The sequence below is a fragment of the Streptomyces sp. NBC_00620 genome, assembly GCF_026341825.1.
Lineage (GTDB): Bacteria > Actinomycetota > Actinomycetes > Streptomycetales > Streptomycetaceae > Streptomyces.
Genome location: NZ_JAPENY010000002.1, coordinates 2,238,742 through 2,295,340 on the forward strand (window position 1 = coordinate 2,238,742; position 56,599 = coordinate 2,295,340).

A 56,599-nucleotide genomic window follows, 5' to 3' on the forward strand; every position below is an offset into this window, starting at 1 on the left:
CGCTCCGCCGGCTGTGTCTTCGCCGAGGACGAGGCGGAGTTGATCCTCTCCACAGCTCGCACCCCGGACGATGTCGCCATCATGGTTGACCGGCGCGTCGCGGGACTTCCCCTTGAACACGTGCTCGGCTGGGCCGGGTTCCACGGACTGCGCGTCGCCGTGGAGCCGGGCGTCTTCGTGCCCCGCCGCCGCACCGAGTTCCTCGTCGACCAGGCGGTCGCCCTGGCGAGGGACGTGTGCCTCGTCGTGGACCTCTGCTGCGGCTCCGGCGCGGTGGGCGCCGCGCTGGCCGCCTCCCTCGGCGGGCCCGAACTGCACGCCGCCGACATCGACCCGGCCGCGGTCCGCTGCGCCCGCCGCAACGTCGAGCCCTTCGCCGGTCACGTGTACGAGGGCGACCTCTTCGCCGCCCTGCCCGACACCCTGCGCGGCCGCGTCGACGTACTGGCCGCGAACGTGCCGTACGTCCCCACCGACGAGGTCGGACTCCTGCCGGCGGAGGCCCGCGACCACGAACCCCTCGTCGCCCTCGACGGAGGTTCCGACGGGCTCGACATCCTGCGCCGGGTCGTCGCGGAGGCCCCCGAATGGCTGGCCCCGGGCGGCTGCCTCCTCGTCGAGACGAGCGAGCGCCAGGCACCCCGGGCCGTCGAGACCTTCACCCGAAGCGGCCTGGCAAGCCGACTGGCCGTTTCCGACGAGCTGTACGCCAACGTCGTGATCGGCACCAAGGTCTAGCCGCTCGGCGGACTCCGCTTGCTCGGCATGTCGCGTTCTCCCTCGCCCCTGCCGAGTGAGCGACCTCATTGTGCAACTAGTTGCATAAAGCTCGGCCCGTCGTTTACAACAGACACAAGACACCGCGCACGGAGGGCCGCCCGATGAGCCGTTACCCGCACCTGCTGAACCCGCTCGACCTGGGCTTCACCACCCTGCCCAACCGCGTGCTCATGGGCTCCATGCATGTGGGCCTGGAGGAGGCCGAGCGCGGCTTCGAGCGGATGGCCGAGTTCTACGCCACCCGGGCCCGCGGCGGTGTCGGCCTCATCGTCACCGGCGGCATCGCGCCCAACGAGGCCGGGCGGCCGTACGAGGGCGGCGCCAAGCTGACCACCGAGGCGGAGGCGGAGCAGCACAAGGAGATCACCGCCGCGGTGCACCGCGAGGGCGGGAAGATCGCCATGCAGATCCTGCACTTCGGGCGGTACGCCTACCACCAGGACCTCGTCGCGCCCAGCGCCCTCCAGGCCCCGATCAGCCCCTTCCCGCCGCACGAGCTCACCGACGCCGAGATCGAGCGGACCATCGACGACTACGCGCGCGCCGCCCGCCTGGCGAAGCGGGCCGGCTACGACGGCGTCGAGATCATGGGCTCCGAGGGCTACCTGATCAACGAGTTCATCGCCGGCCAGACCAATAAGCGCGAGGACCGCTGGGGCGGCTCGTACGAGAACCGCACGCGCTTCCCCCTGGAGATCGTCCGGCGGGTGCGCGAAGCGGTCGGCGCGGACTTCATCATCATCTACCGCCTGTCGATGCTGGACCTGGTGCCGGGCGGCTCCTCCCTGGAGGAGGTGATCACCCTCGCCCAGGCAGTCGAGGCCGCCGGGGCCACGATCATCAACACCGGCATCGGCTGGCACGAGGCCCGCATCCCCACCATCGCGACCTCGGTACCGCGCGGTGCGTACACCTGGGTGACCAAGAAGGTCATGGGCGCCGTATCGATCCCCCTCGTCACCACCAACCGCATCAACACCCCAGAACTCGCCGAGCAGTTGCTCGCCGACGGCCACGCCGACATGGTGTCCCTGGCCCGCCCGATGCTCGCCGACCCCGACTTCGTCGCCAAGGCGCAGGCGGGCAGGCCCGAGGCCATCAACACCTGCATCGGCTGCAACCAGGCCTGCCTCGACCACACCTTCAGCGGCAAGATCACCTCCTGCCTGGTCAACCCGCGCGCCTGCCACGAGACGGAGCTCGTCCTCTCACCGACCAAGCTGCGCAAGCGAGTTGCCGTGGTCGGCGCGGGTCCCGCCGGACTCGCCTGCGCGGTCTCCGCCGCCGAGCGCGGCCACGACGTCACCCTCTACGACGCCGCGCACGAGATCGGCGGCCAGCTCAACGTGGCCCGCAAGGTCCCCGGCAAGCAGGAGTTCGACGAGACGATCCGCTACTTCCGTACCCAGCTCGAACTGCACGGCGTGGCCGTGCGGTTGAACACCCGCATCGCTGCCGAGGACGTCCTCGGATACGACGACGTCGTTGTCGCCACCGGCGTCAGCCCGCGCACCCCCGAGATCCCCGGCGTCGACCACCCCAGCGTCGTCGGCTACTTGGACGTGCTGCGCGACGGCGCCCCCGTCGGCGACCGCGTCGCGATCCTCGGCGCCGGAGGCATCGGCTTCGACGTCGCCGAGTACCTGACCGACAGCGGCGACAAGGCGAGCGAGGACCCGGCGACGTACTTCCGGAACTGGGGCGTCGACATGGACTACCGGGGGCCCGGCGGCCTCGCCGCCCCCGAGCGGACCGCCCCGCCCCGCACCGTCCACCTCCTCCAGCGCAAGGCCTCCAAGGTCGGCGCCGGACTCGGCAAGACCACAGGCTGGATCCACCGCGCCGAACTCAAGCACCGCGGCGTCACCATGGTCCCGGGCGTTCAGTACGACCGGATCGACGACGCCGGACTGCACGTCACCGTCGAGGGACAGAGTCAGGTCCTCGACGTCGACACGATTGTCCTGTGCACCGGGCAGGACCCGCGCCGCGACCTGTACGAGGAGCTGCTCGCCGCAGGCGGCAGCGTGCACCTCATCGGCGGCGCCGACGTGGCCGCCGAACTGGACGCCAAGCGTGCCATCAAGCAGGGCACGGAGCTGGCGGCGGCACTGTAAGGGCCCTGCGACCGCTCCCTAGGATGGCCCCATGTCACTCCCGCACGCGATCCTCACCGCCCTTCTGGAGAAGCCGTCGTCGGGCCTCGAACTGACCCGGCGGTTCGACAAGTCGATCGGCTACTTCTGGTCGGCGACGCATCAGCAGATCTATCGCGAGCTGGGAAAACTGGAGGCCGACGGGCACATCCGTGCCCTGCAGTCCGAGCAGCCGGCCCGCGGGCAGAAGAAGAGCTACGAGGTCCTGCCCGCGGGCCGCGACGAACTCGCCCGCTGGACCGCCGCCTCTCAGGACCCGAAGCCCCTGCGCGACACGATGCTGCTGAGGCTGCGCGCCTCCGCCGTCGTCGGCACCGCGGGCATCGAGGCGGACCTGCGCCGCCATCTCGACCTGCATCAGCGGCAGTTGGAGGAGTACGAGGGAATCCAGACGCGTGACTTCCCGCCCGGGAAGGACACCGCGCAGGACCGACTGCGGCACCTCGTACTGCGCGCCGGTATCGACCTGGAGACCTTCTGGACGCGTTGGCTGACCCACGCGCTGGAGGAGTTCGAGCAGTTGCCCGCGCACGAGTAGGCGACCGTCCCTCCGACCGGAGTCGGGTGGACGGCCGCCGTGGTGACGAACCCCGGATCAGAGCCGGTGCGGCTTGGCCCGGCGGCGCAGGTACCAGGCTCCCGCCACGGTGCCCGTGGCCACCAGTGCCGCGCCGCCCACCAGGGTGACGGTGCCGTAGTCCCTGGCCGCTCCACCGAAACCGCCCATGACCCCGAGCGACGGTGTCGCGGTGGCTCTGGGCGTCGCGGTGGCGGCGGCCGAGACGACGATGGACTGGGTGCCCGCCGTCGTTCCGTCCTGGCAGACCACGATGACGGTATAGGTGCCGGCACTCACGCTCGACCAGGAAGCAGCCTGACTGGTGCTCGTGCCGGTCAGGGCCACCTGGCGCCCCTGGGCGAAACTTCCCTGTCCACTGGAGAGCAACGAGGCATTGCCGAAGCTGCTCCCATTGCTCGGACAGGCACTGGTTGTGACCGAAACCGTGGAACCGCTGGTGCTCACGGAGATCCCCGAACCCAGTGCGACGGCCGACGGAGCGGCCAGGGTGAGCGGAAGCGCAGCGGCGGCGGCCACGGTCAGGCCGGAGCGGAGAAGTAGCTGAGTAGTACGCATAGGACTGCCCTCCAGCGGCACGGTTGGCGGTACATCCCATGCGCCGCCGAGGATTGGCAAGGCCCGTGCTGCCTTCAGGTGAGAGCCAACGTGCCTTTGGCCCGGCCCGCATGCGGACGGGGACCGGGCAGGTGACGGATTCCATCGTCCGGCCGACGCCTGACGGCCTGTCGCCCCACCCGGCCACCGCTCAGGTACGTCCCGCCGGCGCCGAACTATCCCTCGGCGCCCGTCGTCACCGTGCGCTCCGGCGAGTACCCGCCCCATGTGCCGTCCGGCAGCTTCGCCCGCATCCGAACCCGGTGCGTGACATCGGCGTCCCGTCCCACATAGAAGCTGTACGTCGCCTCCTTGCTCGGCGCGGTGCCACCCCAGACGAGCGAGGTCGCCGCTTCCCCGTCCAGATGGATCTGATACTCCGTGATCACACCGTCCACGTCCGGCGGAATCCAGGACAGATCGAGGTAGTACGCCCCGTCGGCGAGGTGCGTGGTGGCGCGGAAGTCGGTCGGCGCGGTGCCCTTTCCGCTGTCGGAACCGGGTGCGGTGGTGAGCCGGACGGCGTCGCTCGCGGCCGAGACGTTGTCCGCCGCGTCGCGCGCCTTCACGGTGAAGGAGTAGCCGGTGCCGGCCCGCAGCCCGGTCACCACGGTCGCGGTCTGCCCGCCACCCACGCTGTGGATCTTCGAGGCGCCCTGATAGATGTCGTACGAGGCCACGCCCCGGTCGTCCGTCGACTTCTCCCAGGACAGCTGGACCGACCCGCTCCCGACCGTCTTTCCGCTCGGGCGGCCGGGGCTGGTCGGGGCCTTTTCGTCGGCCGCGACCGCTGCCGGTGTGGTGGCGCGGACCTGTTTGCTGGGCGGTCCGGGGTTTCCGTCGGCGTTCAGGGCGCGGACATTGAAGACGTACGTCGTGGACGGCTTGAGCCTGGTGATGTCCACCATGTGGTCGGTACCGGGTACTGCCTTGACCTTTGTCATGCCGCGGTACACCACGTACTCGGTGACCTCGGGATCCCCGGAAGCCCGGTTCCACATGACGTGCACGCTGGTCGCGCTGCCCGCCGCGGCGGTGACGCCCATCGGTGCCGAGGGCAGCTTTCCGCCCTGGTCGTCGCTCTGCGCGCCCCATCCACAGGACGTCAGGACGAGCAGCGAGCCGCAGATCAGCGCGTGGGGAACGCGTCGCACGGTCCTGCCTTCCCTCGACGGGATTGGTCTGTACCTATTGGACACCGCTGGTGCGATCACATCAAGAGGGCGGTGGCCGTTCGTCGGACCGTCGCGGGGTACGTATGCTGATTCTTGACGCGGCGTGAACTCGCCCCTGTCTCAGGGGAGTTCATGCCCACGGCGCGGACCGCTGTCGTCGCTGTTCCCGCGCCGGCGAAGGCGGTCGAGTGGCCGGAGCCGACTGCGGCTCGGGCCCTCGGCCGCACACCGCCTGCCACGGCGTCCGTGCACCGTCCGGACCCCTCCCAGTGGACGGACCGTCAGATACGCACCAAATTTGGGCGAGTGACCGTCCATGTCCCCCAGGAGAGGGTCTCTCATCGTGCGTGTCCAGTCGCTGACGCTGGCCGTGGCCGGCGCCGCCCTGCTCGCTCCTGCCCCCGGTTCCGCGGCGCTTCCCACCGCTGCCCGCCCGAGCGCCCCCGTGGCGGTGCATGAGGGGAACGTTCAGGCCGCCGACCTGCTCGCGAAAGTACGCGGCTGCGTCCAGATCTCGAACGGGCGCTACCGCAGTGACGACGGTGCCCGCGCCGACATCCCGGTCTGCGGAACACGGGGAGCCGTGTTCTGGAAGGCAGACATGGACATCGACTGCGACGGCCGCCCCGGCCCGCGGTGCAACAGCCGTACCGACCCGCTCTTCTCCGACGCCACCGCCTACCAGCAGTCCGACGGACAGCAGCTGGACGCCGAGACCCTCCCGTACATCGTCGTCCCCGGCGTCAGCAGCATCTGGAACCACCGCGAGCACGACGTCCGCGCCGGTTCGGTGGCCGCCGTGATCTACCGGGACCGCGTCCAGTACGCGGTCGTCGGCGACATCGGCCCGCGCCACATCATCGGCGAGGCCTCGTACGCCACCGCCAGAGGCCTCGGTATCCGCCCCGATCCGATCCGCGGCGGGACGGGCTCGGGGGTCACCTACCTGGTGTTCAAGGACTCCCGGGTCTCGCCCATCGAGAGCCACCGGGCGGCGGTGACGCTGGGGGAGAGCCTGGCGCGCAAGTTCGTCAAGGAGAACTGAGCCGCCTCTCCCGGCGGGCCGACATCATTCCTTCCGGTACGAGTACGCCTCCGCCGCGGCCGCCTCCACCGCGGCGAGGTCCGCACCCGCCGAGGCCGTGACGACCGCGGCCACCGCGCCCTCGACGAAGGGCGCGTCCACCAGCCGGGTGTTCTCCGGGAGCTCGTCACCTTCGGCGAGCAGCGCCTTCACGGTGAGGACCGCGCTGCCGAGATCCGTGAGGACGGCGACCCCGGCGCCGCGGTCCGCGGAGGCGGCCGCGGCGGAGATCAGCTCGGCGCTCGTGCCGAGGCCGCCGTCCATCGTGCCGCCCGCCGGGACGACGGGAGCCGTCGTGCCGCCGCCCGCGAGCCCCGTCGCCAGCTCGGCGACGGAGGCTGCGACGCCGGCACTGTGCGACACGAGCACGATGCCGACGAGCGGTCGGCCGGCGTCGGCCGAGCCCGCCGCGTCACTCACCGGCCGCCTCCTCCAACGCGGCGATCAGCAGGGCGGAGGACGTGGCACCGGGATCCTGGTGCCCGATGCTGCGCTCGCCCAGATAGCTCGCCCTGCCCTTGCGGGCCTGCAGCGGGATCGTCGCGGCGGCGCCCTCCTCGGCGGCTGCCCTCGCTGCGGCGAAGGAGCCGGAGAGCGCGTCGACGGCGGGCACCAGTGCGTCGATCATGGTCTTGTCGCCGGGCGCGGCTCCGCCCAGCGCCATCACCGCGTCCACGCCCGCGCGCAACGCGTCGGCGAACTGCTCCTCGGTGACCTCCGCTGCATCCCCGAGCGCCTTGCCGGTACGGCGCAGCAGGGTGCCGTACAACGGTCCGGACGCGCCGCCGACCGTCGAGATCAGCTGCCGTCCGGCGAGCATGAGGACGGCGCCCGGCGTGTCCGGGGCCTCCTTCTCCAGCGTGGCCACCACGGCGGTGAACCCGCGCTTCAGATTGCTGCCGTGGTCGGCGTCACCGATCGGCGAGTCCAGGTCGGTGAGCCGTTCCGCCTCGCGGTCCACGGAGGCGGCGGTGACCGTCATCCAACGGCGGAAGAAATCGGCGTCGAGCACGGAATCTCCTTGCGTGGTACGAACGTTGACCGGATGCGGAGCTGGTTTCAGACGCCCCAGCGCAGGCCCGGTGTCTTCACCGGCGCGTTCCACAGCCGCAGCAGCTCCTCGTCGACCTGGCACAGCGTCACCGAGGCGCCGGCCATGTCGAGCGAGGTGACGTAGTTGCCCACGAGGGTGTGCGCCACGACGACCCCGCGCTCGGTCAGCACCCGCTGCACCTCCGCGTTGAAGCCGTACAGCTCCAGGAGCGGCGTCGCGCCCATGCCGTTGACCAGGACCAACACGGGATTGCGCGGATCGAGGTCCTCCAGGATCGCGTGCACCGAGAAGTCTGCGATCTCCCGCGAGGTCATCATCGCGCGCCGCTCCCGGCCCGGCTCGCCGTGGATGCCGACACCCAGTTCCAGTTCCCCGGGCGGCAGGTCGAAGGTGGGGCTGCCCTTGGCCGGAGTGGTGCAGGCGCTGAGGGCGACGCCGAAACTGCGGGAGCTCTCGTTGACCTGGCGGGCCAGCGCCTCGACCCGCTCCAGCGGCGCGCCCTCCTCGGCGGCGGCGCCCGCGATCTTCTCCACGTACAGCGTGGCGCCCGTGCCGCGCCGCCCGGCCGTGTAGAGGCTGTCGGTGACGGCGACGTCGTCATTGACGAGGACCTTGGCGATCCGGATGCCCTCGTCCTCGGCGAGCTCGGCCGCCATGTCGAAGTTGAGCACGTCACCCGTGTAGTTCTTCACGATGAACAGCACACCCGCGCCGCTGTTCACGGCGGCCGCGGCCCGCAGCATCTGGTCCGGCACCGGCGATGTGAATACCTCGCCGGGACAGGCCGCCGACAGCATCCCGGGACCCACGAAACCGCCGTGCAGCGGCTCGTGCCCCGAGCCGCCGCCGGACACCAGGCCCACCCTTCCGGCCACGGGAGCGTCCCGCCGTACGATCACCCGGTTCTCGACATCCACCGTCAGCTCCGGATGCGCTGCCGCCATACCCCGCAGAGCATCCGCGACCACCGTCTCCGCCACGTTGATGAGCATCTTCATGGGTACCTCCTGGTGACACTAGCAGGTGAGTCCCTGACCTGCGCCTTTGCTGGTCAGGGTGGGTTACGTCAGTCGTCGATCTTGGCGGTCCATGGTGGTCGGAAGCGGGTTCTGGCGGGGCTGATGCTGACCCAATGCTGACTTTGGTGACGAGTCGTCAGGTTTCTGGGGCTGGTCGGACGAGGGCCGGCGGGAGCTCATCTGTGGAAAGTATCGACCTTGCGGCAGTGAAGGTCACGGGCTTGGACGCTCATGGGCGTACCAGGCTGCCTGGGACTGCTCTGTTGGTGTCATATCACTTGGCATGATCGTTCTCGCTCTGGTCAGGTGGCCCAAGTGTGGGCCAGGCTTCGCAGCCCGGTCCTCGACGAGATCGGCTGATCATGTCCGACTCCCGTGCCTGATCCGGGTCGGTCTGGCGATCGCCGAGTTCGGCTGTCCCACAGCAACGGCTTCGCAGGCTTCATGAAGGGCCCTCGCCGACTGGATCCGAGGCGATGATCCGATAGGGCGGAAGCGACCTGTAAGTGGAAGATGGTCATATGGCGGTTTCACGTATCAAGCCACACTTGTGACTCCTCTCCAGTAGTGCGCTGTCGCTGGACGAGGCCGTGGTCGAGCGGACCGTACAGCGGGAGACGGCGGCGCTGGACACGGCCCCGCCGGACAAGGCCCTGTCCAGCACGTGATCGCCCTGCAGTCGGGGCTCTCGGCCGGGCTGCGCTGGTCGGACGGTGTACGGCTGCGACGCGAGCGCTTCTGTGTCGCTGGGAAGAAGACGTCGAACTGATGATGCTGGCCATCGACCCTGCCTGGATGAAACAGCTGGCGGCGGAGAGCGACGTACGGGGAGAGGCGGAGCCGGCAGCGCGATTCCACTTCGACGATCCGCTGCTGGCGTTGCTCGTGGAGCGGTTGGTTCTGGAGTACGAGCAGCCGGGTCCGGCCGACTCGCTCTACACCCAGTCTCTGATGCAGGCGGTCGGCGCGCACCTGGTTCGCACCTGTGCGGTGTACGGTGCCGGACAGGCCGGGCCCAAGGCGCGGGCGGGCGAGCTGTCGCCGCGGCGGCTGGCGGCGGTGATCGACTACATGCAGGCCAACCTCGGGTCGACGGTGACTCTGGAGCAGCTGGCCGCCGCAGCGGGTGTGAGCACCTCGCATCTGACCCGGATGTTTCGCGCGGCCACCGGCCAGGCCCCCTATCAGTACCTGATGCGGCAGCGCCTGGAGTGTGCGCGGCGGGCCCTGCTGTATGGCGACGCCCCGATCGCGGCGGTCGCCCTGGCGGCGGGTTTCGCCGACCAGAGCCATCTGACCAGAACGATGCGGCGGCATCTGAACGTGACGCCGAGCATTCTGCGCGCGGCGCGCGAGGCCGGGTGACCTTCGGGGCACCTGAGGAGCGGATCGTTCCAGAACGGCAGGATTGTTCAAGATTCGTGTGAGGGGAGGGCTCAGTGTGGTGACTGCTGCCGAGCCTGGCAGCAGTGACGGAGAGGGTGAAGACTGATGGCTGCAGAGAACGTGGACGAACTCGTCAAGAACCTCGCGAATACCTTCGGGCGCCCGATCCGCTCGCCGACCCTGCACTGGCCGGACGAGTACGGCCTGGAGTAGGAGAACGTGACCTTCCCGTCCTTGGACGGGGTACCGCTTGATGCATGGTTCATCCCCTACAAGGGGTCGGACAAGATCGTCGTCTGCAACCACCCGATCTGGTTCAACCGGTACGGCCTCGCCTCCCACCTGGAGCCGTGGAAGCAGATCGGCGGCGCCGGCGGCAACGACTTCGAAGTCAACTTCATGCCGGACTACAAGCACCTCCACGACGCCGGGTACAACGTCCTGACCTACGACTTGCGCAACTTCGGCCACAGCGGCATCGGCAACGGCGGCCTCGGCTCCAACGGCATTTTCGAGTCCCGCGACGTCGTCGGCTCCCTGCGCTACGTCAAGTCCCGCGAGGACACCCGGAACATGACGGTCGGCCTGTTCAGCCGCTGCTGCGGCGGCAACGCCACCTACATCGCCATGACCAACCACCCGGAGTACTTCCGGGACGTGCGCTGCATGGTCAACCCGCAGCCGGTCTCACTGCGCCCGTTCTACGAGCGGATCACCGAAATCCTCGGCATCGAGGACCAGTTCGACGCCGTAGACCGCGAAATCCAGCTGATCACCAGCTTCCGGATCGACGACATGTCCCCCGTCGAGCACGCCAAGAACTGCCACGTGCCCACCTTCGTCGCCCAGGTTCACGACGACGCTCTCACCAAGCCCGGCGACGTCCAGACGATCTTCGACAACATCCCCACCGAGGAGAAGAAACTGCACTGGATCCACGGCACCACCCGCCGCTGGGACGGCTACCTCTTCTTCCCCAACAACCCGGACCCGCTCATCGAATGGTTCGACAAGTACATGAACTGAGCGCCACCCCGTTGGGTCCTCCGGTCGTGGGCGGGCAGGGGCGGGTTCGCTGCTCAGGTGGCAGGTCGGGGCAGGGCGGGCGAATGCGGCCGTGAGCTGGTGCCGCCAGGGCCAGGTGGTGTTGTCGGAGATCTCCAGTCGATGTTGCGGGCCGAGGTCCTGATGAAGGCTGCGGACAGGAACGCTCCCGCCCCGTGGCCGTGCCGCCGCCTACGCCCGCCCGATCACGCGCAGCTCGCGAAGGGCCTTCGAGACCAGGACCGGGACCGCCGCTCCGGCGCCTTCGTAGCCCTCGCTCACTGTCTGGCCGCCGAGATACCGGGCGTGGACGCCTTCGAGGATCACGGCGAGTTTCATCGCGCTGAAGGCCATGTAGAACGGCAGGAGGCTCAGGTCCCGGCCGGTCAACCATTCGTACTTCTCGGCCACTTCGTAACTGGCGGGGAAGCCCTGCTGCGTAGTGACACCCACCGCGACGGGAATCAGCTCGCGGTCCGCGTCGTCGTGGTCGTGCCAGTAGGTCAGCGTCATGGCCAGATCGGCCAACGGGTCGCCCAGCGTGGAAAGTTCCCAGTCGAGGACGCCCGCGATGCGGGGCGGGCCGCTCAGGTCGACGATGGTGTTGTCGAGGCGGTAGTCGCCGTGCACGATCGAGGCGTCGGAGCTCTCCGGCACGTGGTCGGAGAGTCGGTTCAGGAGTACGTCCATGTCCGGGAGTTCGCGCGTGTGCGAGCGGCGCCACTGCTCGCCCCACCGGGAGACCTGGCGCGCGCAGTAGCCGTGTGGCCGTCCGAAGTCCGCCAGGCCGACGCTCGAAGGGTCGATGCTGTGCAGGTCCGCGAGGGTGTGCACCAGACCGTCGGCCAGCGCCGAGCGCGCCTCGGGGCTGAGCCCGGCGGTGTCCTCCGCCGTGCGTATGACCGCCCCGGGCACCTCGGCCATGACGTAGAAGGGACAGCCGAGGACATCGGGGTCCGTGCAGAGCGCAAGCGTCCGAGGCACGGGCACAGCGGTCCCCGCGAGCGCGGTCTGGACGCGGTACTCACGCTTCATGTCGTGCGCACTGGGGAGCACTTGACCGAGCGGCGGCCGTCGGAGGATGACGGTTCCGTGGGGGAGGCGCAGCCGGTAGGTGATGTTCGACAGCCCGCCGGAGATCAGCTCGGCCTGCCAAGGACCGCCGTCCAGCAGATCCGGCAGCGTTTCCTGAAGCCACTTCTCGATGTTCGCGGCGGGCAGGCCGGGTAGATCGGTGCTCATGACCGGACCCCGCTTCCGTGTTCGGCGGTACCGGCACGGCGTGCGGCCCGCTTGGCGATCGACATGCGGTGCGCCTCTGAGGCTCCGTCGTAGATACGGAAGGCGCGGATATCGGCGTAGATACGGCCGATGACCAGGTCCTCGCTGGTGCCCAGCCCTCCGGCGAGCTGCACCGAGCGGTCGACGACCCTTCCGACGGCCTCGCTGATGAACACCTTCGCGCGCGACGACGACTCGGTGCCCTTGCCGCCTTCGGCCACCTCCCAGCAGGCCTGCCACAGCAGCGCTCGGGCCGCGACCAGGTCGATCTCGTTGTCGGCGATCATCTGTTGCGCCATCCCGAGGTCGGCGAGCCGCTGTCCGAACAACTCCCGGTCGACCGCACGGGAGAGCGCGATCTCGTGCGCGCGACGGGCGGCACCGAGCCACCGCATGCAGTGGGTGAGGCGAGCGGGCGCCAGCCTGACCTGCACATACCGGAATCCCAGCCCGGCCTCACCGAGCACGGCGTCGTCCGGCACGAAAACGTCCTCGAACAGCACCCGGCAGTGACCGCCGACCATGGTTGAGTCGATGGTGCGGGCATGCTCCTTCACCGCGAAACCGGGGGTGTCAGTGTCGACCAGCAGCATGGTGGCCCCGCTGTTCTCGCCGTCACGCGCCATCACGATCGTGAACGCGGCGCCCTCGGCCCCCGTGATCAGATGCTTCTCACCCGAGATGCTCCAGCCACCGGCGACCTTGGTCGCCAGGGTGCGTACGGCTGACGGGTCGGAGCCCGCACCGGGCGGCGGCTCGGTCATCGCGAAGCAGGAGCGGATGTCGCCGGTGACCAGCGGCACGAGGTACTTCTCCCGCTGAGCGGGCGTGGCCACCACATTGAGCAGGTGGATGTTGCCCTCGTCCGGGGCCGCGCAGTTGAGGGCCAGAGGGCCGAGCAGACTGGTGCCGGCCTCCTCCAACAGGACGGCCGCCTCGTCGAAGCGGAAGCCGCCACCGCCAAGGTTCGCCGGTGCCTGCGGCGCCCAGATCCCGGCGGCCTTCGCCGCCTGTTGCAGTTCTCGGCGCAGTTCGTCGCTCAGGCCGTGCGCGAACGCCTCCTGCTCGCGAGGGACGACCACGTCCGTCACGAACTCGGCGATCCTGTCGCGCCACTCCACGACTCTTGGTGCAAGAGAGAAATCGAAGGCCATCTACGGTGACTCCGTCCGGCTCGTCATGTCGTTGCCCGGGCCGAATCCGGCCCCGGTTCCCCCTGCGGTGGTCATGCGCGCCACAGTGTTTCTCCAGGCCTGGTGACCACGATGTTGGGTACTGCGGCGTACCGCGACAGGCGGCACAGCGCCACGGTGAGTTCCACGATGTCCGAGACCTGGATCATCGTGGCGGGGTCGACGCGTTCGTGCACCCAGGCCGCCATGTCGGTGTCGACGTAACCGGGTGACAGCGCCGTTGCGTTCACACCCCGGGAACCCTCGGCGGTCGTGATCGATTCGCAGAGGGAGATCAGGGCCGCCTTGGTGGCGCCGTACGCCGCCAGGCCCGGCTCGCTCACGACTCCCGTGATCGAAGCGATGGCGATGATTTTCGCCCCCGGTCCGGACGGCGCGGATCCGGCCGTACGGAGCGCGGGCAGGAGTCGCTGGGTGAGCTGGAAGTTGCTCCTGAGGTTCACCGCCATCATGGTGTCGAGCTTGTGGAGGGGGTAGGCGGCCAGCCCGCCGCCTGTTCCCATACCGGCGGCCAGCACCAAGACGTCGATGCCGCCGTGCAGTTGGAGATGCGTGTCGGCGAGGGCCTCGACCTGCTCCGGGTCCGCCATGTCCGCGGACGCGGTCTCCACCCGACCCCCATGGGCGCGCAGTTGGTTGGCGGCGTCCTTGAGCGGCCCGTCAGCACGAGCGGACAGGGTGAGATCGAATCCTTCTTGCGCGAGCCGCTCCGCGATGGCTCTGCCGATTCCGCGGGATGCGCCGGTGACGAGCGCGGTACGCCGGACTGTCATGCCGCTCCTCATAAGCTAATGGTCATTAGCTGCGATCCTGATCGTTTGATCAGAGAGTTGTCAAGGGTCATGAGTAATAAGCCACATCGCCACGGCTAACGATCAGTAGCAGTTACCCTCACCTCATGACTGAGGCGCTTCATGACGAAGACGGGTCGCGCCGGGCGGGACGGGATGCCGACATGCCGCAGAGGCAGCAGACCGTCGACGCGCGGACGATCTCCGCGGCGGCGCTGAGACTGTTCGCCGAACGTGGCTACCGTGCGACGACGATGTCCGACATCGGCGCGGCGATCGGCATCCGCGGTCCGAGTCTGTACCGGCACGTGAGCTCGAAGCAGGTGCTGCTCGGGGAGATCATGGTCGAGACGATGCGGGCGCTGATCGCCGACCAGCAGGCGGCGCTCGACGCCGGCGGCGACGTGTCCGTACAACTGCGGCGGATCGTCGAGGCGCATGTCCGCTATCACGCGGCACATCGCGAGCAGGCGTTCGTAGGCAACCGTGAGATCGAGAACCTGGAGCAGCCCTACCGCGACCAGGTGCTGCGGCTGCGACAGACCTATGAGCGGGGACTGCGCACCGTCATCGAACGGGGGTGTGCCGAAGGCGACTTCACCGTCGTGGAACCCCGGCTCGCCTCGTACGCGATTCTCGACATGGGCATGGGCGTCTCGGCATGGTTCCGTCCGGACGGACCGCATGGCGCCGAGCAGATCGCGTATACCTACGCCGACTACGCGATCCGCATGCTCACCGGCCGGTGGCCGGGCGATGCGACGTTCGCCGACGCATGACGGTACGTGTGCCGCTGTTGTCAGCACACGTACCGTCCTTGTCCACGCTTATTGCCGGCCGATGCGGGCGTACACCTCGGGCTTGGTCTTCCGGTAGACGAGCGCCAGGACGACGCCCGCCGCGAAGGTTCCGTACACGACCGCGAACATCGTGTTCGCGAGCGACTGCGAGCCGCTGATCAGCAGGTTGAAGTTCTGCGTCGCCAGGACCATGGAGACGGTGAGGCCGGCGAGCGCGAGGACTGGAGCGATGACCGAGTTCCATGGATTCGCCCAGGCCACCCGGTTTCGCCTGAGGTAGATGGGAACGGCGATCCCGGTGACCAGGAGCAGGACGATGAGCGCGTAGCCGAAGATCCCGACCAGTACGGCGTACAGCTTCGAGGGGTCCGACCCGAGGGCGACGAAGGGGGCCAACCCGAGCAGCGACAAGACGCTCATGGTGAGGGACGCGCGGTGCGGTGAGCCGTGACGGCCGTGCACCCGGCTGAGGGAGCGGTGCAGGATGCGGTCCGCGCTGAGGTTGTACATGTAGCGCGACGTGATGTTGTGGCCCGACAACAGTGCGGCGAAGATGCTCGTGTTCAGCAGCACGGTCACGATGTCCACGGCGACGCGGCCGCTGTATGTCTCAAGGCTCGAGATGAACGACCCGGTGGGGTCGGTGGCCGCGGCGGCGACGACCTTGTCCGCGCCCAGGGCCTGGATCATCACCCACGCGCCGCCCGCATACAAGACGGTGACGAGGCCGATGACGAGATACGTCGCTCGGGGAATCGTGCGGTCGGGATTCCGTACTTCGTCGCGGAAGATGGTGGTCGCCTCGAATCCGCCGAAGCATGTGATGCCGTAAAGAAGGGCGATGCCGATCGAGCCGGAGAATATGGAGTGCGGAGTGAATGACGAAGTGCCGAGCCCCGAAGCGCCTCCCTGGAACACGACACAGGCGTCATACACGAGGACGATGACGATCTCGCAGACCAGAAGCACGGAAAGAATCTTCGCTGAGAGATCGAGTTTGAGGTAGCCCAGCGTTCCGACGATCGCCAGCAATAGGAGACCCCACACCCACCACTTGATATCGGGTCCGTGATAGGTGTCGCGCACGAGTGATTCCAGTACGAGGCCGCCGTACGCGTAGCTACCGATGACCATGAAGTAGTAGCAGAGCAACGCGACGAACGAAGATCCCAGACCCATGACCCGGCCGAGACCTGCCGTGATGTAGGCGTAGAAGCCCCCCGGGTTCGGCAGGTGCCGGGCCATGGTGGTGAATCCGGCGGCGAAAAGGGCGATGATCGCCCCGGCGGCGACGAACGCCACGGGTGCGCCGATCCCATTTCCGTAGCCGATGACCACCGGGAGAAACCCGACGACGATCGCGAGTGGGGCGTTGAAGGCGAGCACCGTGAAGAGCAGATGGGCGGTGCCGAGATTTCCGCGGAGCTGTGATTCCTGAGGTGATGCTGCGGTGGGAGTTTTCGGCTCATTCGCCGCTGACACAGAACTCATATGCACACTCTCTGATGATGGCCCCGCCCCCCGACTGAGGCATTGGCGAATCTTGTCGGCCTAGTAATGGGCTACTGAAGCGGCCTGTCAAGGTTTTCGAGAAAACTCACGAATTCTGGGGACCGGAATGGAGAGTGCGGGTCTGCTTCCGGGGGTGGGTTGACAGCCTGGTGAGGCCGTTCCACAGTGGACCACTAGTTGGTCATCTGATCAGGTCATTAGATTACGATGGCGTTCGCCGCCCCGCAAGGGGTCTGTGCATCCCGTGTCCGCCGATGCGGCAGGTGTCGGCTGTGCCGGCTTCGGACCGAGACTCGGACCGGTGGGCGCCCCAGTCGCAGCGAGGAGCGTCATGTCGATTCAGTCGCAGACCATGCACTCGGAGGGGTTCGTCGCACCGGGCTTCGAGCCGCTGCGAGAGGCGTTCGATCGGAACTTCGCGCAGTGCGGCGAGGTGGGGGCGTCCTGCGCGGTCTATGTCGACGGTGAGTTGAAGGCGGACCTGTGGGGCGGGCTCGCCGATGTCGTCACCGGGCGGCGGTGGCGCGCGGACACGGTCGGGCTGGCGTACTCAGTGACGAAAGGTGCCACGGCGGTCCTCTGCTGTCTGCTGGCCGACCGGGGGGAACTCGACCTCGACGCTCCCGTCGCCCGCTACTGGCCGGCCTTCGCGAGCCATGGGAAGGGAGGTGTCTCGGTCCGGATGATCCTCGCTCATCAGGCTGGATTGCCCGTTCTCGACGGCCGGTTCACTCGTGCGGAGATCCTCGCGTACGGCGTCGCAGCGCGAGCACTCGCCGAACAGGAACCTCTCTGGGCGCCGGGCACCGAGTTCGGCTACCACGCCCTTACGTACGGCTGGCTTCTCGACGAGGTGGTTCGACGTGCCACCGGTTGGACGATCCAGCGCCTGTTCTCCAGTGAAATCGCCGGTCCGCTGGGCCTCGACTTCTTCATCGGTCTGCCCGACGGTATGGAGCACCGAGTTGCCGCTCTCGTCGACGATCCGCTGTCCGGTCGCCCCGCTGCCTCGCCCGACCCCTCGCTCGCGGAGAGGATTCCCGATCCGGAGCTGAGGCGAGCGATCGGCGGCGACTGGAGAGCGTCGGGGGATCTGTCCTCGCTGCTGACTCGGGCGATGACCGTCAACGGTGTGTTGAGGACACCGGATGCCGACGAGTGGAACACCCCGAGCATCCGCCGGGCATCGCTTCCCGCCGCGAACGGCATCACCAACGCCCGCTCTGTGGCTCGGCTTTACGCCTCCTGTGTCGGCGAGGTGGACGGACTGAGGCTGCTGGGCGAGGACATGGTCACGGCCGCGACCGCCGAGCGAAGCGCTGGGCGAGACCGGGTGACCGGACTGGACGCGAGGTTCGGCAGCGGGTTCATGCTGCCCACCGCAGGGCTGCCGATGCTGTCCGGGAGTTCCTTCGGGCATGAGGGTGTCGGTGGGGCACTCGGGTTCGCCGACCGTGATGCCCGGGTCGGCTTCGGGTATGTGCAGAACCTTCTGAAGACGGAGATGACCGGAGGCCCGGATCCGCGCGTCGCGGGACTGCTCGCGGCGCTACGCGACGCGCTCGGCGGCTAGGCCGGGGTCGGCCGCCGCGGCTCCCGGTGTTCTCCGGGCATTGACACGCGGAAGCGCGGCACGCATTCTGATCGTACGATCAGGTCATTTGATCAGAAGTCCTCGCCGTCGACCCCACTGGAAGTCGCGGCTCGGAGGACACCATCCCTGGCCCTCAGTCGACAGAGGACGGTCATGACTCATCTCCAAGGCGACCATTCCACGGTCGTCATCGTGGGCTCGGGTTTCTCCGGGCTCTGCGCCGCCATCAAGCTCAAGGCTGCCGGGATCGACGATTTCGTCATTCTGGAGAAGGGCGCGGATGTCGGCGGTACCTGGCGGGACAACACCTACCCGGGCGCCGCCTGCGACGTACCGAGCGTGCTGTACTCCTACTCCTTCCGCCAGAACCCGGACTGGACGCGGCACTTCCCGTCCTGGGCGGAACTCCACGCCTATCTGCGGCAAGTTGTCGACGTCTACGAACTCGGTCCGCATCTCAGGTTCGGGGTCGAGGTGGAGGAGATGCGCTTCGACGACACGACCGGTACCTGGACCGTGGTCACCGCGGCGGGCGAGTCGATCCAGGGCAGGTTCGTCGTGAACGCGACCGGAGTGCTGAGCAAGCCGGTGGTACCCGAGATCTCCGGCCTGGAGACCTTCGACGGAAAAGCGTTCCACTCCGCCCAGTGGGATCACGACCACGACTTCACCGGACGTCATGTCGCGGTGATCGGAACAGGTGCGAGTGCGGTTCAGTTCGTTCCCCACCTGGCCGAACAGGCCGAAAAACTCTATGTGTTCCAGCGGTCACCGCACTGGGTGACGCCTCGCGGCGATGCGGAGATTCCCCCGCAGCAGCGCCGTGTCTACGGTCGGCTGCCCCTCGTACAGCGGCTGCGACGCTGGGCGACGTACTGGGAGTTCGAGACACTGGCCCGGGGGTTCCTCGGACACCCCAAGGTCGTGGAGCGCTACCGGCAGCGAGCGCTGGACTTCATCGAGGAGTCCGTACCCGATGAGGCGATGAGGGCCGTGCTGACCCCCGACTACGCTCCCGGGTGCAAGCGCCGCCTCGTTTCGGACGACTGGTTCCCCGCGCTTCAGCGCAGCAATGTGGAGCTGGTCACGACCGGCCTGCGCGAGATCACGACGGACGCGGTCGTCGCGGCGGACGGCTCACCGCGCCGGGTCGACACGATCGTCTTCGGCACCGGCTTCGCCGCCACCGACTTCCTCGCCCCGATGAAGGTGTTCGGGCGGGACGGTGTCGAGATCTCGGACGCCTGGAGGGACGGAGCCGCCACGAAGCTCGGCATCTCGACCTCGGCGTTCCCGAACTTCTTCATGATGCTGGGCCCGAACACCGCACTCGGGCACAACTCGATGGTGTTCATGATCGAGGCCCAGACCCGCTACATCGTCGGCGCCATCAAGCACGCGCGCACGAAGGGGACACGGGCTCTCGAACTGCGCCCGGAGGTTCAGGCGGGCGCCTACGGCAAGACTCAGCGGTTGATGAAGAAGACCGTCTGGGTATCCGGTGGTTGCCGCAGCTGGTACCAGTCGGCGGACGGCCGCATCGACACGCTGTGGCCGGGTACGACTGTCTCCTACTGGTGGCAGACGAAGCGATTCAAGCCCCGTGACTATCGGTTTACGGGGGAGGCGACAACGAGCGGGACCGCGTAGACACTTACAGGCCGGGCCTGTTGATGATGGAACCCGCCCCACTGGGCATGAGCGACGCCGTACCGGCATGTCATGGATGCGGCTTGATCGGAAGGTACCCGTACGCAGATGCGACTTGTACTCATCGGCCCTCCTGGCGCAGGCAAGGGCACCCAGGCGGCCATCCTCCGCAACGATCTCGACATCCCTCACATCTCCACCGGCGATCTGTTCCGCGAACACGTCAGCCGTCGGACACCACTGGGGCAGGATGCCCAGCGGTATCTCGACACGGGTGAACTGGTCCCCGATCACGTCACGGGCGAGATGATCCGCCGGCGGCTCGCAGAACCGGACGCACAGCGGGGCTTCCTCCTCGACGGCTTCCCGCGAACCGTGCGGCAGGCGGAAGAACTTGGGTCGATGCTCCCCGACGCGGATGGCGGGATCGACGCGGTCCTGGAGTTCACCGTCCCCGAAGACGTCGTGGTGAGCAGGCTGTTGGGCCGTGGCCGTGCGGACGATACCGAGCAGGTCATCCGGCACCGGCAACAGATCTACCGCAGCCAGACCGCCCCGCTCCTTGCCCACTACGCCGCCAGGCTGCTGACGATCCATGCCGTCGGCTCCGCCGAGCAGATCGGCGAACGGGTGCTGACGGCCTTGAAGGAACGGGGCCTCGTAGCGAGTCGGGACGAGAGTGCCACGCGGCCTTAGTGGTCAGCTCCGGAAGTCCTTCGGGGGTTGACATCGGGGCCCGATTCCGTAGCGATCCGTTAGTGGTCTGGGACGGCGAAGCGGGGCTGGCAGGTACAGCCGAAGGAGTCCTCGGCGGGTGCCGACGAACTCTCCGTCGGCACCCGCCATCCCTGGGTCACCGTCGTGTCAGCGTTGAGGCGGTTGGTGGGCCCCTGCCGGGATTCCGGGGCTTGGCTTGACCACGTCGGGGAGGCGGAATACCAGCGGTACCTGCGTGGTTGTCCGCCGTTGTCGATCAACAAGGAGGCCCTCTGCCTACGGTCCGTCGTCCCCGTGCGCTGCGTTCCGGCGATCTCGTGGTCGTCACCGCGCCCTCGGGCCAGCTCGAGCCCGGTGAGGAGCCGCTGCTCGCTCGCGGTGTGGCGATATTGGAGCGGATGGGTTTCCGCGTGCGGGTCAGCCCGATGGTCGACCCCGCGCGGAGCCGCTGGTGGGCGGCGGGCGCTCCGGCGGAGCAGGCTGCCGAGCTCAATGCGCTGCTCCGGGATCCGGAGGTGCGGGCCATCGTCGCGCACACCGGTGGCCAGGCGACCATTGGTTATCTCGATTTGATCGATCTGGATGCGGTCCGGGCCGACCCGAAGCCGATCCTCGGCTACAGCGACATCTCGCTGCTGCACATGGCGTTGTACGCCAAGACCGGCCTCGTCGGCTTCCACGCCGACATCGTCACCCACGGTTTCGGCAGCGATTGGTACACGTTGGGCGACGAGGCCCGTCGGTCCGAACTCGTCGACCTCTACGCCCGTGTGCTTACCAAGGCCGAGGCGCCGGGCGTGCTGCCGGCAAGGGGGACTTGGGAAACCTGGCGGCCGGGCCGCGCCCAGGGACCACTGGTCGGCGGCTTGCTGAACCGCCTGGTCCAGTTGCAGGCGACACCATTCGCACTGGCCGCCGAACGGTTCGACGGCGCCGTCTTGTTCTGGGAAGAGGTACAGCGGCCGGTCACGCGGATCTGGTGCGACCTGCATGCCTTGCGACTGTCCGGTGTGCTGGACCGGATCGCGGGCATGGTGGTCGGCATCCCGAGTGAGGTCACGCCCTACGAGGGCGGCGGAGACCAGGTCGGTCTGCGCGACGTTGTGCTCGACGTCCTGGCGCAGCGTGACATCCCTGTCCTCGCCCAGGTCGACTTCGGCCACACCTCGCCGAACCTGCCGCTGCCCCTCGGCGTCCGCGCACACGTGGACGCGGACGCGGACAACCGGACTCTGTCCCTGCTCGAGTCGGCGGTCGCGGAACGCTGAGTTCTGTTGGAGATTGGCGCGGGTCCGGCGGGCTGCGCGAGGACGTGCTCAAGCCCTGGCAGTACCGGTCCTGGATCACCATCCGCGACCTGGACTTTCGCGCCAAGGTCCGGCGTGTTCTGGATCTGTACGCCCGCATGTTCGAGGGTGTCCCGCTCGGGCCAGACGGGTACGTCGCCTCCAGCGACGAGAAGACCTTCGTCCGAGCCCGCTGCCATCCGACGCCGGCCCCGGGCCAGGCCCGGGCGATGCGCGTCAACCACGAGTACGGCCGCGGCGGTGCCGTGGCCTACCTTGCCGCCTACGACGTCCACCATGCGAAGGTCTTCGGCCGCTGCGAGCCGAAGACCGGAATCGTGCCCTTCATGGCCATGGTCACTCAGGTCATGGCCCAAGAGCCCTATGCGAGCGCCAGAGGTGTCCTCTGGACCGTCGACAACGGCTCCTCCCACCGGGGGAAGAAGGCCATCGACCGTCTCACCGCGGTGTTTCCGAAGGAGTTCACCACCACCGACCTGGACGATCTGCCGGCCCGACTCGACCGACACACCCCCGCCGAGCGACAAGAGGGATCCTCCACTGCCCTGGCAGGCCGTGAGCGGTTCAGTTTTGGATCGGAGTCACAAGTCTTGGAGAAGGCGGCCGGAGTGCGGGATGCGCGCTCACGTATTCCGCACTCCGGCCGGATGTGTGCCCACGCGCCGTTGACATCCGCTCATCCTGAGGCCACGATCGGATCAAATGACTTGGTCATTTGATCTGCATGTTGTGTGCACTGTGCCATCGACCTCTCTCGCCCCCTCCGCCGCACCGGGCCCGGGCGAACAACATCGTTGAACTTGTGAGGGCAACACCATGGGTCTCACCACACTCGAACCGACCACGACCGTGGATGACGTGTGCGATGTGATCGCGCGTGACGGCGGCGTGATCGTGAAGGACTTCATCGACAGCGAGCTCCTCGCCGCGATCAAGGCCGACCTCCTGCCGGAGCTGGAACGGGTCGGCTGGGGGCAGGACGACTTCGCCGGAGCCAAGACGCGTCGGCTCGGCGCCCTGTTCAAGCACAGTCCCCGCATGGCTGACCTCATTACCCACCCGCTGTTCTACGGTGCCGCGGAGCGCTACCTCCAGATCCCGACCCCGGTGTGGTTCGGCGAGGAGCGCGCGGAGCTGGTTCCGAACATCCAGATCGGCGTGACGCAGCTCATCGACATCCACCCCGGCGAGGGCTCTCAGCCGCTGCACCGGGACGACGCGGTCTGGCAGTGGCGCCACCCGGAGGGCGGTCGCCAGGCCCGGGTGCAGATCATGCTGGCCGTCACCGACTTCACCGCTGACAACGGCGGGACCCTGGTGATCCCCGGAAGCCACCTGTGGGACGACGAGCGCGGCCCCCGCCAGGAGGAGACGGTCCCGACCGAGATGACGGCGGGATCCGCGCTGATCTGGCTGGGAGCGACCTACCACGCCGGCGGCACCAACAACACCGACATCTCCCGGACCGGACTGACTCTGACCCTCGACCTGGCCTACCTCCGGCAGGAGGAGAACCAGTACCTCTCTGTTCCCCTCGACGTCGTCAAGCAGCTGCCGGACCGTGTCCAGCGCCTGCTCGGCTACGAGGCGAGCCCGCCGTTCATGGGCTGGATCGAGGTCAACGGTGTGATGACCGACCCGCACCACGTGCTTGAGGACGACCCGTCCTCCGCCCAGGCGGCGGCGGCATTCTAGTGACCGGCCGGCTGGAGCGTGTTGTGAAAGTGCCAGTCACAGCGAGTTGTTGATGGCTACGACGGGCAAGGCGGCTTCCTAGAGAGCGGTGGGCCTGTCCGCATTGGTCGTCTTGGTCCTGCCGGTTGCCAATGCTTGGACCAGCCGGCGATTCGCGTCCTGTGCGGTCATGCCCCAGTCCCACTCGGTTTTGTGGAGCCGAAGGGAGACGACACCGTGCCACGCCGACCACAGCAGGAGTGCGGAGGCAAAGGGTGCGTCCGGGTCGACGAGCCGCGCGAGTTCGACGATGCGCGCCTGGAGGCGGGGGCCGTGCGCGGCTCTGGTCTCCGGCAGTGCGTCACCGCTCTCGAACAGGAGCTGGTACGCGCCCGGGTGAGCCGCGCCCCAGGCAATGTAGGCGTCGCCGGCAACGACCAGCTGGGTGTCGGCCTCGTCCGCGGCATCGAGCGCCGACTCGACCGCTTCGACCAGCGAGGCGTATTCGGCGTCGAGCACCGCCGAGCGCAGGTCCGCCTCGGAGGGGAAGTGCCAGTACACGGCCGAGGGGGCCACCCCGCAGGCCCGGGCGATTGAGCGCAGCGACGGAACGGCCACCGCTTGGGGCTCCGCCAGCATGCCGATCGCGGCGGCCACGAGCTCGGAGCGCAGGTCGCGGTTGTCTGTCTTGGTCACAGATTCATTGAACACCCGTTCATGATAGCTTGCAATGAACAGGTGTTCAGGAAGGTGGTAGCGACATGCTCAGGCTGATGACGGTGATCAGGAAGCGCCCGGAGATTTCCACGGAGGACTTTCGCCGATTCATGGAACTGGAGTACGGACCGACCTATGTGGCGCTTCCCCAGGTCAAGGAGTACGTGCAGTACTACCTGACGGACCTCGTGACGGACGGGGAGGAGGAGCCGATCGACGCGATCGTGCGGATCGGCTTCGAGTCGGAGACGGAGATGCGTGAGGCCCTCGCAACCGAGGAATACCGGAAAGCGCACGAACTGCGGACGGCCTACATGCGGGAGACCTCCGTCGGTATTCATTCGGCCGTTCTGGACCGCAGGGTGCAGTTGGTCTAGGGAGCGTTGCGGCAGTGCTGGTTGCACCCGTCTCGCCTACAGCGAGATCCACGCCCACGAGAGAGAAGGCGCTCACCTGCGCCGCCTTCCTGCGACGGGCCGCGGCCTTCTTCGCCGCATTGGGTATCGACCGCGTCGAACGGGTCCTGACCAACAACGCCTGGCCCTCCCGCTAGAGCTTTGCCTGGCGCCAGGCCCTGACCGACCTCGGCGCGGCCGGCAAACTCACCCGCGCCTACCGGCCGCAGACCAACGGCAAGGTCGAGAGTCAACAACTCCGCGGGTCAATACACGACTGCCCGCCACCGCCCGTCAGGGGTGACGGCTCGTTGCGGGGCGCCCGGGGGGCTTGTCCGCTCGATGAGGTTCGAGCGGGCAAGCCCCCATCCTCGTTCTTGGCGGCGGAACTCCGGGACGGGACCGGGGCCTGTTTCACCTCGACCGCAACGGAGGCCCAACTGGCGGTCGGTGACCTCTCGTTCGAGGCGCTCAACCCCGTTTCGTACCTGGATCACGCGGCCCTGGCGTACGGCGACCGGGCGGCCGTGGTGACGGCGATCGGCGAGGGACGTGCCTGCCCTCGCCGGCGCGGAGCCCATGAGTCCGCAACCTGGTGTCGCCACGGCCGCGCTCTCCTCATCAGCCGTGCACGCGATGAGTGCGGCCGGCCCACTCCGGCTCGCGCAGGGCGAACTTCTGGATCTTCCCGGTCGAGGTCTTCGGCAGTTCGGTCACGAGGTCGACGTTCCGCGGAGCCTTATAGCGGGCGATCTTCGTTCGCACGTGCTCGATCAGCTCTGCCTCGGTGGCCTGCAGGCCCGCTTTGAGTACGACGAACGCCTTCGGCCGCTCGCCCCACTTCTCGTCCGGCACTCCGATCACCGCGACCTCGAGGACCGCCTCGTGGCTCATCAGCGCTTGTTCCACCTCGATGGTGGAGATGTTCTCGCCGCCGGAGATCACCACGTCCTTGGCGCGGTCGCGCAACTCCACGTAGCCGTCGGGGTGCATGACGCCGAGGTCGCCGCTGTGGAACCATCCGCCACCGAAGGCCTTGGCAGTGCCCTCCGGATCGCAGTAGTAGCCCGCCATCACGTTGTTGCCCCGCATCACGATCTCGCCCATGGAACTGCCGTCGGCCGGTACGTCGACCATGTCCTCGTCCACGACGCGCAGGCCCTCGGTCTGGATCATGCCGACGCCCTGACGGGCTTGGACCACCGCCCTTTCGTCGGGTGGAAGGGTGGACCACTGCGGCTGGGCCTGGCAGACGGAGTACGGGCCATAGGTCTCGGTCAGTCCGTAGACGTGCACGATCCCGAAACCCATGCGCTCCATCTGCAGGATCGTCGTGGGGCTCGGCGGCGCACCCGCGGTGGTGATCACCAGCCGGTAGTCGAGATGGCCGGCCTGCGCCGCGTTCAGGATCGTGGTGACCACGGTCGGCGCCCCGTTGAGGTGGGTGACCCGGTGTTTGCGGATCTGCTGCCAGATCGCGTCGCCGCGCACCTCGCGCAGACATACGTGTGTCCCACCGATGCCGGTGACCGCCCACGGCGTACACCAGCCGTTGCAATGGAACATCGGCAGTGTCCACAGATAGACGCTGTCCTGGTGATGGGAGGAGTGGACGATCTCCCCGAAGGAGTTCAGGTAGGCGCCCCGGTGGGTGTAGACGACCCCCTTGGGGCGGCCGGTCGTTCCCGAGGTGTAGTTGATGGAGATCGGCGCGAGTTCGTCCTCGACCGACCAGTCCATGGGGTCGTCGGAACCACGGGCCGTGAAGTCGGCGTAACTCACCAGCCGCGATCCGACAGCCGCGCTCGCCGTTGCGTCCGTGCCCACCCCCGCCTCGGTGTCCTCGAACACGATGACCTCGGTGACCGTCGTGACGTCCTGGACGGCGGCCGCGACCGTGGAGAGGAAGGCCGAGTCAGTGACCAGTACCTTCGCGCCGGAGTGGTCGAGGATGTAGGCGATCTCCTCGGCGGAGAGTCTGGTGTTGACGGCGACAAGCACGGCTCGGGCCAGCGGTACCGCGAAGTGCGCGACGAGCATCTCGGGCAGGTTCGGCATGAGGTAGGCGACTCGGTCGCCGTCCTGCACACCGCTCGCGCGAAGGGCTTGGGCTACGCGGGTCGCCTGGGTGGCGAGTTCGCCGTAGCTCAGGCTCCTGTTCCCGTAGACGATTCCCGGCTTGTCGGGCCATACGCGGGCCGTCCTGTCCAAGAAGGACAGCGGCGTCAACGGAGTGTGGGAGACGGCGTTCATGAACGTCCTCCTGGCAGCAGCGGCAAGAGACAGCGGTCATCACCGTATTCAGCACCCTAGGTTCTGGTCAAGTGATCAAGTCATAGGATCGACTCCTCGCCCGGCTAGGGAACGCGGAGGTCGCCTGCCTGATCCGGACATGTGTCTGCTCGTCGCAGACGGTAGAGGTCTAGACTACGTAGCGACTCGTTCATATGACTCAGACAAAAGATCAGGGAGGTCCTCGGATGGCTCGGGTTCCCATGGATCAGCGCCGACAGGACTACATCGAGGCAACGGTGCGGGTGATTGGGGAGCGTGGAGTGCGCGGTGCGACGACTCGTCGTATCGCCGACGCGGCCCAAGCGCCTCTGGCTACTCTGCATTACGTTTTCCATACCAAGGAGCAGCTGTTTTTCGCCGTTTTTGAACACGCTTCAGATCAATTGCTCGAACGGATCGGCGCGAGCAAGGAGAGCTCCGGCCTGGGGGAAACTGCGGCGTCTCTCCTGGTCACCACGATGGACTGGTACTTGGAGAACGACGGCTACGCGCGTGCGCAGTTCGACCTGTACATGTGGGCGTTGCGGCAGGAGGGCACGCATCCGGGGTTGGCCACCCGGGCCTACGACCTCTTCATCGACCGGTTCGCCGAGGTGCTGCGTAAGGCTCTGGGGGACGACGATGACGCGGAACTCGTGAAGCCGCTTGCTCGAATGGTGGCCTCGCATCTTGATGGTCTTTGTCTGCAATGGCATGGATACGGCGACCGTGCCCGGTTGGATGCCGATGTCGCCCTGGCGGGGGAGGCAATCGAACTGCTCGTGGAGTCGCGACGCAGGCGGAAGTAGTCACATTGAGCTGGCGGGGTACTGAATTCCCCATCCTGGGGTACTCGGTGCCATCATGCCTCGTCGAGCGCAGCCTCGATACCCTGGATGACCCGCCACATCGGCGCCTTGCGCCTGGAGATGAGCACGATCACGTCTTCCTTGTCGTCCCGGCCGTCGATTCCGCGTCCGGCCGGGTCCTCGCTCCAGGTGTCGCGCACATAGTCGAGCGCGTGGTCGACGTCCTTGATGGCGTCGCCCCGGCCGCCTGAGCGGAGCCATGAGCGCAGAGCGTGGTTGTGGGCGGCGACCACGGACGCCGCGATGACGTCGGAGCGCAGCGTTCCGTCCGGCCGGGCGGCGTATCGGGCACGGAGATACTCGGCGAGAGTGCGCTCGTACCGCCACACCACGGACAGTTCGTGGGCGCGGAGGCCGGGCACCTTCTTCGTCAGACGGTAACGCTGCACGGAGAAGGCGGGGTTCTCGGCATACATGCGCAGTACGAGTCGGGCGGCGTCGCAGACGTGCGCCACGGGGTCGCCGTCAGGGCTCTGCTGCTGGAGGAACTCGGTCATGTCCGTCAGGCAACGCTCGTGGTCGGGGAAGACCACGTCCTCCTTGGAGGGGAAGTAGCGGAAGAAGGACCTGCGGCCCACCCCCGCGAGCGCGACGATGTCGTCGATCGTGGTCTGCTCGAATCCGCGCTCCAGGAACAGCTGGAAGGCCGCTGCGATGAGGGACTCCCGCATTGCGGGCTTCGCAACCCCGCCGGTGTCACTGTGCGTGCCCCGCTCCTCGCTCATGATGTGGAACATAACACCCGGCTCTCAGGCGTCACGACATTGTCTGTGGCACTGAGTACCCTTATCGTGGGGTACTCAGTGCCATTCCCGTCGATCGTCGTGAAGGGTGTGCCCATGGGCCACGATTTCGACCTGTACCGCCCGTCCGAGGAGCACGACATGCTCCGTGACGCGATCCGTTCGCTGGCCGAGGCGAAGATCGCGCCGTTCGCGGCCGCGGTGGACGAGGAAGCCCGTTTCCCGCAGGAGGCCCTGGACGCCCTGGTCGCCTCCGACCTGCACGCCGTGCACGTACCCGAGTCGTACGGCGGCGCCGGCGCGGACGCCCTTGCCACGGTGATCGTGATCGAGGAGGTGGCCCGCGTGTGCGCGTCCTCCTCGCTGATCCCGGCGGTGAACAAGCTGGGCTCGCTCCCCGTGATCCTCTCGGGCTCCGAGGACCTCAAGAAGAAGTACCTGGGCCCGCTCGCCAAGGGTGACGCGATGTTCTCGTACGCCCTCTCCGAGCCGGACGCCGGCTCCGACGCGGCGGGCATGAAGACGAAGGCGGTCCGCGACGGCGACTTCTACGTCCTCAACGGCGTGAAGCGCTGGATCACCAACGCGGGCGAGTCCGAGTACTACACGGTCATGGCGGTCACCGACCCGACGAAGCGCAGCAAGGGCATCAGCGCCTTCGTGGTCGAGAAGTCCGACGAGGGCGTCTCCTTCGGCGCCCCGGAGAAGAAGCTCGGCATCAAGGGCTCCCCGACCCGCGAGGTCTACCTCGACAACGTCCGCATCCCCGCCGACCGCATGATCGGCGAAGAGGGCACCGGCTTCGCCACCGCCATGAAGACCCTGGACCACACCCGCATCACGATCGCGGCCCAGGCCCTCGGCATCGCCCAGGGCGCGCTGGACTACGCCAAGGGCTACGTCCAGGAGCGCAAGCAGTTCGGCAAGGCGATCGCCGAGTTCCAGGGCATCCAGTTCATGCTCGCCGACATGGCCATGAAGATCGAGGCCGCCCGCCAGCTGACGTACGCGGCAGCGGCGAAGTCCCAGCGCGGCGACAAGGACCTCACCTTCCAGGGCGCGGCGGCCAAGTGCTTCGCCTCGGACGTGGCGATGGAGGTCACGACGGACGCCGTCCAGCTCCTGGGCGGCTACGGCTACACCCGCGACTACCCGGTCGAGCGCATGATGCGCGACGCCAAGATCACCCAGATCTACGAGGGCACGAACCAGGTCCAGCGCATCGTGATGGCCCGCAACCTGCCGTAAGACACACAAGACACAAAGGACTCCACCATGGAAACCATCTCCCGTCTCGGTGTCGTCGGTTGCGGCCTGATGGGCTCCGGCATCGCCGAGGTCGCCGCGCGCGGCGGCGTCGACGTCCTCGTCGCCGAGGCCACCCCCGAGGCCGCCGATGGCGGCCGGCGCCGCATCACCGACTCCCTCGACCGCGGCGTCCAGCGCGGCAAGCTCAGCGAGGAGATACGCGACCTCGCCCTCGCCCGGCTCTCGTTCACCCACGACCTCGGGGACATGGCGGACCGTCAGTTCGTCATCGAGGCGGTTGCCGAGAACCGGGACATCAAGACCAACGTCATCCGGACCCTGGACAAGGTCGTCGCCGATCCGCACGCGGTCCTGGCCACCAACACCTCCTCGCTGCCCATCGTCGATCTCTCGGTCGCCACCGAGCGCCCCGGGCAGGTCATCGGGATGCACTTCTTCAATCCCGTACCGGTGCAGCAGCTGGTCGAGCTGATCCCCGCCCTCACCACGAGTCAGGACACTCTGGACCGTACGCGTCGATTCGCGACCGAGCAGCTCGGCAAGGTGACCATCCAGGCCCCCGACCGCTCGGGCTTCGTGGTCAACGCCCTGCTGGTGCCGTATCTGCTGGCCGCGGTGCGGATGGTCGCGGCCGGTTCGGCGAGCGCCGAGGACATCGACCGTGGGATGGAACTCGGCTGCGCCCACCCCATGGGGCCACTGCGGCTGCTCGACCTTGTCGGCCTCGACACTGTCGAGTCCATCGCCGACACGCTGTATGACGAGTACAAGGAGCCGCTGTACGCACCTCCCGCGCTGTTGCGCCGGATGGTCGCCGCGGGTCACCTCGGGCGCAAGAGCGGTCGTGGTTTCTACAGGTACGCCGGCTGATCCAGCGGCGGTTCCGGCAGGAGCTGTTCGGTCCAGATGCACTTGCCGGTGGCGGTGTAGCGGGCGCCCCAGCGATGGGAAAGTGCCGCGACGAGTTGGAGTCCGCGACCGCCCTCGTCGGTGTCCGAGGCGCGGCGGATGCGCGGCGTCGTAGGGCTGCCGTCGGAGACCTCGCAGACGAGGGACTGGCCACGCAGCAGGCGGAGTCGGCAAGGCCCCTTCGCATGCCGGATGACATTCCCGACCAGCTCGCTGGCGAGGAGCTCCGTGGTCATGGCGAGGTCGTCGAGGTGCCACTGATCCAGCTGCTCGCGCACGTGGCGACGTGCCTCGCCTGCCGCTGTGGGGTGTTCGGGCAGGGGCCAGGAGACGATGTCCTCGGCGGGGAGGCCGTGGATGCGGGCGACGAGCAGCGCGGCGTCGTCGAGCGACTGCTCCTGGGCGGGCAGCAGAGCGGAGACGACGGCGTCGCACACGCGGCTGACGTCCTCGGCGGCATTCCCCCGGCGGTCGGGGCCGGTCCGCCGCTTTTCGGTGGTCGACCCGGACGAGGGTTGCTGGGCGAGATCGGCCACGGCGGCGGTGAGGGTCCGCGCCAAGTGGGCCATGCCGTCGTCGATGTTCCGGTCGGCGGACTCGATCAGGCCGTCGGTGTACAGCACGAGCAGACTGCCTTCGGGCAGTTCGAACTCCACGGTCTCGAACGGCGGGCCGGCGGCGCCCAGAGGTGGGTCGGGGGTGAACCGGGGGAAGCGTACGGAGCCGTCCGGATCGACGACGGCGGGCGGTGGATGGCCTGCGCCGGCGAAGGTGCAGACCTGGGTGCTGGGGTCGTAGACCGCGTACAGGCAGGTGGCGTAGAAGTCGTCGCCGAGGTCGCTGACGAGGTCGTTGAGGTGTGCGAGGAGTTCGTCGGGGGGCAGTTCGAGGTCGGCGAGGGTGTGGACCGCGGTGCGCAGCCGTCCCATGGTGACGGCTTCGGCGAGGCCATGGCCCATGACGTCGCCGATGACCAGGGCGACACGGGCTCCGGAAAGCGGGATCACGTCGTACCAGTCGCCGCCGACTTCCATGCCTTCGCCGGCCGGCAGGTATCGGGCGGCGGCGGTGACCGTGGGGAGCACGGGCAGCGCGCGGGGGAGCATGCCGCGCTGCAGTTCCTGGGCGCGAGTGTGCTCGGCATCGTAGAGGCGGGCTCGTTCGAAGGACTGGGCGATCAGCCCGCTCAGCGCGGTGAACAAGATCCGCTCCTCGTCGGTGAAGCGGTGCGGACGGGCGAAGGAGATGAGGCAGCAGCCGACGGGACGCCCCGAGGCGACCAGCGGCAGGAACGCCCAGGCCTGCTTCCGCCCGGCGGTGAGGTAGTCGGCGAGCTCCGGATACAGCTGGGTGAACTCCTCCAGGGAGGCAATGAACTTGGGGGTAAGACTGCGGAGCACTTCGGCGACCGGCGACACCTCCGCCACCCGGTGTCTGGCGAGACGGTCGATGTACTCCTGCGGGTACCCGACTGCACCCACCGCGCGCAGCCGCTCGCCTTCGACGGCCTGGATGATCAGACCCGTGGCGCCGAACGGAGGCAGCACATGATCCGCGATCGCCTGGACCAGGTCCTGCACGGTGAGCGCCTGAGCGAGCGCTCTGGTCAGTTCCTCCATGCGCGCCGCACGTTCGACCGCGGCGCGTTCGGCGCGGGCGTGCTCGGCCTCGTGCGCCCGCTGCTCGGTCACGTCGGTGAAGTAGACCGTCAGGCCGCCGGGGACCGGAACGAGTCTCATGTGATACCAGGCATGTGTGGCGGGCGACTGGATGTCGAAGCCGACGGGTGTGCCGTCGGCGACGGCCTGCCGGGACCGCTTTTCCAGGCCGAGAGCGCTGGCGGCGGGGACGGCTTCCCACAGCACGCGGCCCAGCAGATTCCCGGCGGCGCTGAAGAATCGCTCAGCCTGGACGTTGACATAGGTGATGTGCCAGTCGGCGTCGACAGCGAAGAACCCGTCGCTCATGTTCCGCAGCGCTCGGCCGACCGAGTCCCGGGCCATGCGGGTCTGCGTGGTGTCCCAGGCGGTCCCGATCATGCGGACCGGCTCTCCGTCCTCGCCGAAGATGAGCTGTCCGCGGTCTTCGATCCAGCTGATGCTGCCGTCCGGTCGGCACAACCGGTACTCGAAGCTCAAGACACCCCGGTCCGCGATGATCTTGTCGACCTCGGCGGCCAGTACGGGCACGTCGTCGGGATGGACGTGCGCGGTCCAGCTCTCGATCCGCCCGTCGAAGGTGTCCGGGTCCAGTCCGCTCATGGCCAGCGCCGCCTCGTCCATGAGCAGGTCGCCGGTGCGAAGGTCCCAGTCCCAGACTCCGACCTCGACTGCCCGCATGGCGTGCTGGAGACGGGTACCGGACGGCTCCTGCCACCAGGCGGGGCTCACCGGACTCGGGGCCGGCGGAGACTGCCGCAGACGCTCGGCGGCCCGATCGGCGAGCACCTGGAGAAACAGCCGTTTGTCCGTGTCCGGCTCGCCGAGCGTGGCCATGAGGACGGACAGCGCACCGATCGGCCCCTCCGGGCCGGGCAGGGGGACGGCTGCCAGGCCGGTGCCTTCGGAAAGCGTCCTGGACCGGAGCCCCGGCTCGGCCCGGAGCCATACGAAGGAGCAGGTCCGGACAGCCAGGACGGGGGCCGTCGTCTCGTCCGGGGCGAGATCCTCCCATGCGTCGGCGAACGCACGAGGGAGCCCGACGGCCGCCACCAGGCGCAACCCGTGGTCCGCCGCTTCGGACAGGTGCACCATGCCGCCGAGGCCGCCGAGCTCGGCCACGGCCTGATGCAAGGTGAGTCGCAGCATCTCGGTGTTACCCAGGCCGTCGGTTGTCTTCAGCAGGCGCAGCCGTGCTTCCCGGACCCGTTCCGCCGAGGTGTCCGGACCTGTGGCGCGAGGTTCACTCTCGCTCACTCCATCACCTGCCGCCTTGGAGCCACTGCAGGAAACAGCCTCAGGTGTGCATCAAAAAGCCGCTCTGAAATCACCAATTCTACCCGGAAAGGCCAGTAATTTCGGGCTCACAGCATGCCAGGTGCCCCCGAGGCCGCTTGCTGCGAGACCTGTCGTGCGACCTCGCGGCGGTCGACCTTCCCCGAGGCCGTCAGCGGCAGCTTGTTGTAGACGACCCACCGCTCGGGGACGGCGTAGTCGGGGAGCCGTTGTACGAGATGGTCACGGGCGGCGTGCTCGTCGAACCCGGCGTTCGGGCGAGGCTCGACGGCCGCGGCCACGCGCTGCTGGAGAACCGGGTCCTCGATGCCGAACACCACGACCTGGCCGACGTCGGGACGCTGGGCGATGCACGACTCGACGAAGGACGGCAGGATCTTCTCCCCGCCCCGGTTGATCACGTCGTCGACCCGCCCGGTCAACCACAGCAGGCCCTCGGCATCGAGGTAACCGAGGTCGCCGGTGCGGAGCCACTGTCCGTGGAACCGCTGGTTGGTCAGCTCGGGCCGCTGCCAGTAGCCGATCATCCGGGTGGGTCCGGCCACCCATACTTCGCCGGTCCGGCCCGCCGTCAGTTCGCGGCCTTGGTCGTCCACGACCTTGAGCCGTACGCGCGGCGCCGGCAGGCCGACCGACTCGCCCTTGGAGGCGACGAGTTCGTGCGGCAGGAAACTGACGATCGAGGTGAACTCACTCAGTCCGTAGGCGTGGGTGAGTCGCAAGTGCGGCCACCGGTCGAGGAGTTCGTCGATCCAGGCCGCGGGCATCGGGCTGCCGCCGAAGAAGAGTTTCGAGGCGGGGCCGTAGATGTGCTCGGCCTCCTCGGACATCATGAGCATGCGCAGGATGCTCGGTACCGCGGCGAGGAAGGTGACCGGCCGCTCCCGCAGTTCGGCGATCGCGTCGGCCGTACGGTACTTCGTCAGCAGATGGGTTCGGCCGCCGACGACGAGCATGTGCCCGAACTGGTCGTTGAATCCCGTGTTGTGGAATATCGGTACGAGGATCAGCGTGCTGTCGTCCTGAGTGCTGCCGTGGAACTCGGCGACCGCGAGGGCGCCCTTGAACAGGGCCTCATGGCTCAGCATCGCGCCCTTGGGGACACCCGTGGTGCCGGAGGTGAAGCTGATGAGGGCGAGGTCGTCGGGGGTCGGCGCGTCCGGAAGGGCAGGGGCCGCGGGCTCGGCCGACTCGTCGGCCCGGCCGAGCAGCTCGCCGAGCTCGATCACCTCACGGTCCGACTGCGCGCTGTCCCGCACGAGTTCGGCGGTGGAGGCGTCGTAGAGGACGGCCTTCGCCTCGATCAGTTCGCACTGGTCGCTCAACTGCCCTGGGTTCAGGCGGTTGTTGGCCGGGGCCACGACGACGCCCAGGCGTAGGCAGGCAAGGTACGCCACGACCCAGGCCACGCTGTTCTGACCGATGAGGACGACTCGGTCGCCCTTGGCCACGCCACGCGCCGCCAGTGTTCCGGCGACGCGGTCGACGCTGGCGTCCAGGTCGGCGTAGGTGAGCTGCTCGGCCCCGTGGCGCAGGGCCACTCGGTCCGGACTCTCGCGCGCCCAGCCGCGCAAGGCAGCCGGCAGCGTCCGCACCGGCTCGCTCCGATTCTCTGTCTGCATGGTGGCGGCAACCTTTGGACTAGGCCGCGGGCGTGGGCTGCACGCGCGTGATGCGGGAGCCCTCGCCGGCGAGGGACACAAGGATGTCTTCGTACAGAGGAAGTGCGACGTCCCAGCGCAGTGCCTCGGGTCCCCAGGCGCCCGGCAGGGCACCGTGGTCCAGGAGCACTACCGCCGCCACGGCGGCGCCGAGTCCGGTGGTGCGTGACATCGGGGCGTCGTCGGTGATCGCGAGGGAGCCGAGGACCTCCTGGCCCGCCAGAGCCTGGACGAGGACCGCGGAAGAGGCGCTCGGCTGCTTCTCGGGCTTGCGGTTGTAGCGGGCCCACATCAGCTTCCACAGGAACTCGGCCGGCTCCACCTGCGTGCCGTTGATGTCGACCGTGACGTCGGTGTGGCCGAAGCCGATCCGGCCGAGTGTGGAGAAGGCGGCGTTGGCCCAGGCGGGCCGCAGCGTGCCCTTGCAGCTCGCGTACGTCAGCTGCGGGTAGTGCCGGGACAGCGTGACCGGTTCGGGGTGGGCGGTGTCGTAGGCCTCGATGACACCGTGCGGCTCGGGGAACGCGTACGACGCGGCGGTCGACGGTACGAAACCGGCAGACTGTTCCCACTTCCCGTCCCGATAGACGGGGCAGGTGCTCACGGCCATGTGCAGCATGTGCCGCAGCGGGGCGAGACCGCCCGGGTCGCTCTCGTGGACGAGCCAGACGACCTGGACGCCGTCCGCGGTGGGGTGGGCGTCCAGCAGGCGGCTGGCCATCCAGTTGGAGACGCCGGGGGAGAGGCCGGCCCCGGTGATGAGGGGAAGTCCCGCCCTCTTCGCCTCGTCGTCCAGGGCCAGGATGGCCTCGGTCCCCTCGACGTCGTCGCAGATGTCGACGTAGGCCGCACCGGCGGCCAGTGCCGCGCGCGCCACGGCGTCGGAACCGGCGAAGAAGGGGCCCGTGAGATTGACGACGGCGTCGACTCCCGTCAGGTCCACCTCGCCCTTCGAGACGTCGGTGATCCGCCCGGTCACCCGCTCCGGCGCCAACGATTCCGCGTGCTTGACCGCTTCCTCGGACCGGTCCAGGGCCACGAACTGTGTGTCGGGGAGCCGGTCGAGCAGGATGCCGAGAGCGCTGCGGCCCATCTGTCCCAGCCCGACCACCGCGACGGTGCGTGTCATGTGTGTCTCCTTCGATCTCAGTGGATGTCCGTGCCGGTACGGCTGCGCGCTACGCGAGAGTCCCGGGGGCGACGTAGTTCTGCATCGGCAGAGCCCGGTACCGGAGCGGGGGCAGCTGGTCCGGTGTCACGAAACCGGCCTGGGCGTTGATGACGTCCGGGATGCGGTTCACCCACTGCGTACAGGTCGTCGTGTAGCTGGGGACCCGGCCGTTGTCGAGGTAGAGGTCGGGCTCGCCCTTGACGACCCACTGGTTCATGTCGCTCTCGCCCTCACCGAAGACGTAGCCCGACATCTCGAAGGTGAAGGTGGGCCCTTCGACGGTGGTCATCACGTCGATGTCCGAGTAACCGATCACCGTTCCTTTGGAGAGGGTGACGCCGATGCTGTTCGAGTACCGGTCCTCGTCCGCGATGACCGGGCTCACCTCCGTCTTCCGTTCCTTCGGGGTCAGGCCCGTGGCCTGGGCCAGCGCCGAGAGCAGGTTGCCGCCGAAGGTCGGCGGGCGGTGCTCGGACGCGATGGACTCCTGGAACTGCTCCAGGGTCTCCCCGACGTGCTTGCTCTGGATGATTTCCGCGCCGTATTCGTCGGCGTTCCAGGTGGCCTTGCCGTAGACGGAGTCGATGCGGTGCGCGGTGCCCAGGAGTGCGCTGACCTGGTGGAGCCAGAAGGAGTCCTGGTGGCCGGAGCCGGTGATCGTCACGCCGTTCTTCTTGGCCAGCGCGTCGAGTTCGGCGGCGATGCCGGGGGAGGACGACCAGGGATAGAAGGACTCCTCGGAAATCGTCACCACATTCGCGCCGCTGCGGACGCACAGCGCCAGCTGGTCCTTGATCTCCGGCAGGAAACTCTGCGTCGCGTGCAGGACGACATCCGGCCTGCGGGTGGCCAGCACCTGTTCGGCATCCGCCTCGATCGGGACGTTGAGCCGGCCGATTCCGGCGAACTCTCCGAGGTCGCGGCCGACCTTACTGGGATTTCGCGCGATGGCGCCGACGATCTCGACGCCCTTTTCGGTCATGAGCCTGGTGGCCAGGGCACCCATGGCGCCAGCGCCGTACACGACTGCTCGAATTCTCCGCATGCCGAACTCCTCGGGAATACCTGGAATTTCAGGGGGACATCAAGGGGATTCAGTGCGCGAGACGCACGAGCATCTTCCCGAGGTTGGCACCCCGGAAGACATCGAGAAGTGCGTCCACGGCATGATCGAGACCGTCCACATAGGTCTCCTGATACGTCAGTTGGTCGTTCGCCAGCCATTCGGCGGCCCGTGCCTGGAATTCACCGGCCAGGTCGTCGTTGTCGTACACGATGAATCCCTGGAGCTTCAGCCGTCGCACGATGGCGAGTCCCAGATTGCGCGGCCCGTGGATCGCGCTGTCGTCGTTGTACGACGCGATGGAGCCGCACAGGGCGAGCCGGCCGAAGTCCCGCATGTGGGTGAGCGCGCCTTCCAGATGCTCGCCGCCGACGTTGTCGAAGTAGACGTCGATGCCGTCCGGGGCGTGCTTGGCGAGTTGTTCGGCGACCGGTCCGTCGTGGTAGTCGAAGGCGGCGTCGAAGCCGAGTTCGTCGAGGAGGTAGCGGACCTTCTCCGGTGAGCCGGCCGAGCCGATCACCTTGGCCGCACCGAGGTTCTGGGCGATCTGGCCGACCGCGCTGCCCACCGCGCCCGCGGCTCCGGAGACGAAGACGATGTCGCCCGGCTCCAGTTCGGCGATGCGCACCAGGCCCGTGTATGCGGTAAGACCGGTCATGCCCAGCACACCGAGGTAGGCCGAGGCTGGGGCGCGGCCGGTGTCGATCGGTGTGGCCTGTACGGCGTCGACCACGGCATGCTCGCGCCAGCCGTGGTCGTGGACGACCATGTCGCCGACCGCGAACGCGTCGTCGGAGGACTTGATCACCTCACCGACGGCCCCGCCTTCAAGGGGCGCGTCGACCGCGAAGGGCGGGATGTAGGACTTGCCTGCGTTCATCCGGCCCCGCATGTACGGGTCGACCGACATGACGGTGTTGCGGACGAGGATCTGCCCGGGGCCGGGCTCCGGCAGTTCGGTCTCGACCAGGCGGAAGTTGTCGTGGGTGGGCCAGCCGACCGGCCGGGAGGCCAGATGGATCTCACGGGTCACGAATGTCATCCGGCCCTCCCGAGGACCTCATGGGTGGCGGCGAGGGATCTGTCACCGAGTCCGGCGGCCTGTGCCGCCCGGAGGTTCGCCAGGAATCCGGCGGTGATGTGCGCGGGCTGGCCGATCGCACGGGCGGTGTCGGTGATCAAGGCCATCGCCGCCTCGTAGGTGTGGATGGTGGCCTGATCGGTCTCGTAGGCACCGGACATGATCTGTCCCGCGCCCTCTGGGATCTCCGCGCGGAGCAGATCGAGAAACCGCAGGGCGTGGACGGCGAGCCGGTCCGCCGGAACCCCGTGGTGGGAGGCGTAGGCGCTCGCCTCGTAGAAGGCGCCGAGGGCGGTGCAGAAGAAGCTGCCCGTGGCGGCGGTGTCGATGACATTCGCCTCGTGGATGGCCGCCGAGGTATGGACCGTTCCCGAACCCATCGCGGCGAGTACCTCGCGGCACGTGTGCCAGGCGGCCTCGGGGCCGGAGACCAGGATGTCCGCCGTAGTGCCGACGTCCTTGGGGTACGCCAGAACCGCTCCGTCCAGGTAGGTCATGCCCGTGGACGCGAAGCTCTTCTCCATGTCCACCGCCGCGTCGGCGTCCCCGGTGGTGAGGTTGAGGAACACCGTCCCGGCGGCCGCGCACCCCGGGGCTATCGACGTCACGACCTCCTCGACCGCCCGGTAGTCGGACAGCACGGCGACCGTCACTTCTCCCCAGGCCACGGCCTCACTCGGCGTCCATACCGTCCGGGCACCCTGGTCCGCGAGTGCCACGCACTTGGCCGGGGTGCGGTTCCACACGGCCACGTCGTGTCCGGCGTCGATGAAGGCCTTCGCCACCGCCGATCCCATGAGGCCCATTCCGAGCACGCTCACCCGTGTCGCCCTCATAGTGCGATCCAGGTCGTCTTCAGGGCGGTGAACTTCTCCAGCCCGTGCACGCTCTTGTCCGCGCCGTGGCCGGACAGCTTGCGCCCGCCGAACGGGACCGAGTAGTCGCCTTCCTCGAAGCAGTTGACCCAGACCAGACCGGCCTCGATGGCCCGCGACATCCGGTGGGCGCGGCTCAGATCGCCGGTCCACACCGACGAACCCAGGCCGTAGTCGGAGTTGTTGGCGATCGCGATGGCCTCGGCCTCGTCGGTGAAGGTGAGGACGGAGAGGACAGGACCGAAGATCTCGTGCTGGGCGAGCCGGTCGTCGGGCCGGACGTCGACGAACACCGCTGGTTCGACGTACCAGCCGGGCTGGTCGAGTGGCTGGTCGGAGCCGAGGACGAGCTTGGCGGAGGTCTCCGAGCCCTTGGTGATCTCGGCCAGCACCTCGTCACGGTGGCGCCTGCTCGCCAGCGGGCCGAACTGCGTGGCCGGGTCCAGGGGGTCGCCGATGCGGAGAGCTTTGAGGTGCTCGACCACACCCGCGACGACCTCGTCCCGTACGGACTCGTGGACGATGAGCCGGGACCCTGCCGTACACATCTGACCGGAGTTGAAGGCGATCGCCCAGGCGGCCGTCCTGATCGCCTCGGCCATGTCGGGGGCGTCCGGGAAGATGATGTTCGGCGACTTGCCGCCCAGCTCCAGCCAGACCGGCTTGGCGTTGGACTCGCCTGCGTAGGTCAGGAGTTGCTTGCCCACGTCGGTGGAGCCGGTGAAGGTCAGCGTGGCGATGTCCGGGTGCCGGCCGAGGGCGGCGCCGGTGACCGGGCCGCTGCCGGTGACGACCTGGAGCACCCCGGCCGGAACGCCCGCCTGGTGGGCGAGTTCCGCCGCGCGCAGCATCGACAGGGGCGACTGGCTGGCCGGCTTCAGTACGACGCTGTTCCCGGCGATCAGGGCGGCGGGCACCTTGAACGTCGACAGGGTCATGGGGAAGTTCCACGGGGTGATGGCCGCGATCACGCCCAGGGGCTCCCGGGTCACCAGTGCCAGAGCGTTCTCCCGGCCGCGGGGTGACTCGTCCATGATCTTGTCGGCGAGTTCCCCGTACCAGCGGATGAGGCCGATGACGGTGCGCATCTCGACGGCCCAGGCGTCGGTGACCGGCTTGCCCATCTCCAGTGCTATGAGAAGCGCGAGCTCGTCGCGGTGCTCCTCCAGCAGGTCCGCCCAGCGGATCAACACCTCGCCCCGCTCACGCGGCTGGAGCCGTGACCAGCGGCCGCTGACGAAGGCATGGTGCGCGCTCTTCACGACCGCGTCGATGTCGGCCTCGTCGGCGGCCGGAAGGTGCGCGACGACCTGGCCGTCACGCGGCGCCGTGAGAGGAGTGGTCGCCCCGCTGCGGGCACCCGCCCAGTCGCCGTCCACCCACATTCCCTGGGGAATGCGTATGGACTGGAGCAGGGCGAGCCATTCGTCCTTCGTCGTGGGTGCGGGCTTGCGTGTGCTGCTCATGGGTATCGCTTTCCTCTCAACGAGCTCACCGGGCTCAACGGGCCGTGGCCAGACCGGCGTTGCGGTGTTTGTCGGATGCGGCTGCCGTCAGCCAGGCGAAGCCGGGGTCGGTGGTCTCCTGCCATTCGGGATGCCACTGAACGCCCAGGACGGGCCGACCCGGCAGCTCGATGGACTCCACGACACCGTCGGAGGCCCGCCCCGAGACGACCAGCCCGCTACCGAGGGCGTCCACCGCCTGGTGGTGCCAGGAGTTGACCTGCGCGCTCTCGCCGTACACCGACGCGGCCAGCGAGCCGGGCGTGAACGTCACCAAGTGATCTGGTTCGCCGTCGGTCAGAGCCTCGTTCGGCAAGTAGTGCTCCACCGCGCTCGGCGGGAGGTCGGGCACGAGGCGGCCACCGAGCGCCACATTGAGCAGTTGGTGCCCCCGGCAGACCCCGAGCACCGGCACGCCGCGGTCGATCGCGGCGCGGATCAGCGCCGCCTCGTACGCGTCGCGCTCGACGTCGTGGGCCATGGTGGCGTACCGCGGGTCGGCGTCGGCCGCCACCGTGCTGTCGTCCCCGCCCCACAGGCGAGGGTGGACGTCCTGGCCACCCGTGATGATCAGGCCGTCAAGACGCTCCACCGCTTCCGCGGTTCCCGCCTCGAACGGCAGATGTACGGGGATGCCGCCGGCTTCGGCGACACAGCGCGCGTAGTCGGAGAAGAACGAGTCGAAGTGACGCCCGGCGAACCTCTTGTCCATGCCGTGGACCAGGCTCGCGCTCAGCCGGCGTCCGGTGATTCCCACCAGCGGTCGCATCAGATCTCCCCGATGTCGGCGACCACCCGGGTCGCGTTGCCCGAACTCAACGACGCGAAGCCGCTGTTGATGTCGCGCAGGGTGACGCGCTCGGAGACCATCTCGTCGAGCAGCAGCCGTCCCTGCAGATAGAGGTCGACGTACCGGGGCACGTCCACCTTGAACTGGTTGGATCCCATGAAGGAGCCCTGCAGCCGCTTCTCCTGGAGATAGAGCTCCGAGCCCTTGATGGCGATGGGCACGGTGTCCGGCACCATGCCCACGACCGTGGCGAGGCCGCCGGGTCCGACCATGGAGAATGCCTGTCCCGCTGTGACGCTGTTTCCTACGGCCTCGAAGCTGAAGTCGGCGCCGCCGCGGGTGAGTTCGCGCACCGCCTCGACCGGATCCACGTCCCGCCCGTTCACGGTGTGGGTCGCGCCGAACCGCTCTGCGGCCTTCAGCTTTTCCGGGACGATGTCCACGGCGATGACCTGAGCGGCGCCGGCGATCTTCGCGCCCTGGATCGCGGCCATGCCGATGCCACCGGTACCGATGACCACGACGCTGGTTCCCGGTTGGACCCGCGCACTGCGGAAGACCGCGCCGAGTCCGGTGGTCACCGCGCAGCCCAGAATGCTCGCGGTGGCCAGAGGCATGTCCTGGGGGATGGCCACGAGGGCGTTCTGGTGTACGACCATGGCCTGGGCGAAGGCCCCGATCCCCGCTGTCGGACGTACTGGCTGCCCTGCGGCGTTGAGCAGGCGTGGCCTGGGCCTGTCGTGCGAGAGTCCATTGCGGTTCTCGCACAACGTCAACTGGCCGTTGGTGCAGTACCGGCACCGTCCGCAGAACACGGACAGGCAGGTCACCACGTGGTCGCCCGTACGCAGACCGATGACGTTGGAACCGGTGGCTTCCACGACCCCGGAGGCCTCGTGCCCCAGGAGGATCGGCGGCTCCGTCTCGAACGTCCCGTCGATCTCGTGCAGATCCGAGTGACACAGACCCGCGTTGACCACTCGGACCAGCACCTCATCGGGTCCGGGGGTGTCCAGCTGGAGCTTCTCGATCTCCAGCGCGCCGGGTGCGGTGTTGAGGACCGCCGCCTCGATCGTCGCCCCCATCACGGCAGCTCGAAATAGCGGTTGGACTCCCACTCGGTGAGACCCGTGTCGGGGTCGCCGCCCGTGGTGTGGAACTGCAGCCATTCCCACTGCCTCGTGCCGAGCCAGTAATCCACGAGTTCCTGACCCAGAACACCGGTCAGGAGCGTGTCGGCCCGCAGTGCCTCCGCGGCCTTGCTGATGGTGTTCGGGATCTTTGGCATCCCCGGCGGAAGGCACCAGGCCATGTCGTCGAACGGCTCGGGCGGATCGATCTTGCCGTCGAGCCCGGCCACTCCGCCGGCCAGTACCGCGGCCAGCACCAGATAGATGTTGGCGTCGGCGCCGGGCGTCCGGTACTCCAGGCGCGAGTACTTCGGGTGGCCCACGACGGCGCGTACCGCCGTGCTCTTGTTGGCCACGCCCCAGGCGACCGTCGTCGGCGGTCCTTCCAGTTCCTGCAGGCGGCGGTACGACGTGATCGCGGGGAGCGCGAACGAGGTCGCCGGAATCAGGGTGGCCATGACCCCGCCCAGGAAGTGGGTCATCACCTGCGAGGGGCCGAACTCGTCGTAGAAGGCGTTCTCGCCGTCCCGCTCCAGCGAGACGTTGATGTGCGAGGCCTGCCCGTACTCGTCGCACCACTTCGCCATGAACGTCACACAGCGGCCCTGCTCGAAGGCGACCTCCCGCATGACCTGACGGGTACGTGCCCAGTAGTCCGCGGCCGTCACCGGATCGGCCGGTGCGACGTTGAACTCGATCTGCCCCGAGGCGGCTTCGTCGCCCCAGGCCTCCCACGGGATACCCAGTTCCTCCAGCCGACGGGCGACCGCCAGCATGTAGTCCTCCCAGTCCTTGGACTTGGCGAGGTGGTAGGCCGAACCGGCGCTCCCGCCCAGTGGAGTGAGGCCGCGATAGCCCTTGTTCCGGGCTTCCTGGATCGACTCCTCGAAGACGGTGGCCTCGATCTCGACGGCGACCTTCGCCTCGTATCCGCGTTCGGCGAGCAGCTTGGTCATCCGCTGCAACGCGTTGCGCGGACATGCCGACACCGGATTGCCGTAAGGGTCCCAGAATCCGCCGATGACTGACGCCCGCCCAGGTGACCATTCGACGAGCGTCGACAGGTCGGCGTGCAGGAAGATGTCGGCGAGGTCGCCCCGCCAGGAAGGCATGGCGAACCCGAACTGCGGGGCGTTGCCCAGATCGAGCCCGAACGCCACGTCGGCGAAGGCGAATCCGGACTTGAGCCCGGACGTGAACTTCCGTGGCGAGACGTTCTTGCCGATGAACGAGCCTTCGAGGTTCGTCCCTTCGATCCGGACGCTGTCGATGCGGTGTTCCGCGAGCCAGGCGTCGATGTTCTCAGGCATGGAACCTCACCTTCAGCGAAGCGCCCGCCATGACGGACAGTTGGGTCATGGTGCCGCGGACGGCCAGTGAGCCCGTGTAGACCTCGTCGAGGAACACGTCGGTCCCCGACAGCACGCGGGACAGCTTCTCGGCCTCGCCGCTCAGGACGTATCGCGGCAGACCGCCGCCGAGGACCAACTCCTCCTCCTCGCATACGACGATTAGTTCCCGTGGCATTCCGGGGTCCCGGGAGGTCATCTCCCAGAACCGCGAAGCCGCGTCCCGCCAGTGCGGCAGCGGCGGTTGGAGGAGTCGGAGAACTGTGGTCACAAGCGGCGCGTCGGGCTCTGCTCCGTCGACCGACTCGACGGCGAAGCGGTCGGTCAGGTCGACGGTGAGCACGACGTGCGGATCGGATGCGATGCCATGACCAACCCCGACCTGGATTTCTCCGAACCGGATGGTGACCGCCTGCGGGTCGTCCTTCGACTTGACGACGACCGTCTCCCGGAGGGACGCGATCAGGCGAAGTGACTCCGGGTCACGCGTGCCGGCCCGAAGGGTGCGGCCGACCGTCAGCACGAGCGGGGTCGGATCGTCCTCGAGTACCACCGAAACAGCGGGGTCGGTCATGGCCGACTCTCCAATCGTGTCGATCTCTTGGTGCAAGTTGCAGACGAGGGGAGTCAGAACTTGAGGTACTCGGCGAGCTCGGTGTAGTCGACCTGCCACAGGCCGGGGGAGCCGGTGGGGTACTGGGAGCGGAAGCCGATGAGGCGCTGCACGTGCTCGGGCAGCGACCGGGCGAGCTCGCGGTCGACGATGAAGGGGTAGGCCTCTTCGGGGGTGAGGAATCCGGGCTGGAGGGCGAAGGCGACACCACGGCGGTAACAGTCCGCGGTGCGGTTGGCTCCACCGCCGTGGGAGACCTTGCCGTTGATGAACAGGACGTCGCCGGCCTGCATTTCGGCCGGGATGGTCATCTCGGGGGTGCCGCGGTCCTCGTAGTCGGGCCAGTGGTTGCTGCCCGGGATGACGCGGGTGGCGCCGTTCTCGTCGGTGAAGTCGGTCAGCGCGATCAGGAAGTTGATCATGACCATGGGGCCGGCCGGGCCCATTCCGACGAACGGGTAGTTGTTCTCCAGGTCCCGGTGGAGCGGCTGCGCCTTGTTCCCGGGGCCGATCTCGATGACCTGGGCGGTCGTCATCCAGTACGAGCCGGACTCCTCGTTGAAGATGGCGTCGGAGAGGGGCTTGACCAGCTCGTGGTCGATGATCTCCTCGCGGAACGTCTTGCTCAGGGTGACGAGGTTGGTCAGCCGCTTGGTGTTCGTTCCGTGGAAGTCGGCGATGCCTTCCATCTCGTTCGTCGTGCCGGGGCTCAGTGCCTGCATCGCGGGCTCGACCTCGGCGTTGAACCGGCTGACCTGGTCGGGGGTGAGGAACTGCTTGATGATCACGCCGCCGTCGTCAGCCACGATCGCGAGGATTTCCTCGATCGGGGTGCTGTTCGGCACCGATCGCAGTGTGACGTTCGTGGTGGTAGCACTCATCGCTGATCATCCCTTTTCGCACCGAGGTGGGTGTGTGTTCGACGGGTGTGACATGGGGGTGCGGGCCCCGGCCGACCAGGCATCGCCGCTCTGTCGCGACGGAGCCGGCAGCCTGCGCCGACGGCTTCTGATCAAATGACCAGATCGTATGACCAGAATGATTCACGGCCCTGGACGTGTCAATGGCCCGCTGCGATTCGCCGAAGGTGGCCCGTACAGGAGATGAAGTCCGCGGGTCCTGGTGGAGGTTTCGGGTGCGTTGCGAATGCCTCACTGCCTGCGGGAAGGCCACGTCAGTGGGCTCTGGTGAACACCGCGCAGGGGCTGCTACGCGCCGTCCGTCATCCACGGGTCTCACTCGACGCACCGGACGGACCGCCTCGGACGGGGCGCAGTTGTCACGCGGGGACGGCGTGGTCCGGCAGCGAAACTGCTCGGTGATCTCGTTCTGAGGCTGTGCGGTGAGCTCGATGGGGAGGACGGTCGTCCGGGGCGCCCTGCGCCAGTGCCCCGCCGTGATCAATCGCTGGAGCAGATCACGCAGTTGCCGGGCGGTGACGGTGGCGGTGTCGTCACCGGGCGCCGGGCGGAGCGCATCCAGGGGCGCGGTCCATGAACTGCGGACGGCCTGCATGCGGGACACGTCCGCCGGTATTCGCTCGGCCGTTCTGGACCGCACGCCGCAGTTGGTCCAACTGGTTCAGTGAGAGGGTCTCGTGCCGGAGCTGCCCGCCTGCCGCGCGCAGGCGGGCAGTCCGCTTCACGAGCCCGACGCGAAGGTCTCCGTCGTCCAGTCTCCGAGGAGCCGGATCGTCCGCTCCGCCCGCTCCTCGTGGAGATAGTGGCCGGTTCCGGCCCAGTGATCCACGCGGGAGCCCGGCACGTGCAGGGTGGTGCGCTCCCAAGCCACGGCTTCCTCGGACGTCCACACGGTCAGCGCGGGCTGCGGGCGTCGCCGCAGGTACTCCTCGCTGTGCGGGCGGATGCCGACCGCGCCGGGGTCCGCGTACATGCCCGCGTATGACTGGGCGATGACGTGGTCCGGCGTGCCGAGCATGCTGCGGACGTGGGCCGTGCGCAGCCCGGCCGGGGCGTCCGGCGCGAAGGCCCCGGCCACGAAGGAGGCCGCCGCGAGGGCGCCGTTCGCCTGGTACTCGGCCAGTCGGCCGGGAATTCCGTCGACCTCGCTGCCGTGTGCGCCGTGAGCCGGGTCGAGGGCGACGACCGACCGTACGGTCCGCGGATGGCGGACGGCGAGCAGGTTGACCACTTGGCCGCCCATGGAGTGCCCGACGGCGACCACGGGTCCGGTGCCGAGGGTGGTGACGAGAGCGGCGAGGTCGTCGGCCATCTCCACCGGGGTGTTGCCGTCCTGCGGCACCTCGGAGCGACCGTGGCCGCGCAGGTCGGGCACGATGACGTGGAACGTTCCGGCGAGTTCCTCGGCGTGCCGCGACCATTCCCTCCCGTCGCCGCCCCAGCCGTGCACCAGGAGCAGAGCGGGGGCGTCGGCAGGGCCGAGACAGGTGCAGAAGAGCTGGATGCGGCCGAGGTCGGTCACTGGGGGATCTTCCCGGTAGACGGCGTACGCGAAGTCGGCGTGTGCGTCAGAAGGGACGGTGGCGTCGGGTTCGAGCGGCATCGTGTCGCCGAGGGCAAGGATGTCCAGGAGCGAGTGTACGCGCCGGCCGGGGGAGTCCTCGGGCTGCGCTGCGGTGGCCTGCGGGGCCGTTGCCCGGCCGAGGCCGGGCACGGCGACGCCGTCCGTACCGGCGTACTTGAGTACTTCGCGACGTCCGGGTGCGTGCGACACGGCCGGTCCTTTAGACCGACCGGCAAATGGGGGGCGGCGTCGCGGGGCTGGGCACGCACATCTGCGGCGTTGTCGTCAATCACCATGGCTCCGCCATGCCTCAATCCTCCGCCTTGCAGCTGCACGCACCCAGCCCCGCTCCTTCTCCCACCCCCCATTTGCCGGTCGGTCTTACTTGAGACTGCCCATGAGGATTCCGCTGCGCCAGTACTTCTGGAGCGCGAACATGAAGATCGCCAGCGGAATGATCGACAGCAGGGAACCGGTGAGGACGAGCGTGTTCATGTCCCGGGCGGTCTGTGCCTGCTGCACCCAGGAGAAGAGGCCCAGGGTGACGGGGAAGGTGCGCTCGCCGTTGAGCATGAACAGGGGCAGGAAGAAGTTGTTCCAGATGTTGATGAAGTCGAGCATGAAGATCGTGACGCCACCCGTGCGCATGAGGTTCAGCGCGACCGAGAAGAAGATCCGCGTCTCGCCGGCCCCGTCGATCCGGGCCGCTTCCATCAGCTCGGTGGGCACGGAGGTGTCGGCGTAGACCTTGCCGAGGTAGACGCCGAACGGGTTGATGAAGTACGGGATCAGCACGGCCCAGATCGTGTTGGTGAGCCCGATGTCGGAGAAGACGAGGTAGAGCGGGAAGGCGAGCAGAGTGCTCGGCAGCAGCGAGGCGCCGACGATGACCGCGAACAGGGCTCCCCGGCCCCGGAAGCCGAATTTCGAGATGCCGTACCCGGCGGCGAGCGAGATGAAGGTGGAGCCGGCCGCGCCGACGGTGGAGTAGAGGACGGAGTTGCCGATCCAGCGCCCGAACACGCCGTCGTGGTAGTTCCAGATCGCCTGGAGGTTGTCGACGAAGTGGTTGCCGGAGAACCAGAGGCCGAAGGTGGAGTACAGGTCGGTCTGGTTCTTGGTGGACGACACCAGCAGGAACCACGTGGGCGCGATCGAGTACAACAGGAAGGCGATCAGCAGTCCGGTGGTCAGGGCCATCGCGCCGCGAGTGGGACGTACCCCGCCGCCGGAGGTGCCGGTGGCCTTGTTCGGGTGGGCCGCCCGGGTGGCGCTGCTCATGACATCTTCCTGTTCGTGACGCGGTAGAAGACGAAGGCGAGGATGCCGGTGACCACGGCCAGGACCAGCGACTCGGCCGCCGCGTACTGGTAGTTGCCGGTCTTGAACGCCTTGTCGAAGATCTCCATCATCGGCGTGAAGTCGGTGCTGATGGACTCCGGCGCCACATACCTCAGTAGCAGCGGTTCGGCGAACAACTGCAGTCGGCCGATCAGCGAGAACATGCCGGTCAGCACCAGGATCCCGGTGATGTTGGGGATCTTGACCGACCAGGCGATCCGCCACTCGCGGGCCCCGTCGAGCCGGGCCGCCTCGTACAGCTCGCGAGGCAGCGCCTGCAGCGACGCGGAGATCAGGATCATGTTGAAGCCGATGCCCTGCCAGGTCAGCAGATTGCCCAGCGACAGATAGGTGTTGAGGCCGCCGAACAGCGAGAGATGCACCCCCGCACGGGCGGCGACATCGACGATCGGGCTGATCGTCGGGCTGTAGAGGAACAGCCACATCAGGGTGGACACGACACTCGGGACGACGTACGGGATGAGCAGTCCGGCCCGGAAGAACCGCACCGCCCGCGCCGCCACCCCGTCGAGGAGCAGCGCCAGCAGCAGCGAGATCGCCAGCATGACGGTGATCTGCACGAGCCCGAAGAGCAGCGTGCGCATCATGCTCGACCAGAAGGCGCCGTCGGACAGGACCGCCGAGAAGTTGGAGAAACCGGTGTAGACGACCTTGGTCGGGCCGAAACCGAGGCCGCTGCTCTTCTTCTCGTGCAGGCTCTGGCCGAAGGCGTAGGCGATCGGCAGGACATAGGTGAACAGGAAGCCCATGAGGAAGGGCAGGGCGAAGAGTACGCCCTTGTAGGCTCCCCTCCTTCCGGTCCGGCGGCGGGAGGACCGTCGGACCGGGGAGCCGGCGGCGACTCGGGGCGGTCGCGTCAGGGTGGACACGGATGTCTCCAGGTGAGGTACGTGCGGGTGTCGAAGCGGTGCGCGGGGCCGGTCAACTGCCCGCGACGGCCTTGACGCCCTTGTTCTTCAGGTCGGCGAGGACCCAGTCCTGAAGGTGCGTCAGCATCGCCTTGACGGTGAGCTGCTTCTTCATGACCTTGCCCCACTGCTTCTGCATCTCGGAGTACATGGCGGCGTAGTCCGGCCCGTACTGCCACTGGCCGCCCACGCGCGAGGCGGCCGTGGTGATCACGTTCGCGCTGTCCGACTTCCCGTTGAACATGTCGGTCGGGATGATCTTGTCGACGTACGGGGAGACGTCGTCGACCGCGGGGAAGAGACCCGACTTGGACGCGGGGTCGGTGAGCGCGGTCAGCGACTCCTTGCTGCTGGACAGCCAGGCCGCGAACTGCGCCGCGCGGTCCGGGTACTTGCAGCCCTTCAGTACGGCCGTCACGTCGAAGTTGCTGGAGGTCTGCGGGTGCGCGGTGTCGAAGAGCGGGGCGTCCGCGAGCTGCCACTTGCCCTTGGACTTGGGGAAGTTGGTGTCGTAGATCGGCAACTGCCAGGTGGACGTGGTCATCAGGATGGTCCTGCCGAGGTCCCAGGTCTTGAAGACGCCCGGATCGGCGTACGAGGCGTTCGAGGCAAGGTTGTTGTCGACCAGCTCCTGGACGATGTCGCCCGCCTTCAGTGCCTCGGGCGAGGTGAAGTCGATGGCCCAGTGGTCGCCGTCCACCTTGTACCACTGGGCGTTGGCCTGCCAGGACAGGTCGACCAGGGTGCTCGGGTCCTCGCCCGCCATGTTGAAGATCTTGACGTTCTTGTCCTTCTTCTGCACCGCCTTGCCCGCCGCGATCAGGTCGTCCCAGGTCTTGGGAGCCGCGATGCCGTACTTCTCGAACAGGTCGGCCCGGTAGGCAGTGAACAGCGGGGAGGAGCCGGTGGGGATGCCGTACGTGGCACCGCCGGGGGTGACGGCGTTCCAGGCCGGCGTTGTGTAGCTCGATTTGTACTTCGCGGCGATCTTCGTGATGTCGGTGAGCAGCCCGTCGGCGGCGAAGTTCGCCAGGTTCATCCCGTCCATCTTGGACAGGCAGGGGGCGTCGCCGGAGGTCACCGCGGCGCGGAGCTTCTGGTAGACCGTGTCGCCGGCCGCGTTGACGAACTTGATCTGGGTCTCGGGGTGTTCCTTGTTCCAGACCTTGGTCTGGGCCTCGATGCCCTCGGTCCAGCTCCAGAACTCCAGGCTCACCTTGCCCTGGGTGCTGGGCTCGGCGGCGGCGTCCGAGTCGCCGCCGCCGGAACAGGCGGCAAGGACGAGGGACAGCGAGAGGGCGGCGGCCGCGCCGGTGACGGATCTCGTGCGGAAGGTACTCATCAGGTCCTCCGGGGAAGGACGGGACAGCGCTGCGATGGGGGGACGGCGCGGTCGGCTCAGGGGAGGGAAGGGCTGCGGCCCGACATGATTCGGTAACCGTTTGCTGTGGGACCGTAGGGCTCAGGGAGGGCTGACGACAAGGGGCGGGAACGCATATGTTTCGCCGATCCCTCCTGTCAGTCCCTCTGTATGGGCTTTGAGCTGGTTATTTGTCGAACCTGTTGATTTCGGTGAGCAGTTGTCGGGCCATGGGCAGTCAACGACAGTGCCGGAGGCCCCGTTGACCTGTCGACGATCTCGTCAGTAGCTTGGAATACGTTTTCTTCCTGATTCCACTCCTTCCCAGGCCGAAGCGGGAGCTCCATGCCCACGTCACCGTTGCCACGCGCCCTGTTCGTCATGGACCCGGTGCACCTTCCCGAGCTGTTCCCGCCCCGGCTGATGGCCCGGCTCCAGGAGGTGGCACAGGTCGATCCCACGCTGGTCGTACGCGACTTCGCCGATCCGGAAGCGGTATGCGCGATGGCCGAGGCGGAGATCCTGATCACCGGCTGGGGCTGTCCGCACGTCGGCGTGGACGCGCTGGCCGCCGCGCCCCGGTTGCGGACCGTCCTGCACGCCGCGGGCAGCGTGCGCGGCCTGCTCGGTGACGCGGTCTGGGAGCGCGGCATCGCCGTCTCCAGCGCAGTACGGGCCAACGCGCTTCCGGTCGCCGAATACACCCTCGCGGCGATCCTGTTCGCCGGGAAGGGCGCCTTCGGCCTGCGTGAACGCTTCCGGACCGAGCACGTCCACCCGGCGCCGGGCGACCACGGGCCGATCGGTAACCTCGGCCGGCGCATCGGGATCATCGGCGCGTCCAGAGTCGGCAGACGGCTCCTGGAACTGCTGCGCCCCTTCGACCTGGCGGTCACGCTGTACGACCCGTACGTGGACGATGCCGAGGCCGCCGGGCTGGGCGTCGTACGCCTTCCGCTCGACGAGTTGATGCGAACCAGCGACATCGTCAGCCTGCACGCCCCCGACATCCCCGAGACCTACCGGATGCTCGACCGGGCGAAGCTCGCGCTGATCCCGGACGGCGGCGTACTCATCAACACCTCGCGGGGCGCTCTCGTCGACCCTGTGGCACTCGCCGACGAACTGGTCAGCGGCCGGATCGGTGCGGTGCTCGACGTCACCGAACCCGAGCCGCTCCCCGCCGACTCCCCGCTGTACCGGCTGCCGAACGTGTTCCTGACGCCGCACATCGCCGGGTCGCTCGGCAACGAACTGGAGCGCCTCGGCCGCACGGTGGTCGACGAGCTGGAACGCCTCGCCGCGGGCGACGAGCCCGCCCACCGGGTTGCGTGGTCGGACCTCGTCAAAAGCGCCTGAGGCCGGTCCTCCTTCGGGCCGGGCGCTCAGACCGCGGACGGCGGGGTCTCCGCTGTCGCCGGTCGCGGGTGTTGCCGCACGCCGATGACCTGATCGTCCTCGAAGGCCGCAGCGAGGTCACCCGCCTTGCTGTGCAAGCCCGGCGCGTTCCCTGGATCGACCGCGCTGGAGCAGGCCCCGTTCAGGAAAGACGCCGGATCTTTGGGCGCACCCTGCCTTACCGTGGCGTCATGAGCGATCGCTCCGAAGTGCCTGTCACGCCCGTCGAGGCTTATGAACCCCCTTACTACGTGGCTGTTTTCACTACGGTGCGAAGCCAGGAGCAGAGCGGCTACAGCGAGACCAACGCACGTATGGAAGACCTGGTGAAGGATACTTCCGCGACGCCGACGCCCTCACCGAGTGGCGGACCAACCGGAGTCACCTCAGTGATCGCCCCGGAAAACGTTTACTGGTGAGATGGTGGTAGTTCTCGTCGCTCCCCGCTTCACGCGGCTTCCGATGCAGTAACGTCGAGCTGTGACGGATCAGGAGACCGGAGCTCGTACGACGAGTCCTCGAACCGGGAACAGCAAGCGTCTGCGCGGCAGCGCCGGGCAGGACAAGCCCAGCACGATCCGAGACGTCGCGGCACGGGCCGGTGTGTCCGTAGCAACCGTTTCCCGGGCTCTGGCCGGGAACTACCCGGTGTCCGAGGAGACCCGGGCCCGCGTCATGACGGCGGTCGAGTCACTTCACTACGTCGTGAACGTCCATGCCAAGGCGCTGTCCGGCCGGGTCGCGGGCCCCATCGCGCTGGTCATTCAGGACATCACCGGCCCCTCGCTCGCCCATGTTGCCGCCGGGGTCGAGCAGGAGGCGGCCACCCGAGGCAGGTTGAGCCTGGTCTGTGCCACCCACGGCGACACGGATCGCGAGGACGACCTGGTGCAGCTCATGCGAGAGCAACACGCAGCGGCAGTGGTCCTCGTGGGCGGAGCGGTTCCGAGCGAGGCTTATCAGCGGCGCATGGCGCAGTACGCCACCGCCCTGGACGCCGCCGGATCTCGGCTGGTGCTGTGCGGGCGCCCGCCGCTGCCCGAGGGGCTGCCGGTCACGGTGGTGGAGTACGACAACAAAGGAGGCGCTTTCCAGGCCGCCGACCATCTGCTCACGGCGGGCCACCGGCGCATCCTCTTCCTCGGTGGCGAGCCGCTGCAGAGCAGTTCCGAGGATCGCCGGGCCGGCTACCGCCAAGCTCTGCGGGCCCATGGTGTGCCGTATGCCGGGGAACTGGACAGCTCGGGTTCGTACACCCGCGTCTCGGGTTATCGGCGGACCCGGGACGCCCTGCGCTCCGGACTGGACTTCACGGCGGTTTTCGCAGGCACCGACATGGTGGCTGTCGGAGCGCTCGCTGCCCTCCGCGAGGCCGGTCTGGACGTCCCCGGCGACGTGTCGGTCGTGGGCTTCGACGACGTGCCCTTCGCCGCCGACCTGACGCCGTCGCTCACCACGGTCCGGGTGCCGTACGAAGAACTGGGCCGTACCGCCGTACGTCTGGCGCTGGGACGCGAGGAGCGTCTCGCCGGGGACGACCACGTGGTGCTGAGCACGCAGTTGGTCATCCGTCAGTCGGTGGGCCGGGTGCCGTGAGCGCGGTGCGCCGAGCGGTCGGGCGTCGGGCGTCGGCTCGACGGGCCGGCCGGGAGGCGACGGACTCCACCAGCAGGACCGGCACGGCCGTCGTCCCCCGGCCGGATCAGGCAGCGGTGGATGTCACCACGACCTGGGCTCCTGGCCGTGGCGGGAGGTCTCGTCGCGGTGCGTCGCAGCCAGGCAGGATCACCCTGGCCGAGCCGGCTGCCCCCAGCCCCTAGGGCGGCAGGCCGAGCCGACACGTGGTTCGGCAGGGTCAGCGGGTGACCATGAGCTGTCGTACGGCGTAGTTGGTGCCGTAGGTGTCCATGGGAACCTCGTCGGCCGGGACGGCAAGGTTCAGGTCGGGGAAGCGCTGGAAGACGCGGGGGAGGATGGCCTTGAGCTCGGCGCGGGCCGCGTTCTGTCCGAGACGCTGGTGGATGCCGTAGCCGAAGGCGAGGTGGCGGGTCATCCTGCGGTCGAAGTCGGGGAGGTCGGGGTCGGTGAAGACGCGGGGATCCCGGTTCGCCGCTGGTATGGCGACCACGACCAACTCGCCCTTGCCGATGAGCTGTCCGCCGATCTCCACGTCCTCTTTGGCGACCCGGCCGAGGCCGAACTGCACGATGGTGAGATAGCGCAGCAGTTCCTCCACCACCGGGCCGACCTTCTCGGGATGGTCGACGAGGTTCTGGCGCTGACGTGGGTGGGTCAGCATGGTGAGGGTGGACAGGCCGATCATGCTCGCCGTGGTGTCGTGGCCGGCGAAGAGCAACAGGACGCCCGCGCTACTACTGGACCTTCAGCCGTCTTTGCACCGTCCTGGACGTGCAACTCACCCAGATGTGCGCGCAGTTGCAAGGAGCGGACGGCTGGACGGGCTGAACCCCAGCGGCTCCGACCTCCGGAGCTCACCCGTGTGAGGGTTGTGAGCGAGGGGTCCGTGAGCCTTGAGTGCAGTCTCGCCCTGGGGCGTGAGTCAGCCGGGGAGAAGATGTGCGACGTGCAGCGCGGCCAGGACGTAGCCGTGTGTGCCGGCGCCGACGATCAGGGTGTCGGCGACCGCCGAGATGTAGGAGTGGTGCCTGAATTCCTCGCGCTTGTGCACGTTGGTGATGTGGAGTTCGACGGTCGGCAGAGCGGCGGCGGCGATCGCGTCGCGGAGTGCGACGGAGGTGTGTGTGAACGCGGCGGGGTTGATGACGATCGCGCTGCATTCGGTGCGTGCGGAATGAATCGCGTCGACCATTACGCCTTCGTGGTTGCTCTGTACGAAGCGCGCGGTCAGGTCGTGTGCGGACAGAACCTTGGCCACGGTCTCCTCGACCTCGCGCAGCGTGGTGGAACCGTACTTGTCGGGCTCGCGTACGCCGAGCAGATTGAGATTGGGGCCGTTGAGGAACAGGACGGTCCGTCCGGGGGCGGTCTCGGTGGTGGCGTCGAGCATGTGCGGCTCCTTCATCAGTGTGGGTATGCGGGTCGAGTGGGCGGGGGCGTTACCCGGTGCGTGAGCAGGAGCAGCCATGACAGGTGGTACGGACATCATCGGCGATGTCCGTACCCGCGCCGACGAGGCCGACGCTGACGCTTGCATGCCGTCCGGTTCCCCCGTCATGCTTCGTCGATGTGTCCCGCTGAACGGAACATTCCTGACTCTGGTGTCGCACGGGTCGCTGCCGTGCTCGGCGCCTTCGACGCGCTTCATGCCGAGCTTCGGGTGTCGGAGATCGCCCGCCGGGCCGGGTTGCCGAAGTCCACGACCTCCCGTCTGGTGCGCGACCTCGTCGGTTACGGGTTCCTGGAACGCGACGAGAACGAGGACGCGCTTCTGCACATGGGAACGCGCCTGTTCGAGTACGGCGAGCTGGCCTCCCGGCACCGCAATTTGCGTGCGATCGCCTTGCCGTACATGGCCGATCTGCGCGAGGCGACCCGGCAGACGGTGCATCTGGCCGTGCTGGACGGCACCGAGGTGGTCTACGTCGAGATCCTGCGGAGCAAGGACGCCCCGAGGATGGGGTCGCGGGTGGGCGGCAGGCTGCCCGCGCACGCCGCGGCCGTGGGCAAGGTACTGCTCGCCTTCGGTGATGCGGAGGCCGTCGACGCGGTCTGCGCTCATGAGCTCGCGCCGGTGGGCCCGCGCACCATCACCGTGCCCGGCCTGCTCCGGCGTGAGCTGGAACGGATCAGGGGCGCGGGAGTCGCGTACGAGAACGAGGAGACAGGCCCCGGGGTGGGGTGTGTCGCGACCGCGATCCTCGGGGCCGACGGCCGGCCTGTCGCGGCGATGTCCATTTCGGGCTGGAGCGGGAGGCTGAACCTGCGCCGGGTGGGCCCCGCCGTGCGTACGGCGGGGCTGGCCGTAAGCCGTGAGTTGCGGGGGCCGAGCCCCTCCACGGGCGAGAGCTGAGCGGGCTCCCAGGGGGTGTCGGGCGATGACGTTCCCTTCGTAGCGTCCAGTCAGTGGGGTGTCACGTCACGGGAGGACTGTCCTCCCGTGACGAGGGGCGGGCAAGCCGGATGATCCGCTGAGCGGATCAACCCGGAGACGAAGACGGTTGATCTTGTTCCGCTCAGCGGATCAATGGGTTGCCGGGTGGGACCTGGCGCAACATGCTGCGAGGAGATCGCCCATCACCCGAGGAAAGAGCCGCAGATGGACAAAGCCACGCACGCCGTGGTCGCGAAGGAGCTGCTGGCCGCGCGGCGCAGCCGCGAGCCGATCGACCCGGTCAGCCGGACCCACC

General features: G+C 68.1%; 51 protein-coding genes and 2 pseudogenes (2 of these 53 running past the window's edge). 23 read left to right on the forward strand and 30 right to left on the reverse strand.

Annotated features, from left to right (window positions below):
- From OG246_RS29405 to OG246_RS29415, 3 genes are all read left to right on the forward strand, one after another.
- Nucleotides 1-738: the 3' portion of a putative protein N(5)-glutamine methyltransferase gene (locus OG246_RS29405; protein ID WP_266469936.1), read on the forward strand. 45 nt of this gene lie to the left of the window's left edge; the window shows 738 of its 783 coding nt (coding positions 46-783); its start codon lies off the left edge, out of view; the stop codon is at nt 736-738.
- A 143-nt stretch (nt 739-881) separates the two neighbouring features.
- Complete coding sequence (locus OG246_RS29410) at nt 882-2,897, forward strand: NADPH-dependent 2,4-dienoyl-CoA reductase (protein ID WP_266469937.1); 2,016 nt, start codon at nt 882-884, stop codon at nt 2,895-2,897.
- A 31-nt stretch (nt 2,898-2,928) separates the two neighbouring features.
- On the forward strand, nt 2,929-3,474 hold the full coding sequence (locus OG246_RS29415; RefSeq protein ID WP_266469938.1) for a PadR family transcriptional regulator: 546 nt from the start codon (nt 2,929-2,931) through the stop codon (nt 3,472-3,474).
- Nucleotides 3,475-3,531: 57 nt separating this feature from the next.
- Here the strand turns inward: OG246_RS29415 and OG246_RS29420 are convergent, their stop codons facing one another.
- Together OG246_RS29420 and OG246_RS29425 are read right to left on the reverse strand one after the other, a co-directional pair.
- Complete coding sequence (locus OG246_RS29420; RefSeq protein WP_266469942.1) at nt 3,532-4,071, reverse strand: hypothetical protein; 540 nt, start codon at nt 4,069-4,071, stop codon at nt 3,532-3,534.
- Between the two features lie 215 nt (nt 4,072-4,286).
- Nucleotides 4,287-5,264 carry a fibronectin type III domain-containing protein gene (locus OG246_RS29425; protein WP_266469943.1) on the reverse strand — a complete coding sequence of 326 codons (978 nt, stop codon included), beginning with the start codon at nt 5,262-5,264 and terminating at the stop codon, nt 4,287-4,289.
- Nucleotides 5,265-5,628: 364 nt separating this feature from the next.
- Here OG246_RS29425 and OG246_RS29430 point away from each other — a divergent pair, with 364 nt between their 5' ends.
- A complete protein-coding gene (locus tag OG246_RS29430; protein WP_266469944.1) occupies nt 5,629-6,330 on the forward strand; it encodes a glycoside hydrolase family 75 protein in 702 nt (233 codons plus the stop codon).
- Between the two features lie 24 nt (nt 6,331-6,354).
- On the opposite strand, the gene OG246_RS29435 is transcribed toward OG246_RS29430, so the two are convergent.
- The 3 genes from OG246_RS29435 to dhaK are packed head-to-tail and all read right to left on the reverse strand — an operon-like array spanning nt 6,355 to nt 8,421.
- Nucleotides 6,355-6,789 carry a PTS-dependent dihydroxyacetone kinase phosphotransferase subunit DhaM gene (locus OG246_RS29435; protein ID WP_266469945.1) on the reverse strand — a complete coding sequence of 145 codons (435 nt, stop codon included), beginning with the start codon at nt 6,787-6,789 and terminating at the stop codon, nt 6,355-6,357.
- Entirely contained in the window at nt 6,782-7,381 is a 600-nt protein-coding gene (dhaL, locus tag OG246_RS29440; RefSeq protein ID WP_266469947.1) for a dihydroxyacetone kinase subunit DhaL, read from the reverse strand. The genes OG246_RS29435 and dhaL overlap by 8 nt, the downstream gene beginning before the upstream one ends.
- A gap of 47 nt (nt 7,382-7,428) precedes the next feature.
- Nucleotides 7,429-8,421: a dihydroxyacetone kinase subunit DhaK gene (gene dhaK, locus OG246_RS29445; protein ID WP_266469949.1), complete on the reverse strand. Its 993-nt coding sequence runs from the start codon at nt 8,419-8,421 to the stop codon at nt 7,429-7,431.
- 789 nt (nt 8,422-9,210) lie between these two features.
- On the opposite strand from dhaK, the gene OG246_RS29450 reads away from it, so the two are divergent.
- Entirely contained in the window at nt 9,211-9,807 is a 597-nt protein-coding gene (locus tag OG246_RS29450) for a helix-turn-helix domain-containing protein (RefSeq protein WP_266469951.1), read from the forward strand.
- A gap of 240 nt (nt 9,808-10,047) precedes the next feature.
- Complete coding sequence (locus OG246_RS29455) at nt 10,048-10,854, forward strand: S9 family peptidase (RefSeq protein WP_266469954.1); 807 nt, start codon at nt 10,048-10,050, stop codon at nt 10,852-10,854.
- A 210-nt stretch (nt 10,855-11,064) separates the two neighbouring features.
- Here OG246_RS29455 and OG246_RS29460 read toward each other — a convergent pair whose 3' ends face one another.
- From OG246_RS29460 to OG246_RS29470, 3 genes are all read right to left on the reverse strand, one after another.
- The gene (locus tag OG246_RS29460; protein ID WP_266469956.1) at nt 11,065-12,114 is read right to left on the reverse strand and encodes a phosphotransferase family protein; all 1,050 of its coding nucleotides are present in this window, start codon (nt 12,112-12,114) and stop codon (nt 11,065-11,067) included.
- Nucleotides 12,111-13,307, reverse strand: coding sequence for an acyl-CoA dehydrogenase family protein (locus OG246_RS29465; RefSeq protein ID WP_266469957.1), 1,197 nt, complete (start codon nt 13,305-13,307; stop codon nt 12,111-12,113). Before OG246_RS29465 ends, OG246_RS29460 begins: the two co-directional genes overlap by 4 nt.
- A gap of 71 nt (nt 13,308-13,378) precedes the next feature.
- Nucleotides 13,379-14,119, reverse strand: a complete 741-nt coding sequence (locus OG246_RS29470) for an SDR family oxidoreductase (RefSeq protein WP_266469958.1) — start codon at nt 14,117-14,119, stop codon at nt 13,379-13,381.
- Between the two features lie 125 nt (nt 14,120-14,244).
- On the opposite strand from OG246_RS29470, the gene OG246_RS29475 reads away from it, so the two are divergent.
- Nucleotides 14,245-14,916, forward strand: coding sequence for a TetR/AcrR family transcriptional regulator (locus OG246_RS29475; protein WP_266469961.1), 672 nt, complete (start codon nt 14,245-14,247; stop codon nt 14,914-14,916).
- Nucleotides 14,917-14,964: 48 nt separating this feature from the next.
- Here OG246_RS29475 and OG246_RS29480 read toward each other — a convergent pair whose 3' ends face one another.
- Nucleotides 14,965-16,428 (reverse strand): APC family permease, encoded by a 1,464-nt coding sequence (locus OG246_RS29480; protein WP_266469964.1) that lies wholly within the window; start codon nt 16,426-16,428, stop codon nt 14,965-14,967.
- A 352-nt stretch (nt 16,429-16,780) separates the two neighbouring features.
- On the opposite strand from OG246_RS29480, the gene OG246_RS29485 reads away from it, so the two are divergent.
- The 6 genes from OG246_RS29485 to OG246_RS29510 all read left to right on the forward strand — a co-directional run bounded on the left by OG246_RS29485 (nt 16,781) and on the right by OG246_RS29510 (nt 23,412).
- Nucleotides 16,781-18,022: a serine hydrolase domain-containing protein gene (locus OG246_RS29485; protein WP_266469967.1), complete on the forward strand. Its 1,242-nt coding sequence runs from the start codon at nt 16,781-16,783 to the stop codon at nt 18,020-18,022.
- 174 nt (nt 18,023-18,196) lie between these two features.
- On the forward strand, nt 18,197-19,693 hold the full coding sequence (locus tag OG246_RS29490) for an NAD(P)/FAD-dependent oxidoreductase (RefSeq protein WP_266469969.1): 1,497 nt from the start codon (nt 18,197-18,199) through the stop codon (nt 19,691-19,693).
- A 108-nt stretch (nt 19,694-19,801) separates the two neighbouring features.
- Nucleotides 19,802-20,389 (forward strand): adenylate kinase, encoded by a 588-nt coding sequence (locus OG246_RS29495; RefSeq protein WP_266469971.1) that lies wholly within the window; start codon nt 19,802-19,804, stop codon nt 20,387-20,389.
- 338 nt (nt 20,390-20,727) lie between these two features.
- Nucleotides 20,728-21,678 (forward strand): S66 peptidase family protein, encoded by a 951-nt coding sequence (locus tag OG246_RS29500; protein ID WP_323178341.1) that lies wholly within the window; start codon nt 20,728-20,730, stop codon nt 21,676-21,678.
- Nucleotides 21,679-21,722: 44 nt separating this feature from the next.
- Complete coding sequence (locus tag OG246_RS29505; RefSeq protein WP_266469973.1) at nt 21,723-22,436, forward strand: hypothetical protein; 714 nt, start codon at nt 21,723-21,725, stop codon at nt 22,434-22,436.
- Nucleotides 22,437-22,533: 97 nt separating this feature from the next.
- Nucleotides 22,534-23,412 (forward strand): phytanoyl-CoA dioxygenase family protein, encoded by an 879-nt coding sequence (locus OG246_RS29510; protein WP_266469974.1) that lies wholly within the window; start codon nt 22,534-22,536, stop codon nt 23,410-23,412.
- Nucleotides 23,413-23,490: 78 nt separating this feature from the next.
- Here OG246_RS29510 and OG246_RS29515 read toward each other — a convergent pair whose 3' ends face one another.
- The gene (locus tag OG246_RS29515) at nt 23,491-24,087 is read right to left on the reverse strand and encodes a TetR/AcrR family transcriptional regulator (protein ID WP_266469975.1); all 597 of its coding nucleotides are present in this window, start codon (nt 24,085-24,087) and stop codon (nt 23,491-23,493) included.
- A gap of 65 nt (nt 24,088-24,152) precedes the next feature.
- Between OG246_RS29515 and OG246_RS29520 the strand changes: the two genes are divergently transcribed.
- Nucleotides 24,153-24,485, forward strand: coding sequence for an EthD domain-containing protein (locus tag OG246_RS29520; protein WP_266469976.1), 333 nt, complete (start codon nt 24,153-24,155; stop codon nt 24,483-24,485).
- Nucleotides 24,486-24,547: 62 nt separating this feature from the next.
- Nucleotides 24,548-24,649: pseudogene (locus OG246_RS29525) on the forward strand (IS481 family transposase); the annotation flags it as partial.
- Nucleotides 24,650-25,124: 475 nt separating this feature from the next.
- Here the strand turns inward: OG246_RS29525 and OG246_RS29530 are convergent.
- Complete coding sequence (locus tag OG246_RS29530; RefSeq protein ID WP_266469977.1) at nt 25,125-26,756, reverse strand: long-chain-fatty-acid--CoA ligase; 1,632 nt, start codon at nt 26,754-26,756, stop codon at nt 25,125-25,127.
- Between the two features lie 242 nt (nt 26,757-26,998).
- Between OG246_RS29530 and OG246_RS29535 the strand changes: the two genes are divergently transcribed.
- Nucleotides 26,999-27,586 (forward strand): TetR/AcrR family transcriptional regulator, encoded by a 588-nt coding sequence (locus OG246_RS29535; protein WP_266469978.1) that lies wholly within the window; start codon nt 26,999-27,001, stop codon nt 27,584-27,586.
- Between the two features lie 53 nt (nt 27,587-27,639).
- Here OG246_RS29535 and OG246_RS29540 read toward each other — a convergent pair whose 3' ends face one another.
- Nucleotides 27,640-28,317 (reverse strand): TetR family transcriptional regulator, encoded by a 678-nt coding sequence (locus OG246_RS29540; RefSeq protein WP_266471010.1) that lies wholly within the window; start codon nt 28,315-28,317, stop codon nt 27,640-27,642.
- A gap of 168 nt (nt 28,318-28,485) precedes the next feature.
- Between OG246_RS29540 and OG246_RS29545 the strand changes: the two genes are divergently transcribed.
- Entirely contained in the window at nt 28,486-29,637 is a 1,152-nt protein-coding gene (locus tag OG246_RS29545) for an acyl-CoA dehydrogenase (protein ID WP_266471013.1), read from the forward strand.
- 27 nt (nt 29,638-29,664) lie between these two features.
- Entirely contained in the window at nt 29,665-30,528 is an 864-nt protein-coding gene (locus OG246_RS29550; protein ID WP_266469979.1) for a 3-hydroxybutyryl-CoA dehydrogenase, read from the forward strand.
- Here OG246_RS29550 and OG246_RS29555 read toward each other — a convergent pair.
- The 16 genes from OG246_RS29555 to OG246_RS29630 form a co-directional block, all read right to left on the reverse strand.
- Entirely contained in the window at nt 30,510-33,482 is a 2,973-nt protein-coding gene (locus OG246_RS29555; protein ID WP_266469980.1) for a SpoIIE family protein phosphatase, read from the reverse strand. The two genes, OG246_RS29550 and OG246_RS29555, sit on opposite strands and share 19 nt — an antisense overlap.
- A gap of 107 nt (nt 33,483-33,589) precedes the next feature.
- A complete protein-coding gene (locus OG246_RS29560; RefSeq protein WP_266469982.1) occupies nt 33,590-35,143 on the reverse strand; it encodes a class I adenylate-forming enzyme family protein in 1,554 nt (517 codons plus the stop codon).
- Nucleotides 35,144-35,162: 19 nt separating this feature from the next.
- Complete coding sequence (locus OG246_RS29565; protein ID WP_266469985.1) at nt 35,163-36,311, reverse strand: saccharopine dehydrogenase family protein; 1,149 nt, start codon at nt 36,309-36,311, stop codon at nt 35,163-35,165.
- A gap of 49 nt (nt 36,312-36,360) precedes the next feature.
- Complete coding sequence (locus tag OG246_RS29570; RefSeq protein WP_266469986.1) at nt 36,361-37,398, reverse strand: dihydrodipicolinate reductase; 1,038 nt, start codon at nt 37,396-37,398, stop codon at nt 36,361-36,363.
- A gap of 49 nt (nt 37,399-37,447) precedes the next feature.
- Nucleotides 37,448-38,458 carry an NADP-dependent oxidoreductase gene (locus OG246_RS29575; protein WP_266469988.1) on the reverse strand — a complete coding sequence of 337 codons (1,011 nt, stop codon included), beginning with the start codon at nt 38,456-38,458 and terminating at the stop codon, nt 37,448-37,450.
- The gene (locus OG246_RS29580) at nt 38,455-39,345 is read right to left on the reverse strand and encodes an NAD(P)-binding domain-containing protein (protein WP_323178345.1); all 891 of its coding nucleotides are present in this window, start codon (nt 39,343-39,345) and stop codon (nt 38,455-38,457) included. The genes OG246_RS29575 and OG246_RS29580 overlap by 4 nt, the downstream gene beginning before the upstream one ends.
- Nucleotides 39,330-40,838, reverse strand: a complete 1,509-nt coding sequence (locus OG246_RS29585) for an aldehyde dehydrogenase family protein (RefSeq protein WP_266469992.1) — start codon at nt 40,836-40,838, stop codon at nt 39,330-39,332. The genes OG246_RS29580 and OG246_RS29585 overlap by 16 nt, the downstream gene beginning before the upstream one ends.
- Nucleotides 40,839-40,872: 34 nt before the next feature.
- The gene (locus OG246_RS29590) at nt 40,873-41,646 is read right to left on the reverse strand and encodes a gamma-glutamyl-gamma-aminobutyrate hydrolase family protein (RefSeq protein WP_266469995.1); all 774 of its coding nucleotides are present in this window, start codon (nt 41,644-41,646) and stop codon (nt 40,873-40,875) included.
- Nucleotides 41,646-42,752, reverse strand: a complete 1,107-nt coding sequence (locus tag OG246_RS29595; protein WP_266469997.1) for a Zn-dependent alcohol dehydrogenase — start codon at nt 42,750-42,752, stop codon at nt 41,646-41,648. Before OG246_RS29595 ends, OG246_RS29590 begins: the two co-directional genes overlap by 1 nt.
- Nucleotides 42,752-44,107, reverse strand: a complete 1,356-nt coding sequence (locus tag OG246_RS29600; protein WP_266469999.1) for a glutamine synthetase family protein — start codon at nt 44,105-44,107, stop codon at nt 42,752-42,754. The genes OG246_RS29595 and OG246_RS29600 overlap by 1 nt, the downstream gene beginning before the upstream one ends.
- Entirely contained in the window at nt 44,100-44,720 is a 621-nt protein-coding gene (locus OG246_RS29605; RefSeq protein ID WP_266470001.1) for a hypothetical protein, read from the reverse strand. Before OG246_RS29605 ends, OG246_RS29600 begins: the two co-directional genes overlap by 8 nt.
- Nucleotides 44,721-44,773: 53 nt before the next feature.
- Nucleotides 44,774-45,640, reverse strand: a complete 867-nt coding sequence (locus OG246_RS29610) for a phytanoyl-CoA dioxygenase family protein (RefSeq protein ID WP_266470004.1) — start codon at nt 45,638-45,640, stop codon at nt 44,774-44,776.
- A 760-nt stretch (nt 45,641-46,400) separates the two neighbouring features.
- The gene (locus OG246_RS29615; RefSeq protein WP_266470006.1) at nt 46,401-47,453 is read right to left on the reverse strand and encodes an alpha/beta fold hydrolase; all 1,053 of its coding nucleotides are present in this window, start codon (nt 47,451-47,453) and stop codon (nt 46,401-46,403) included.
- A 171-nt stretch (nt 47,454-47,624) separates the two neighbouring features.
- Nucleotides 47,625-48,524: a carbohydrate ABC transporter permease gene (locus OG246_RS29620; RefSeq protein WP_266470008.1), complete on the reverse strand. Its 900-nt coding sequence runs from the start codon at nt 48,522-48,524 to the stop codon at nt 47,625-47,627.
- Nucleotides 48,521-49,474, reverse strand: coding sequence for a carbohydrate ABC transporter permease (locus tag OG246_RS29625; RefSeq protein ID WP_266470011.1), 954 nt, complete (start codon nt 49,472-49,474; stop codon nt 48,521-48,523). Before OG246_RS29625 ends, OG246_RS29620 begins: the two co-directional genes overlap by 4 nt.
- A gap of 52 nt (nt 49,475-49,526) precedes the next feature.
- The gene (locus tag OG246_RS29630; protein ID WP_266470013.1) at nt 49,527-50,855 is read right to left on the reverse strand and encodes an ABC transporter substrate-binding protein; all 1,329 of its coding nucleotides are present in this window, start codon (nt 50,853-50,855) and stop codon (nt 49,527-49,529) included.
- A gap of 363 nt (nt 50,856-51,218) precedes the next feature.
- Here OG246_RS29630 and OG246_RS29635 point away from each other — a divergent pair, with 363 nt between their 5' ends.
- The 3 genes and pseudogenes from OG246_RS29635 to OG246_RS29645 all read left to right on the forward strand — a co-directional run bounded on the left by OG246_RS29635 (nt 51,219) and on the right by OG246_RS29645 (nt 53,867).
- Complete coding sequence (locus OG246_RS29635) at nt 51,219-52,232, forward strand: hydroxyacid dehydrogenase (RefSeq protein ID WP_266470015.1); 1,014 nt, start codon at nt 51,219-51,221, stop codon at nt 52,230-52,232.
- A 230-nt stretch (nt 52,233-52,462) separates the two neighbouring features.
- A pseudogene (locus OG246_RS29640) lies at nt 52,463-52,647 on the forward strand (antibiotic biosynthesis monooxygenase); the annotation flags it as partial.
- A 200-nt stretch (nt 52,648-52,847) separates the two neighbouring features.
- Complete coding sequence (locus OG246_RS29645) at nt 52,848-53,867, forward strand: LacI family DNA-binding transcriptional regulator (protein ID WP_323178346.1); 1,020 nt, start codon at nt 52,848-52,850, stop codon at nt 53,865-53,867.
- Between the two features lie 259 nt (nt 53,868-54,126).
- On the opposite strand, the gene OG246_RS29650 is transcribed toward OG246_RS29645, so the two are convergent.
- Both OG246_RS29650 and aroQ read right to left on the reverse strand, forming a co-directional pair.
- Nucleotides 54,127-54,594, reverse strand: coding sequence for a cytochrome P450 (locus tag OG246_RS29650; protein WP_266470017.1), 468 nt, complete (start codon nt 54,592-54,594; stop codon nt 54,127-54,129).
- Between the two features lie 237 nt (nt 54,595-54,831).
- A complete protein-coding gene (gene aroQ / locus OG246_RS29655; RefSeq protein ID WP_266470024.1) occupies nt 54,832-55,299 on the reverse strand; it encodes a type II 3-dehydroquinate dehydratase in 468 nt (155 codons plus the stop codon).
- Between the two features lie 177 nt (nt 55,300-55,476).
- On the opposite strand from aroQ, the gene OG246_RS29660 reads away from it, so the two are divergent.
- Together OG246_RS29660 and OG246_RS29665 are read left to right on the forward strand one after the other, a co-directional pair.
- Nucleotides 55,477-56,262 carry an IclR family transcriptional regulator gene (locus tag OG246_RS29660; RefSeq protein ID WP_266470026.1) on the forward strand — a complete coding sequence of 262 codons (786 nt, stop codon included), beginning with the start codon at nt 55,477-55,479 and terminating at the stop codon, nt 56,260-56,262.
- Between the two features lie 246 nt (nt 56,263-56,508).
- Nucleotides 56,509-56,599, forward strand: partial view of a 2-keto-4-pentenoate hydratase gene (locus tag OG246_RS29665; RefSeq protein ID WP_266470029.1) — the 5' end (the start) only. It continues 713 nt past the right edge of the window; only the first 91 of its 804 coding nucleotides appear in the window; it begins with the start codon at nt 56,509-56,511; its stop codon lies off the right edge, out of view.

What these genes read in the sequence shown, in the direction of transcription:
- OG246_RS29635 (WP_266470015.1), top strand. Translation starts at nt 51,219, where the DNA reads ATGCCCACGTCACCGTTGCCACGCGCCCTGTTCGTCATGGACCCGGTG.
- OG246_RS29520 (WP_266469976.1), top strand. Translation starts at nt 24,153, where the DNA reads ATGCTCAGGCTGATGACGGTGATCAGGAAGCGCCCGGAGATTTCCACG.
- OG246_RS29475 (WP_266469961.1), top strand. Translation starts at nt 14,245, where the DNA reads ATGACTGAGGCGCTTCATGACGAAGACGGGTCGCGCCGGGCGGGACGG.
- OG246_RS29650 (WP_266470017.1), bottom strand. Translation starts at nt 54,594, where the DNA reads ATGATCGGCCTGTCCACCCTCACCATGCTGACCCACCCACGTCAGCGC.
- OG246_RS29560 (WP_266469982.1), bottom strand. Translation starts at nt 35,143, where the DNA reads ATGCAGACAGAGAATCGGAGCGAGCCGGTGCGGACGCTGCCGGCTGCC.
- OG246_RS29470 (WP_266469958.1), bottom strand. Translation starts at nt 14,119, where the DNA reads ATGACAGTCCGGCGTACCGCGCTCGTCACCGGCGCATCCCGCGGAATC.
- OG246_RS29570 (WP_266469986.1), bottom strand. Translation starts at nt 37,398, where the DNA reads ATGCGGAGAATTCGAGCAGTCGTGTACGGCGCTGGCGCCATGGGTGCC.
- OG246_RS29565 (WP_266469985.1), bottom strand. Translation starts at nt 36,311, where the DNA reads ATGACACGCACCGTCGCGGTGGTCGGGCTGGGACAGATGGGCCGCAGC.
- OG246_RS29540 (WP_266471010.1), bottom strand. Translation starts at nt 28,317, where the DNA reads ATGCGGGAGTCCCTCATCGCAGCGGCCTTCCAGCTGTTCCTGGAGCGC.
- OG246_RS29510 (WP_266469974.1), top strand. Translation starts at nt 22,534, where the DNA reads ATGGGTCTCACCACACTCGAACCGACCACGACCGTGGATGACGTGTGC.
- OG246_RS29610 (WP_266470004.1), bottom strand. Translation starts at nt 45,640, where the DNA reads ATGAGTGCTACCACCACGAACGTCACACTGCGATCGGTGCCGAACAGC.
- OG246_RS29450 (WP_266469951.1), top strand. Translation starts at nt 9,211, where the DNA reads ATGATGCTGGCCATCGACCCTGCCTGGATGAAACAGCTGGCGGCGGAG.
- aroQ (WP_266470024.1), bottom strand. Translation starts at nt 55,299, where the DNA reads ATGCTCGACGCCACCACCGAGACCGCCCCCGGACGGACCGTCCTGTTC.
- OG246_RS29550 (WP_266469979.1), top strand. Translation starts at nt 29,665, where the DNA reads ATGGAAACCATCTCCCGTCTCGGTGTCGTCGGTTGCGGCCTGATGGGC.
- OG246_RS29480 (WP_266469964.1), bottom strand. Translation starts at nt 16,428, where the DNA reads ATGAGTTCTGTGTCAGCGGCGAATGAGCCGAAAACTCCCACCGCAGCA.
- OG246_RS29535 (WP_266469978.1), top strand. Translation starts at nt 26,999, where the DNA reads ATGGATCAGCGCCGACAGGACTACATCGAGGCAACGGTGCGGGTGATT.
- OG246_RS29465 (WP_266469957.1), bottom strand. Translation starts at nt 13,307, where the DNA reads ATGGCCTTCGATTTCTCTCTTGCACCAAGAGTCGTGGAGTGGCGCGAC.
- OG246_RS29410 (WP_266469937.1), top strand. Translation starts at nt 882, where the DNA reads ATGAGCCGTTACCCGCACCTGCTGAACCCGCTCGACCTGGGCTTCACC.
- OG246_RS29485 (WP_266469967.1), top strand. Translation starts at nt 16,781, where the DNA reads ATGTCGATTCAGTCGCAGACCATGCACTCGGAGGGGTTCGTCGCACCG.
- OG246_RS29595 (WP_266469997.1), bottom strand. Translation starts at nt 42,752, where the DNA reads ATGGGGGCGACGATCGAGGCGGCGGTCCTCAACACCGCACCCGGCGCG.
- OG246_RS29545 (WP_266471013.1), top strand. Translation starts at nt 28,486, where the DNA reads ATGGGCCACGATTTCGACCTGTACCGCCCGTCCGAGGAGCACGACATG.
- OG246_RS29490 (WP_266469969.1), top strand. Translation starts at nt 18,197, where the DNA reads ATGACTCATCTCCAAGGCGACCATTCCACGGTCGTCATCGTGGGCTCG.
- OG246_RS29420 (WP_266469942.1), bottom strand. Translation starts at nt 4,071, where the DNA reads ATGCGTACTACTCAGCTACTTCTCCGCTCCGGCCTGACCGTGGCCGCC.
- OG246_RS29605 (WP_266470001.1), bottom strand. Translation starts at nt 44,720, where the DNA reads ATGACCGACCCCGCTGTTTCGGTGGTACTCGAGGACGATCCGACCCCG.
- OG246_RS29495 (WP_266469971.1), top strand. Translation starts at nt 19,802, where the DNA reads ATGCGACTTGTACTCATCGGCCCTCCTGGCGCAGGCAAGGGCACCCAG.
- OG246_RS29415 (WP_266469938.1), top strand. Translation starts at nt 2,929, where the DNA reads ATGTCACTCCCGCACGCGATCCTCACCGCCCTTCTGGAGAAGCCGTCG.
- OG246_RS29600 (WP_266469999.1), bottom strand. Translation starts at nt 44,107, where the DNA reads ATGCCTGAGAACATCGACGCCTGGCTCGCGGAACACCGCATCGACAGC.
- OG246_RS29460 (WP_266469956.1), bottom strand. Translation starts at nt 12,114, where the DNA reads ATGAGCACCGATCTACCCGGCCTGCCCGCCGCGAACATCGAGAAGTGG.
- OG246_RS29620 (WP_266470008.1), bottom strand. Translation starts at nt 48,524, where the DNA reads ATGAGCAGCGCCACCCGGGCGGCCCACCCGAACAAGGCCACCGGCACC.
- dhaK (WP_266469949.1), bottom strand. Translation starts at nt 8,421, where the DNA reads ATGAAGATGCTCATCAACGTGGCGGAGACGGTGGTCGCGGATGCTCTG.
- OG246_RS29590 (WP_266469995.1), bottom strand. Translation starts at nt 41,646, where the DNA reads ATGCGACCGCTGGTGGGAATCACCGGACGCCGGCTGAGCGCGAGCCTG.
- OG246_RS29585 (WP_266469992.1), bottom strand. Translation starts at nt 40,838, where the DNA reads ATGAGCAGCACACGCAAGCCCGCACCCACGACGAAGGACGAATGGCTC.
- OG246_RS29575 (WP_266469988.1), bottom strand. Translation starts at nt 38,458, where the DNA reads ATGACATTCGTGACCCGTGAGATCCATCTGGCCTCCCGGCCGGTCGGC.
- OG246_RS29530 (WP_266469977.1), bottom strand. Translation starts at nt 26,756, where the DNA reads ATGAACGCCGTCTCCCACACTCCGTTGACGCCGCTGTCCTTCTTGGAC.
- OG246_RS29630 (WP_266470013.1), bottom strand. Translation starts at nt 50,855, where the DNA reads ATGAGTACCTTCCGCACGAGATCCGTCACCGGCGCGGCCGCCGCCCTC.
- OG246_RS29660 (WP_266470026.1), top strand. Translation starts at nt 55,477, where the DNA reads ATGTGTCCCGCTGAACGGAACATTCCTGACTCTGGTGTCGCACGGGTC.